This window comes from Saccharopolyspora sp. NPDC047091 (assembly GCF_040643635.1).
In the GTDB taxonomy this organism is placed as follows: Bacteria; Actinomycetota; Actinomycetes; order Mycobacteriales; family Pseudonocardiaceae; genus Saccharopolyspora_C.
In genome coordinates, this window is sequence record NZ_JBEYUS010000029.1 from 1 (window position 1) to 57,209 (window position 57,209).

Sequence of the window (57,209 nt, forward strand, 5' to 3'; positions counted from 1 at the left end):
ACAGGAGAAAACGCTGTCCTCGCGAGGAAAGCGCTGAGAACCCGCGGCGGTGCCGGTGTCTTTGGTGGTTTCTGGTCAGCGGCTTCGCCGCTGAGGGGATCAACTGATCAACTGATCAACTGGTCTGCTGGTCTGCTGGTCTGCTGGTCAGGTGGTTCGGGGTTGTTCGTTGTGGTCTGCGGGGGTGTGCGGGGCCAGGTGGGCTATCGGGCTTGCGGTGGTGCCTCGGGGGTGGGCGCGGAGGGCGGTGCGGGCGGTCGTCGCGTGGGCGTGGTCCACGACGGCGAGGAGGCAGCCCGCGCAGGCCGCGTGCAGCGGGTCGATGCCGAAGTGGTCGGCAGCCCGGCGCACCTCCGGGGTCACCGGCACCGCCGAGTGGTCCAGCAGCACCCGCACCGAGGCGGCCCGGGCGATCTCGTCCAGCGCCGCGGCCACCCCGCCGCCGGTCACCTCGCGCAGCGCCCGGACTCCGGGCACCGCCAGCACGGCCGAGGCCAGCCCGGTCAGCGGCGCGACGTCCGAGACGACGTCCGCGCCGAGCGCGACCGCGAGGCCGTGCTCCCCGACCGGCCCGCTCACCAGCACCGCATCTCCCGGCCGGGCGCGGCCGGCACCCAGCCGGTGCGCTCCGCCGCCCGCGCCCACCCCGGTCGTGTCGATCGCGCAGCCGCGCACCCGGCCGCGCCGGACGACCGACACCCCGTCGACCGCCACCGGCACGCCCGCCGCCTCGGCCGCCGTCACCATCGACCGCGCCACCCGCCGCAGGTCACCGGCCGGGAAACCGGCTTCGACGGTGAACCGCACCGACAGGTGGTGCGGCACCGCGCCGGAGACCGCGAGCGCGTTCACCGTGCCGGAGACCGCGAGATCACCGATCGTCCCGCCGGGGAAGAACAGCGGCGAGCAGGCGAACGAATCGGTCACCAGCACCAGGCCGCCGGGCGGCTGGGTGGGCGGCGCACCGCGGAACTCCGCCCGCAACACCGCTCCGGCGGTCGCGACCGACCGCACCGGTCCGCCTCGGACCAGGACGCGTTCGCCGCCGCCCGTCACCGCGGCGGCTCCGGCCGCCCGAGCAGCTCGTCCAGCGTCGCCGCCCGCTGCGGCCGCGCCCGGTGCTCGTGGAGGCGGGGCCGGGGGAGCCTGCGCCGCGGCGGCCCGGCGACCGCGGCGTGCCACAGCGCGGCGGGCAGCGCGAACCCGGCCACCCCGGCCCGGGACAGCCGCGCCGCGTGCAGCGCCCCGCCCGCGCCGAGGTAGAACAGCGTGCCGCCGAACCGGAATTCCAGCGGCACCTCCCCGTCCCGCACCGCGTGGAAGTACTGGGCGGCCACCGCGTCCGCGTCGCACGCCACCGGCAGCGCGGCACCGGTGTTCCCGCGGAACGGGCCGACGACGGTGCTCGTCCGACTCCACGGCAACGCGCGCATCGTCGTCGACCACCGCTCGGGTGCGCCGAAGACCTCGGTCAGCCGGATCGCCTCCGCGGTGTCGTAGCGGCGCCGGGCCGGGACGATCCGCAGCGCCGCGACCAGGCTGATCGAGCGGACCCGGACCTCCGGCGGTGCCTCCACGCCCAGCAGGAACCGCAGCGCGGGCCCCGCGCCGGAGCGGATCGGTTCGGCGCCGAGCACGGTGAACACCGGTTCCGGTGCGGGCCCGGTGGCGGCCTCGGGCAGGTCTTCGGGGGCCGCGGTCATGCCGCGCCCGCTTCGGTGAGCGTCATCCCGGAAACCTCCCAGCGCCTCGGCCACGCCGCAGTGTCGACCGCCGGACGCACCCCTGCAACGCAGGCCCCGCCACCGGGCGAACCCGGACGAGGACGACCGCGCCGCGGGTTCGCCGGGCCGCCCGGTCTGATCACCGCCAGCGGTAGCGGCGTTCCGGGCGGCCGGTGCCGCCGTAGCGCAGCCGCACCTCGGCGCGGCCGGTGTCCACGAAGTGCTCCAGGTACTTGCGCGCCGACACCCGGGACAGCTCGGCCAGCGCGGCGCACTCGGTCGCCGACAGGTCGTCCGCCGCTTCGCGCAGCACCCGTTCCACGACGCCCGCCGTCTCGCTCGCCAGCCCCTTCGGCGTCGTCGCGGGCCGCGGCGGGACGCCGAAGAGCCGGTCCACGTCCTGCTGCGCCGCCGGGGCGTCCCCTGGCAGTTCGCTGATCCGATCGTGCAGCGCCCGGAAGTGCTCCAGCTGCTCGCGCAGCGCATCGGAGCTGAACGGTTTGATCAGGTAGTGCAGCGCTCCGCCGCGCACCGCCCCGCGGACGGTGTCCAGGTCGTGCGCGGCGCTGATCACCAGCACGTCCGGTTCGGTGGACGGCCGCGCCCCGGTGCGCATCGAGCGCAGCACGCTCAGCCCGTCCACGTCGGGCAGGTAGATGTCGAGCAGCACCAGGTCGGGCCGCAGCCGCTCCACTTCGCGCAGCGCCTCCGCGCCGGAGTGCGCGACGCCGACCACGCCGAAGCCGGGCACCCGCTCCACGTAGCCGCTGTGGATCTTCGCGACCATGAAGTCGTCGTCGACGACCAGCACCGTGATCACCCGGTCACCTCCGCGTCCAGCGGCAGCCGCGCGGTGAACACGGCGCCGTGCTCGTTGCGGACCTGCACCGAGCCGCCGCGGCGGCGGCAGATCCGCCGGGTCAGCGCCAGGCCGAGCCCGCGGTCGCCGTCCCGGGCGGCCTTCGTGCTGAAGCCGTGCCGGAAGACCTCCTCGACGATCTCCGGCGCCACGCCGGGCCCGGAATCCCGCACCACCAGCGTCACCACGTCGCCCGCGTGCCGCAGGTCCACCTCGATCCGGTCGTCGCCGGAGGCGCCGTCGACGGCGTCCAGCGCGTTGTCCACCAGGTTCCCCAGCACCGTGGTCACGTCCGCGGACAGCTGTTCGTCGAGCTCGCCGAGCGCGCTGCCCTCGCTCAGCCGCAGCCCCACCCCGCGTTCGGCGGCGAGGCTGGCCTTCGCGATCAGCAGCGCCGCGGTCGCCGGGTCGGCGATGCGGGAGGACACCTCCGCCTGCCACTGGCCGCGGCGGTGGCTGATCCGGTCCACGAACCGCGCGAGCTCGTCGTGCTCGCCGAGTTCGAGCAGTCCGGAGATGGTGTGCAGCCGGTTGCTGAACTCGTGGGCCTGCGCGCGCAGCGTGTCGGTGGTGGTGCGGTGCGCGGCCAGTTCTTCCCGCAGGTCCACCAGTTCCGTCCGATCCCGCATGGTGATCACCGCGCCGACGGTGGAGATCGGCATCCGGTTCAGCACCACCACGCGTCCGCGGCGCAGCACGATCTGGTCGACGCCGGAGGTGCGGCCGGTGAGCACGTCCCGCGCCCGGTCGTTGAGGTCCAGCGCGTCGATGCGGCTGCCGACGCAGTCCGCGGGCAGCGACAGCAGTTCCCGGGCCTGGTCGTTCACCAGCGTGATCCGGTCCTGCTGGTCCACGCCGAGCACGCCTTCGCGGATGCCGTGCAGCATCGCCTCCCGGTGCTCCACCAGCCGCGTGATCTCCTGCGGTTCCAGGCCGAGCGTCTGGTGCTTCACCCGTCGCGCCAGCAGGATCGACCCGGCCACGGCCAGGAACGTCGCGAACGCCAGCAGCACCAGCGGATCACCGGGCGCGCGGCGGATGCCCGCGAAGAGATCGGGGGTTTCGCGCCCGGCCGCGACGACGCCGATGATCCGGGCGTCGTCGCCGATCACCGGCACGTGCGCCACCAGCGATTCGACGCCGTCGGCGCCGCGCACGTCCCCGACCCAGGCCCGGCCGCGCAGCGCGGTGCTCTCGCCCATCGGCAGCGGCTGCCCGCGCTGACCGGGATCGGGCGAGGTCAGCACCACGCCCCGGCCATCGGCGATGATCACCTGGTCGGCACCGGAGAGGCTGCGGGCGCTCTCCGCGAAGATCGGCAGCGCGTCCCGGTTCACCGGGTCCTGGAGGCTCAGCCGCACCCCGCCGGTCGCGGCGAGGTCTTCGGCGACCGACAGCATCCGCCTGCCCTCGGTGGTGCGGAACGCGGCGTTGGACTGCGACACCGAGAACACCGCGACCGAGGCCAGCAGCACCAGGATGATCGCCAGCTGCCAGCCGAGCAGCTGGCGCGAAAGCGGCCCGCGCATGCCCCACCTCCCTCGCCGCGTCGCGTGGTCCGACCGACGCTAACCCGCTGACCTGCGCGGGCGGGTGGAAGGGTGGCTTCGAATCGGTGACACAACGAACACAACCACCGTTAGGTTCGCAAGGACGACAGCGCGCACCCCGCAGTGCAGCATGATCCGGGTCACTTCCCACCACAACGGAGAGGCGGGATCGCCGTGCGCCTGCGCAGCGCGCTGTCCGTGGTCGCTTCCCTGCTGCTCGTGCTGCTGGTGCCACCGCTGGTGAGCACCGGCTCCGGCGACGAGACCGAGCAGCAGATCCGCGGCCTGCGAATGCTGGTGCCGAACTCGCCGGGCGGCGGCTACGACATCACCGCCCGCACCGCCGTGAAGGCGATGGAGGACGCGAAGCTCAACGGCAACGTCGAGGTGTTCAACCTGCCCGGCGCGGGTGGCACCGTCGGCCTCGGCCGCGTCGTCGGCGAGCGGGGCAACGGCAAGCTCGCCATGTCCATGGGCCTCGGCGTCGTCGGCAGCGTCTACACCAACCACTCGCCGGTGTCCCTGCAGGACACCACGCCGGTCGCGAAGCTCGTCGAAGAACCCGAAGTGGTCGTCGTCGCGAAGGATTCGCCGTACCGCACGTTCGACCAGCTCGTCTCGGACTGGAAGCGCGATCCCGGGCAGACGCCCGTCGGCGGCGGTTCCTCGCCCGGCGGACCCGACCACCTGGCGCCGATGCTCATCGCCAAGGCCATCGGGCTCAGCCCGAAGCAGGTCAACTACGTGCCGTTCGACGGTGGCGGTGAGCTGCTGGCCTCGGTGCTCGGCGGCAAGGTCGACTTCGGCGTCTCCGGCATCGGCGAGTACCGGGACCAGATCGAGGCCGGGGAGCTGCGGGTGCTCGCGGTGACCGGCCCGGACCGGCTGCCCGGGGTGGACGCGCCGACGCTGCGCGAAGCCGGGCTGGACGTGCTGTTCACCAACTGGCGCGGCATCGTCGCGCCGCCCGATCTGTCCGAAGTGGACCGTGCGAAGCTCGTCGGCCTGTTCACCCGGCTCAACGACTCCCCGGAGTGGCAGGAGGCGATGCGCCGCAACGGGTGGACGCCCGCGTTCCAGCCGGGCCCGGAGTTCGGCGGGTTCCTGGAGCAGGAGAACGACCGCGTCGTCTCGGTGCTGGAGGAGTTGGGGCTGGCATGAACACCACCGGAACCTCCCGCAGGCAGTGGCTCAAGGACCACTCCGAACTCGGCATCTGCGTGCTGCTGGCCGCGCTCGGCGTCGTCGTGCTCGTCGACGCCGCCACCATCGCCACCGACTTCACCCAGCGCGGCCCGATCGGCCCGAAGACGGTGCCGTTCCTCGTCGGCGGGCTGCTGCTCGTCGTGGCCGCGCTGCTGGCCCGCGACGTGCTCCGCGGCGGGCGCGGCTCGGCGGAGACGGGCGAGGACGTCGACCTGGACGCGCCCAGCGACTGGCGGACCGTGCTGCTGCTGACCGCCGCGTTCCTCGCCAACGCCGTGCTGATCAACATCATCGGATTCCCGTTGTCCGGGATGATCCTGTTCTGGGGCTCGGCGTACGCGCTGGGCAGCCGGAACCCGGTGCGCGACCCGCTGATCTCCGCGGTGCTCTCCGTCGCCACCTACGTCGTGTTCGACCAGCTGCTCGGGGTGCCCCTGCCGGGCGGACCGCTGATGGGGGTGCTGTGAAGTGGAATCCTCGTTCGACCTGCTGATGCAGGGGTTCGCGACCGCGCTGACCCCGATGAACCTGGTGTGGGCCGCGCTCGGCGTGCTGCTGGGCACCGCGATCGGCGTGCTGCCCGGCATCGGGCCGGCGATGGCGGTGGCGCTGCTGCTGCCCGTCACCTACGCGCTGGAACCGACCGGAGCGTTCATCATGTTCGCCGGCATCTACTTCGGCGGCATGTTCGGTGGCTCCACCACCTCCATCCTGCTGAACACGCCGGGGGAGAGCGCCGCCGTCGTCGCCGCGATGGAAGGCAACCCGATGGCCCGCAAGGGCCGCGGATCGCAGGCGCTGGCCGCCGCCGCCATCGGGCACTTCATCGGCGCGCTCATCGGCATCACGCTGCTCACCCTGCTCGCGCCCACGGTCGCCTCGGCGGCGGTGAACATCGGGGCGCCGGACTACCTGGCGGTGATGGTGCTCGCGTTCATCGCGGTCACCTCGGTGCTCGGCAACTCCCGCATCCGCGGGTTCGCCTCGCTGCTGATCGGGCTCACCATCGGGCTGATCGGGCTGGACGAGATGACCGGGCAGCAGCGGCTCACCTTCGGGCTGCTGTCGCTGGCCGACGGCATCGACGTGGTCATCGTCGCCGTCGGGCTGTTCGCCATCGGCGAGTCGCTGTGGGTGGCCGCGCACCTGCGCCACACCTCCGGCAAACCGATCCCGGTGGGGCGGCCGTGGCTCGGCAAGGAGGACCTGCGGCGCTCCTGGAAGCCGTGGCTGCGCGGGCCGCTGATCGGCTTCCCGTTCGGCGCGATCCCCGCCGGCGGCGCCGAGATCCCCACCTTCCTGTCCTACGTCACCGAGAAGCGGTTGTCCCGCAACAGGCACGAGTTCGGCAAGGGCGCCATCGAGGGCGTCGCCGGTCCGGAGGCCACCGCCAGCGCCTCCGCCGCCGGGACCATGGTCTCGATGCTCACCCTCGGCCTGCCCACCACGGCCGTCGCCGCGGTCATGCTCGCCGCGTTCCAGCAGTACGGCATCCAGCCGGGTCCGCTGCTGTTCCAGCGCGAATCGGACCTGGTGTGGGCGCTGATCGCGAGCATGTTCATCGGCTCGGTGCTGCTGCTGGTGCTGAACCTGCCGCTGGCACCGGTGTGGGCGAAGCTGCTGCAGATCCCGCGGCCCTACCTGTACGCGGGCATCCTGTTCTTCGCCAGCATCGGCGCGTACGCCGTCGGCGGGTCCTCGCTGGACCTGCTGGTGCTGTTCATCATCGGGCTCATCGGGTTCGCGATGCGCCGCTACGGGTTGCCGGTGCTGCCCGCGATCATCGCGGTGATCCTGGGGCCGACGGCCGAGCAGCAGATGCGGCGCGCGTTGCAGATCAGTGACGGTCAGGTCACCGGTCTGATCAACACCCCGTTCTCCATCGCGGTCTACACCGTGGTCGTGCTGATCCTGGTGTGGCCGCTGCTCGCCCGCCTCCTGCCCCGCCGCCGAGCGGCTGAGCAGGACGGCGAGCGGGAGGAGGAGCGAGCGGAGGTCTGACGCCCCCCGAACGACCTCCGCTCCCGGACGGAGGTCCGCGCCGCACCCCCGGCCGCGCGGACCTCCGTCACCCGCCCCCGAATGATCACCGGACGAACTACACTCCGGCGGGTGGCCGAATACCGGATCGACGACCTGGCCCGCGCCGCGGGAACGACGGTGCGCAACGTGCGGGTCTACCAGGACCGGGAGCTGCTGCCCGCGCCGCGCCGCGAAGGGCGGCTGGCGATCTACTCCGACGCGCACCTGGTGCGCCTCCGGATGATCATCAACATGCTGGGGCGCGGCTACGCGTTCGCGCAGATCCGCGAAATGCTGTCGGCGTGGGAATCGGGACGCAGCCTCGCCGAGGTGCTCGGCCTCGAAGAGGTCATGGGGGAGTCCTGGGCGGAGCAGTCGCCGCGGGTCTACTCGCTGTCGCAGCTGCGCGAGATGTTCCGCGGCCAGCTCAACCAGCAGAACATCCGCCGCGCCATCGAGCTGAACCTGCTGGAGCGGTGGGGCGCCCGATTCGTCGCCCCCAGCCCGCAGCTGCTCGACGCGGGCAGCGAACTCGTGCGGCTCGGGGTGCCGCTCGCCGAGGTGCTCGAACTCGCCGAGCAGCTGCAGGCCGACGTGGACCACGTGTCCGAGTCGCTGGTGTCGCTGGTGCGCACGCACGTCCTCGAACCGGCCGACACGGCCTGGGACGACGCCGAGGTGGCGCGCTACACCGAGGTGGTGCGGCGGCTGCGGCCGCTGGCGATGTCCGCGCTGAACGCCGCCGCCGCGCGCTCCGCGGAACGCGTCATCCCCGACATCCTCGGCGACCGGCTGGTCGCCCTGCTCAGGGACCAGGAGAACCCCGGCGAAGCGGGGTGATCCCCGGGGCGTCGTGCGCTGCGGGGCAGCACGGCCTCGCGCACCGGTGCACCCGCGCGGCCGGCCGTGCCGTCGTCCTGCCGGTGGCGGAGCCGCCCGATCGACCGCGGCTGCTCAGCGGTTCCCCCGCGAGGCCGCCGTGCTCACCGGTGGCTCTCCGCCACCGATGAGGACGATCCCGCCGCGGGGGGACCCGCTGACTGCCTGTCTCGCTGTTGCTGCCGCGTAGTGCTCGGGTGGCGGAACCTCAGCGGCTTCCTCGCTGCGGGATCGATGTCCGCTGTGCGTCCGGCACACGGCGACATCGCCGTCCTCGCGAGGAAGCCGCTGAGAACCCGCGGCGGTGCGGGCCGGCGGCGTGGTCGTCGGCTCAGCGGCTTCGCCGCTGACGGGAAACCGACAAGACCCGTCGGGCCGGTTCAGCAGTGAAGTCCCGCCACCGGCTCCGACCCGCACCTGGCGCGGAGGGGCGGTCCGCTCAGCGGTTGTTGAAGCCTGCGCGGCGCAGCGCGTCCGCCATGGCGCCGCCGGCCGGGGCCGAGTCGCGCTTGCGCTGGCCGCCGCCCTTACCGCCACCGCCGCCGCGGCCGTTGCCGCCGTTCTTGCCGCCACCGCCACCGGGACGACCGCCGCGGCGCTCGCCGGAGCCCTGGCCGCCGGAGCCCTGGCCGCGCTCGGCGCCGACCTCGTCGTCCAGCCGCAGCGTCAGCGAGATCCGCTTCCGCGGGACGTCCACGTCGAGGACCTTCACCTTCACCACGTCGCCGGACTTCACCACGTCGTGCGGGTCGTTGACGAAGTTCTTCGACATCGCCGACACGTGCACCAGGCCGTCCTGGTGCACCCCGACGTCCACGAACGCGCCGAACGCGGCCACGTTCGTCACGACGCCCTCCAGCCGCATCCCCGGTTGCAGGTCGCCGATCTTCTCCACGCCGTCGGCGAAGGTCGCCGTCTGGAACGTGGGACGCGGGTCGCGGCCCGGCTTCTCCAGCTCGGAGAGGATGTCGGTGACGGTCGGCAGCCCCACCGAGTCGTCGACGAAGTCGGTGGGCTTGATGCCGCGCAGCACCCGCTCGTTGCCGATCACCGCGCCCAGCTCCGCCCCGGTCGCCTCCAGGATGCGCCGCACCACCGGGTAGGACTCGGGGTGCACGCTGGAGGAGTCGAGCGGGTCGTCGCCGTCCGGGATGCGCAGGAAGCCCGCGCACTGCTCGAACGCCTTCGGCCCCAGCCGCGCCACGTCCTTGAGCCCCTTGCGGGAGCGGAACGGCCCGTTGCCGTCCCGGTGCGCCACGATGTTCTCGGCGAGGCCCTCACCGATGCCGGACACCCGGGTCAGCAGCGGCACCGAGGCGGTGTTGACGTCCACGCCCACCGCGTTCACGCAGTCCTCCACCACCGCGTCCAGCGAGCGGGACAGCTTCGTCTCGGTGATGTCGTGCTGGTACTGGCCGACGCCGATCGACTTCGGGTCGATCTTCACGAGCTCGGCCAGCGGGTCCTGCAACCGGCGCGCGATGGACACCGCGCCGCGCAGCGAGACGTCCAGCTCCGGCAGCTCCCGGGACGCGTAGGCGGAGGCCGAGTACACCGAGGCGCCCGCCTCAGACACCGAGATCTTCGTCAGGCCCAGGTCCGGCTGCCGCTTGATCAGGTCGGCGGCGAGCCGGTCCGTCTCGCGGGACGCGGTGCCGTTGCCGATGGCGATCAGGTCCACGCCGTGCGCGCGGGCCAGCTTCTCCAACGAGGCCAGCGCCTGGTCCCAGCGCTGCTGCGGCTGGTGCGGGTAGATGGTGTCGGTGGCCACCAGCTTGCCGGTGCCGTCGACCACGGCGACCTTCACCCCGGTGCGGAAGCCCGGGTCCAGGCCCATCGTGGCGCGGGTGCCCGCCGGGGCGGCCAGCAGCAGGTCCCGCAGGTTCGCCGCGAACACCCGCACCGCCTCGTCCTCGGCGGCCTGCCGCAGCCGCAGCCGCAGGTCGATGCCCAGGTGGGTGAGGATGCGGGTGCGCCACGCCCAGCGGACCACCTCGCCGAGCCAGCGGTCCGCGGGCCTGCCCCGGTCGGCGATCTCGAAGCGCCGCGCGATCTCCCGCTCGTACGGGGTCGGGCCCTCCTGCTCGCTGCCGTCGTCGGGTTCGAGGCCGAGGTCGAGGACCTCCTCCTTCTCCCCGCGGAACAGCGCCAGGATGCGGTGCGAGGGCAGCTGCTCGAACGGCTCGTCGAACTCGAAGTAGTCGGCGAACTTCGCGCCCTCGTCCGCCTTGCCCTCGCGGACCCGCGAGGTCACCCGGCCGCGGGACCACATGCGCTCGCGCAGCTCGCCCACCAGGTCGGCGTCCTCGGAGAAGCGCTCCACGAGGATCGCCCGGGCGCCCTCCAGCGCCGCGCCCGCGTCGGCCACGCCCTTGTCGGCGTCGACGTACTCGGCGGCGCGTTCCCGCGGGTCCTGCCCGGGGTCCGACAGCAGCAGGTCGGCGAGCGGTTCGAGCCCGGCCTCCCGCGCGATCTGGCCCTTGGTGCGCCGCTTCGGCTTGTACGGCAGGTAGATGTCCTCCAAGCGGGCCTTGGAGTCGGCCGCGTTGATGCGGGCCTCCAGCTCGGCGCCGAGCTTGCCCTGCGAGCGGATCGACTCCAGCACCGTGCTGCGCCGCTCCTCCAGCTCGCGCAGGTAGCGCAGCCGTTCTTCCAGGGTGCGCAGCTGCGCGTCGTCGAGCCCGTCGGTGGCCTCCTTGCGGTACCGCGCGACGAACGGCACCGTGGCGCCGCCGTCGAGCAGGCTGACGGCGGCCTCGACCTGCCGCTCCCGCACGCCGATCTCCTCGGCGATCCTCTGATGCACAGCCGTCGTCACGATGTCCCGACACCTCTCCTGATCTCCGCCCAGAACCGTCCGTGCATTCTGCCCGACGTCCCGATCAAGCTCGCCCGGTGCGCGCTTCGGCGTGTCGGCACGGCCCGTGGCCTGCGGTTCCGCACCCGGTGCGGTGGCCCGCGGGGGCCTACGCTCGGTTGCGGGAGGTGGGCACGTGGACGCTGCGGACGTCACGCGCGGCTCGCGGGGACGGCTGCCTCCCGAGACGACGAGCTTCATCGGCAGGCGCCGGGAACTCGCCGAAGCTCGCAGGCAGATGTACTCGGGGCGGCTGCTCACGCTCACCGGCCCGGCCGGGGTCGGCAAGAGCAGGCTGGCGCTGCGCCTCGCGCGCAAGCTGCGCCGCGCCTACCCGGACGGGGTGGTGCTGGTCGCGCTCTCCGACGTGCAGGACCCGGCGCTGCTGCCGCAGACCGTCGCCGCCGCGCTCGGCGGCAGGCCCGGCCCGGGCAACCCCGCCGAGGACCTGGTGTCCCGGCTCCGCGGCGAGCGGGTGCTGATCATCCTCGACGACTGCGACCACGTGCTCGGCGCGGCGGCCCGGCTGGCGCGCAGGCTGCTCACCGAGCACGAGGACGTGCACGTGCTGGCCACCAGCAGGCAGGCGCTGGGCGTGGCGGGGGAGCTGGTGCTGCCGGTGGCGCCGCTGTCGCTGCCCGCCGAGGACGATGCGCCCGACCGCGCCTACGGCGACGTGTTCGCCGACGCCGTCAGCCTGTTCACCGACCGGGCCGCCGCCGTCGTGCCCGGGTTCGGCCTCGACGAGGGCAACCGGGACGCGGTGGTGCGGATCTGCCGCAGGCTGGACGGGATGCCGCTGGCCATCGAGCTCGCCGCCGCCCAGCTCGGCGACTCCACGCCCGCGGAGGTGCTGGACCGCCTCGACGACCGGTTCGCGCTGCTCACCAGCGGGGACCAGCCGTCCAGGGACGAGGCGCTGGAGGAGTCCATCGGCTGGAGCTTCGGGCTGTGCACTCCGCGCGAGCAGCTGCTGTGGGCGCGGCTGTCCTGCTTCGTCGGCGAGTGGGACGCGGCCGCCGTCCGCGAGGTGTGCGGCGACGAGCGGCTCACCGCCGCGGACGTCGACGAGTCGCTGGACGTGCTGGTGTCGAAATCGGTGGTGGTGCGCGAGCACGACGAGATGGCGCGCACCGACTACTACCGCATGTTCGACAGCATCCGGGAGTTCGGCCTGGCCCGGCTGCACGCCGACGGGGAGGAGGCCGTCGTCCGCGCCCGGCACGCCGCCTACCTGCACGACCTCGCCGACCGCTACAGCAACGAGGTGTTCGGGCCGCGGCAGCTGGAGTGGATCCACCACATGATCCACCTGCACCCGAACCTGCGGCTGGTCCTGGAGCACGACCTCGCCGACCCGGACCGGGCGCGAGTGGCGGCGGCGACCGCGGCGAAGCTGTGGTCGTTCTGGTTCTCCGGCAACGCGTTGCGGGAGGGCTACGAGTGGCTGTGGAGCTCGGTGGCGGCGGTGCCGGAGCCGGTGGCCGAACGCGCCGACTGCCTGTCCACGGCGGCGTTCCTGGCGTTGAACCTGACCGACCTCGACGCGGCGGAGGCGGCGCTGACCGAGGCGGTCCGGCTCGCCGAGCGGATCGGGGACCGCGGGCTGCAGGCCAGGGTGGACGGGACCCGCGGCATGGCGGTGATGCTCCGCGGGCGGCTGGACGAGGCGGCCTGGTACCTGGAGCGCTCCGCGATCGGCCACACCGCCACCGGGAACCTGTTCGGTTACACCAACGCGATGATCCTGCTGGCCTGCCTCGGGTTCTACCGGCACGACCCGCGCGGGGCCGAGTCGGCGGCCGAGTGCCTGCGGCTGTGCGAGACGTTCGGGGCGCCGTGGACGAAGAGCTACGTGCTGTGGGTGGTGTCCCTGCACCGGTGGCGCGGCGGCGACCCGCGGGAGGCGTCGCTGCTGATCCAGCAGGCGATCCGGTTGCAGCAGCTGGCCCACGACCTGGCCGGGCTCGGCGTCTACCTGGAGGTGCTGTCCTGGTGCGCCGCCGCCGCGGGCCAGCCGCGGCGGGCGGCGCGGCTGATGGGCGCCTCGAAGGCGCTGCGCAAGGCCAACGGCGGCGAGATGGGCGACTCGGTGTACTTCGACGACTACGACGCGGTGGCGATGGCCTGGTCCTGGCAGGTCCTCGGCGAGGAGGAGTTCCGGGCCGCCAGCCGCGAGGGTGCGGAGTGGGAGCTGTCGGAGATGGTCGCCTACGCGCTCGGCGAGAGCGGGTCCCGGCCGGAGTCGGTGCCGTCCGGGGCGAACGCGGGCGCGCTGTCCCCGCGGGAGGTGGAGACGGCGGTGCTGCTCGCGGCCGGGACGCCCGCGGCGGAGATCGCCGAGCGGCTCGGCGTGGAACCCCTCGCCGGGGAGGTGGAGGCCGAGCAGGTGCTGGAGCGGCTCGGCTTCGCCGACCGGGACGAGCTCGCGGCCTGGGTCCGGCGCCGTTCGTCCTAGCCGTCGTCCGTTAGGGTGACGGCGCCCCGCGCGAACCCGCGGCCCCGGACGGCATCGCGCCCCCGGCCCGCCGGTTCCCCCGGAAGTGAGCCACCTCTCCGGCTACCCCGGGAATGTGCACCGCGGGTGACGGATCGGAGGGGTCGCGGTGGCCTGGAGAACCGGAACCAGGTACCTCCCTACGTAGAAACCGCGATGCACGTACACGCTCCGTTCCGGAGTGTGGGTCCACGTGACACCCCCCGATCGACACGAGAACCCCGAGACCCCGACCCCCGAGAACCAGACCCCCGAGACGACGCAGCCCGCTTCGGCGAACAGCAACGCATGGCGGGACACGGCATTGGGCGCCGACCGCGCGGTGCGTTCCGGTGTGGACCGGGTGCGGCCCTACGCCCACCAGGTCTGGCAGAAGATCCTGCCGCTGCTGCGCCGGCTGTGGCTGGCGGTGCTGCCGCTGCTGAGCAAGGCGCGGAACTCCACCGCCGGTCGCCGCGTCGAGGAGACCGTCGGCCCGTGGGCCGACCGCGCCGCCGCCAAGTTCCGCGAGCAGGACCACGGCGGGCAGCACCGCACCTCGCAGCCGCGGCTGCGGGCCATGAAGGCCGGTGCCGGACTGGCCGCGCTGGGCGTGGTGGGCGTCGCGGTGCTCAGCGTGAGCACCGGTTCGCACGACGACGTCCGCACCGCCGCGCACGTGGACGACATCCCCGCGGCGTCCCAGCAGGGCGGGCAGAACTCCGCCGGCCTGTTCGACGAGACCCCCGACGACGACTCCGACTCCGAGGACTCGGGCCCGGTGCCCGGTCCGCCCGCCAAGGGCATCGACGTCTCGAACCACAACGGTTCGGTGGACTGGAAGAAGGTCGCCGCGTCCGGGCAGAACTTCACGTTCGTGCTCGCCACCGACGGCACCGACTTCACCAGCCCGAAGTACGCCGAGCAGTACCACGGTGCGAAGGACGCCGGCCTGCTGGCCGCGCCGTACCACTTCGCCCGCCCCGACGAGTCCGCCGAGGCGCAGGCCGACAAGCTGCTGCAGGTCGCCGACTACCAGAAGGACGGCAAGAGCCTGCCTCCGGTGCTGGACCTGGAGGTCGACCCGTCCGGTGGTGGCTGCTACGGCCTGTCCGTCCCCGAGATGCACAAGTGGACCGACACCTTCACGGACAAGGTGAAGTCCGCGACCGGCAGTGACCCGATCATCTACGCCAACCCGTCGTTCTGGAACGAGTGCATGGGCGGCACCGACAGCTACTCGGACCACCCGCTGTGGCTGGCCTCCTACGGCGTCGACGAGCCGACCGTGCCCCAGGGCTTCAAGGACTGGAACTTCTGGCAGTACACCGAGGACGGCAGCGTCTCCGGCGTGAACGGTTCGGTCGACCAGAACCACTTCCAGGGCAGCGTCGGCGACCTGAAGAAGCTGGCGGGCTGATCCCACGGTGCGGGCCGCACTCCGAGCGGCCCGCACCGCAGTCCCCCACCTGAAGACCCCGGCCGCGCGGCCACCCCGAGAACTCCGCCGCACGGCCACCCGGGACCAGGCCACCTGGAGAGGGAACGGCCTTCCGAAGAACCCGGCGCCGCCCCGAGGCTCCGGACCCCGACCCGGCCCCCGCCCGCATCCCCCGCGGGCGGGGGCCGCCGCACGTCCGGACCGGGAAAACCCGCCGCACCCGCTCGAGGGCCCGGCCCCCGCACCTCGCGGGCGGCCGGGCCGTCGCAGGACGGGGCCGTGTCCTTCCGCGTCACCGCCGCCGACCACACCGGCATCACCGTCGCCGACCTGGACCGCTCGCTGGAGTTCCGATGCGGCCGGCTTCGAGCCGGCCCGCCGCGGGCGCCTCACCGGCGAGTTCGCCGCCCAGGTCACCGGCGTGCCGGGCGCGGACATCGACCTGGCGGTGGTCGTCGTCCCCGGCCACCGCATCGAGCTGCTGCAGTACAACGCCCCCGCGGACCGCGCCCGCGTGCGCTCGCGCCCGTGCGACGTGGGCGCGCAGCACCTCGCCTTGCGGGTGGACGACATCGACGCGCTGCTCGCGGCGGCGGCCGAGTCGGGCTGGGAGCCCGCGGGCTCGCCGCAGACGATGGCCGAGGGGCCGCGCGCCGGGACGCGCTTCGCGTACGTGCGGGACCAGGACGGGACCACCGTGGAGCTGATCCAACCGGCGTGAGCGTCCTCACCAGCGGCGACGACCGGGCGCGGGCACTCCGCCGGTAGCCTTCGGGTGACCGGAGGAGGAACCATCCGCTACGACGGCCACGTCACCAAGGCTGCCCTGATCGTCAACGCGCAATCGCGGTCCGGAGCACGCGCCTGCTCGCACGCCGAGGACCTGCTGCGCGCGCTGGACGTGCCGCTGCACGCGGTGCACCCCCTGCGGGACGCCTCCCGGTTGGTGGAGGTCGTGGAGGGCGCCGTCGAGGACGGGCACGACCTGATCGTGCTCGGTGGTGGTGACGGCACGGTCAGCTCGGTGGTGGACGTGCTGGCGCACCGCGAGGTGCCGATGGGCCTGCTGCCGCTGGGCACGGCCAACGACTTCGCCCGCACCATGCACATCCCGGCTGACCTGGACGGCGCCTGCCGCACCATCGCGCGCGGCCACGTGGTGGACGTGGACCTGGGGCGCTGCGGCGGGAACTTCTACGTCAACCGGGCCTCGGCGGGACTCGGCGCCGCGGTCGCCCAGCACATGTCGCCGCTGCTGAAGCGCAGGGTGGGTCCGCTGGCGTACCCGGTGGCGACGGCGCGGGCGCTGCGCAGGCACCGGCCGTTCGCGGCGACCCTGGAGTTCCCGGACGGCGACCACGAGACGATGCGGCTCGACGGCCTGCTGCAGATCTCGGTGGCCAACGGCCGCTACTTCGGCGGCGGCCAGCTGGCGGCGGCGGACGCGGGCATCGACGACGCGATGCTGGACGTGTCGGTGCTGCGCAACGGCAGTCCGCTGCGGCTGCTGTCGATGGCCCGCGAGCTGCGCACCGGCAGCACGACGGACAGCTCGCTGGTGACGCACGTGCGCACCGGCTCGGTCGTGGTGAACACCGACGAGGAGCTGCCGATCAACGTGGACGGCGAGCTGGTGGCGAACACGCCGCAGCGGTTCTCGGTGGCCCGCAACGCGCTGCACGTGGTGGCTCCGCCGACGTGGACCGACGGCGGCTGAAACCGCGGTCCCGCATTTTCGAGCATCACCCGAACGCCGCTGTTTCCGTATTTCGCGGAATTCCGGCGCGAATGGTTCACGCGCCGGAAGACCGTTCCTGAATTCTGGTCGGCGAAATTCAACGGTTTTCCCGTTCCCGCTGGTCCGAGCCTGGTCTGAGCTGGCGTTCTCGGTGCGATTGGGTCATTCGGCGGACGTGTGATTGCGCCGAACGCCGCACCCGGCGGCGCTGATCCGCGTGCCAGAATTCGGCCTTGACCGTGTTCTGCGGCGCCCTCGTGAATTCATCAGTGCGCGGACGGCGCCGCTCTTTCCGGGAGAGGACCGCGCTCGTGCTGCAGACCCGTTGGAAACGCTTCGCGCTGGCAGGCGTGCTGCCGCTGGCCGTGGCGCTGCCGCTGCCCGCTTCCGCCGCGCCGATCGACCTGGGCGGCGCCGACCGCCCGGTGGCCGCGGACGACTCCTACTACGAACCGGCGCTGGGCAAGACCGGCCCGGAGCTGAAGGCCGCGCTCAACGACATCATCAGCACCAACGACCAGCTCACCTACGACGAGGTGTGGGACGCGCTGAAGGTCACCGACCAGGACCCGGCGAACCCGGACAACGTGATCCTGCTGTACTCCGGCCGCTCGCAGGGCAAGGACACCAACGGCGGCGGCGCCGACCAGTGGAACCGGGAGCACACCTGGGCGAAGTCGCACGGCGACTTCGGCACGTCCCCCGGCCCGGGGACCGACGTGCACCACCTGCGCCCCACCGACGTGTCGGTCAACTCGGCGCGCGGCAACAAGGACTTCGACATGGGCGGCAGCCCGGTCGACGAGGCCGAGGGGAACTTCACCGACGACGACTCCTTCGAGCCCCGCGACGAGGTCAAGGGCGACGTCGCCCGCATGATCATGTACATGGCGGTGCGCTACGAAGGCGAGGACGGCGCCCCCGACCTGGAGCTCAACGACCAGGTGGACAACGGCAGCGCGCCCGCGATGGGCCGCCAGTCGGTGCTGCTGGAGTGGAACGCCCAGGACCCGCCGGACGACTTCGAGAAGAACCGCAACGAGGTCATCTTCGACCAGTTCCAGCACAACCGGAACCCGTTCGTCGACCACCCGGAGTGGGCGGCCGACATCTGGGGCTGATCCCGCGCGGCCGGAGGCGGTGAGCTCCGCCTCCGGCCGACCGGATCGGCGGGAACGGACCAGGGCTCGAGATCGTCGCAGTAGTATCGCCACCACTGATCGGTGGTGGGCGCACCGCTTCGAGTCCTGGGGGGACGACCGTGACCTTGAACGTCGCACCGGAGGCGCTGTCGGCGCACAGCCAAGGCTCCCAGGGCGTGTCGGAGCACTTGGACCAGCTGTCCGCGGTGCTGGAGCAGGCGCGGGTCAGCGACGACTGCTTCGGCCCGATCGGCGAGCTGCTGGCGTTCCACTACTTCGACTCCCTGGAGGAGTGCCGCGACCTGGCCGCGCAGGCCGGCGGGTTCATGAGCCACATCTCGCAGGCCGTGCAGGACTGCGCCCAGGACTACCAGGACATGGACCAGACCCAGGCCGACGACCTGGGCAAGATCGACCTCAGCGGGATGCGGGTCTCCGGCGGCGGCCCAGCCTCGCTCGGCGAGGTCAACGGCGCGGGCGGGCCCGGCCGCAGCTACATGGGGCGGACCGCCGAGTACGGCTCGTCCGCGGTGTCCACCAGCAACGACCTGGCCCGCGCCGACAACCCGCCGGACGTCGCCATCGCCACCGTCAACGCCCGCATGGAACAGCTGGACATGGCGCTCAGCCCCGGCCAGGCGTTCGTGGACAACGGACTCGGCTTCCTCATCTCCCTGGTGATCAGCCCGCTGGTCGAGTGGGGCATCGAACCGCTGGTCGGCGACCCGGACCAGATGCGCAGCACCGGCAAGGGCTGGGAGCAGGTCGCCGACTGGGTCGACGGCCTCGGTGAGCAGGAGCAGCAGCGCGCCGCCGCCACCCGACCCGTGTGGGAAGGCCAGGCCGGGGACGCGTTCCGCAAGCAGATGGAGGAGTTCTCCGGCGGCGCCGCCGCGTTCGCCGAAGAGGTCCGCGGCCTCGCCCAGGTCCTGAACTTCGCCGCCGACATCTTCGACATGTGCGTCGAGATGATCGTGGACATCCTCCAGGAACTCGTGATGGGCCTCATCATCGAGTGGATCGCGGCGCTGGCCGCGTCCTGGATCACCGCGGGCGCCTCCGTCGCCGCCGCCTCCGGGCTCACCGCCTCCCAGGTCGCCATCACCGGCACCCGCCTCGGCACCAAGGCCGCCGAACTCCTCCACAAGCTGAAGCCCCTGATCACGAAGCTGGAGGAGTTCCTCCAAAAGCTCCGCAGCGGCCCCCTCCGCAAGGTGGTGGAGAAGATGAACGGGCTCCGGGACGGGAACACGGCCCAGCGGTGGGTGGCCCGTCAGATCGACGGAAACCCGGTCGCCAAGATCGTCACCCGGGGGGACACGAGCACAGCGAAGGAGATGGATGCCGTCCGGCGTCTGCAACGAGATGTGGACAAAGGGGTCGAGGGTGCTCAAGATCGTCTTGACAGTGCGAAAGATGCGCTGGCGGAAGCGCGAGCAAATCCCTCCATGGCGTCGACTACCGGAAACAGGTTCATGCGAGAGGACCGCAGGGACTCGGAAGGCACAGTGGTCGCGGACATCAACCGCCGGGGAGATGTACGCACCACGTGGGGCGGGGATCTGCGTCCGGCGCGGGATTCGATCACGGGTGAGCAGGCGTTGGCTGCGAACGTGACTCAGGCGGGATTGGGAGCGGTCGGTATCAGCGGCGAGCACAGCCTCGGCGTCGCCGCCACGCACGTGGGCACCGACGCGGTCGTCCACGAGGGAATCGAGCAGGGCGTGAAGTACGGCTACGACCAATCGCGGGATTCGTCGAGTTCGGAGGACCGGCAGGCGGCGACCGATCGCGGTTTCAGCATGTGAGTGAGGGGTTTGGATGTCGGTGGTGGAGCGGTTGGGCGCGTCGCTTGCGGCGCGTGCCGGTTGGTGCGCTCCGGATGAGCCGGTGTGGTGGGCGACTCGGGTCACCAGCACTGAGTTCGAGGTCGGTGGGCTGGATGCGTCGGGTGCGCCGAAGTCGGGCGTGGGCAAGCGATTGGCCGGTGCGGCGGGCAAGGTCGGGATCGGTGTCCTGGGTTTTGCGCTGACGGCGATGACCGAGGGGAACGAGCGGTACGAGAAGAACCGCAGCGGTCCGCCCGAAAAGGATTTGCGGGTGTTCGGTTCGTCGCCGCAGTGCGATGCGGTGCGGTCGTTGCAGTCGCCGCCTCCGGCACCACCGACGGAGAGCCTGTGGGTGTTGACCTCGCGCCGTCTCGGAGTCCTGGTTCCGCTGCCGGAGGAGACGGCTGCGGATGATCCGGCTCCCACCGGTTGGCGAGGTGTGGCACGGGGTTTGGGAGAAGTGGGGCGCTCGGTGCTCGCTTCGAGCGGATTCGGCGCGAATGAAGCCGGTGCCCCGATGAATGCGGACACGCTGGGTTCCTGGTTCGAGCTGGGCCCCGGTGATATCGCCGAGTGCCGCTCGGCGGGGGTGAAGAATCGCCCCACTCACTGCGAGATCGTCCTGCGAGACGGGTCGGGTTTCGCCGTGCGTGGCATGTATTCCCGGGATGTGGACGCGATGACGGACGCCGTGCAGGCGTTCGCCCGAGGACGACAGTGGAGTGGACGTGCGTGACCTGTCCTCTGCGGAGAAGAATCGGTTCATCGCCGAGTGGAAGACGCGGCTCGCCGACAACTGGACGGAGTCCGGTGAGTCCGTGGCATGGCTGATGCTCCCCATGCGCGGCTACACCGGATCGATCGTGGCCGGCGGGATGACCGCGCCGCACATCCCGGCTCCAGGTACGCGGCAGTGGGTGGAGTGTCAGCCGAACTGGCCGCTGCCGAGCGATCCGGTCACGTCCGGAACCTGCATGAACGATGAGTGGGCGGATGACCCGTCGGTCGTGTGGTGGGCACTGGCGGATGTGGCCGATCGCGTCGCGGTCCGCTTCGCCGATCATGTCGCGACTGCGCACGGCAACGTCGTGCTCGTGCTGACCAGCGCGCGGCTGGCGCTGGTCGCGGAGCAGGGCAAGATCGACGACGATTCGCAGCCGGATGAAGAGGCCACGGGGTGGCTCGGCCGTGCCCGGGCGGCCGCCGCGCAGGTGCAGAAGACCGCGGAAGGCTTGGGATCGCGCAAGGACGCGAAGCTGCCGGTCTCCTACTTCGAGGTGCCGATCGAGAACATCGCGGCGGTGGCCTCCCGTCGAACGGGACGGTCGATTCCTCCCGCGCACTTCCTGGAAGTGAGCTTCACCGACCGGTCCACGCTGTTGATCCGCAAGAGGACCGCAGGGGACTACGTGGACAAGTCCGGTTCCCTCCGCCATTCCTGAGCACTTCCGGAACACGAGCACGGTATGGAGCGACCGAGAACTCCTGCATCGGCGAATGGATGAGCATGTCCGTCTCAGGTGAGGCCGGGGCTGCGCTGGTGGCTCGGCGTTGGTGGTGTGGGCCGGATGAGCCGATCGTGTGGGCGTTCCAGGTGGCGAGTCGGACGTTCCGGGTGGAGGGCTGCAACGAGTACGGCCGTCCGCTGCCTCCCGAGGAACGGAAGCGGCGGTCGTCCGCGTCGTCGGTGGGCCGCGCCGTCGGTAGGGCGGGGTTGTCGGCGGCAACGGTGTTGGGCACGGCGGTGTTCGGCGGCGGAGATGACGCGGGAGTGCGCCCGAACGAGACGAAGAGGGTCTACGACCTGACCGTTCTCGGCGGATCTCCGGAGTGCGGTGCCGTGCAGTTGCACAACTCGGAGCGTCCTGCGGACGCTTCGGCGATCGAGCAGGTGTGGGTGTTGACGCCGCGTCGGTTCGGGGTGCTGATTCCGGTGGGGCGTCCTGCTCCGGTGGAACGGGAGGAGCCCAGTGCGTTGCGGGAATGGGGTGAGACGTTGAGCGGGATGGGTCGGATCCTGGTGGGTACCGAGCCGGAGAAGTTCGGCCGGAACGCGCCGGGGGAGCGGATCGATCCGGAGCGGATGGTGGAGTGGTTGAGCTTCACCGGTGCGGAGTTCGCCGAGTGCCAGCCGGTGGTGCAGGGGAATGCCGCGCATTGCGTGTTGACGTTGCAGGATGGTTCGGGCTTCGCGTTGAACGCGCGTTCGCCGGAGGGTGCGCGGTTGATGGCTGAAGGCGTGCAGGGATTCATGCGGGGTGCTCGTGGCTGACTTGTCGCCGTTGGACCAGCAGCTGTTGCGGGAGAAGTGGCAGGCGAAGCTGGCGGAGGAATGGCTCGGTGAGGGCGAGTCGCTGATCTGGGTGTTGTTGCCGGAGCAGGGCTATGCGGGTTCGGTGGTGTCCGGGCGGACCCGGTTGCCGCACGAGCCGTTGTCCGATGTAGACCCGTCTACTGTGGATTCCCCGTCGTGGCCGCTGCCGAGCGAGTTGGTGTCGTCGGGCGGATATCGCGACGACGAGTGGGCCGACGACCCGTCGGTGGTGTGGTGGGCGTTCGGTGCGGAGCCGGGGCTGGACGCGGTGCGGTTCGCCGATCATCTCGCGGTGATGCCGGGGGTTGCGTTCGTGGCGCTGAGCTCGGCGCGGCTCGCGGTGGTGGTGGAGCAGGGCAAGATCGCCGAGCGCCCGGCGGAGCCGGAGGGCAAGGGCTGGCTGGGCCGGGCCCGGTCGGCGGCGGCGCAGGTGCAGAAGGCCGCGGAGGGTCTCGCTTCCCGCAAGGACGCGAAGGCTGCGGTGTCGCACTTCGAGGTGCCGCTGGCTCGGATCGGGTCGATGAGCTGGGCCCCGTTGGGCCGCAGCATCCCGCGGGCCCCGTTCTTGCGCGTCGACTTCACCGACGGCTCCTGCTTGTTCATCCGCAACGGCGGAGCCGAGGGCTACTCCGCCGAGTTCCCCACCGCCCGCTGAGAGACCGGTCGAGCACAACTCAGCAGGAGGGGTCGGATGTCGGTGGTGGAGCGGCGGGGCGCGTCGCTGGCGCGCGTACCGACTGCCACGTCCGACGAGACGGCGGTGCTCTGAGGGAGGAATTCGATGTCGGTGTCCGAGGCGCTCGGCGCGTCGTTGGTGGCTCGCCGGTGGTGGTGCGAGCCGGGTGAGCCGGTCGTGTGGGCGTTGTGGACGCGTGGCACGGCTTTCCGGGTCGATGGCTGCGATGAGTACGGCCTGCCGAAGCCCGGGTTGGGCAGGAGGTTCGGGAGCGCGGTCGGCAAGGTCGGGGACACCGTGGCCGCGGGCGTGCTGACCGGGATCTTCGGCGGCGGCGACGATGGCGGCAGCGGTACCCGGAAACCGTTGCAGGGGTTGACGGTGTTCGGGCCCGGGCGGGAGTGCCGAGCAGTCGCGCTGGTGCGGACGGATCCGCCGGAGGGCCATTCGGTGGGGGATGTGCTGTGGGTGTTGACACCTGATCGGTTCGGGATCTTGGTGGGTCCCCGGCGTGCAGCAGTGGATACCGGTCCTGGTGGGTGGCGTCAGCTCGGGCACGGGTGGGGTGATGTCGGCCGGGCGCTGGTCGGAACGTTGCCGGAGGAGTTCGGTGCCAACGCGCCGGGTGAGCGGTTGCAGTGCGATCCGGTGACGCCCTGGTTCACGTTGGAGCGCGCGGAGATCGCGGACTGCCGGGTCGTCGGACCGGAGCACCGGCCGACGCAGTGCGCGCTGGTGTTGCAGGACGGTTCCGGATTCGCGCTGGAAGGTCACCTGCCGTCCGGCGCCGCCCTGATGGCCGAGTCTATGCGGGCGTACTTGCGGGGCGCTCGGGGATGAGATGAAACCCGGCTGCCCGCGCGGGGCGGGTCCGCGCTCCTGCGCTGGTGTCGAACGACGTGGGCCGGCACGGGAAATTCCTGATCTCGACGTCGACGACGTTGTCCCACGTCGTTGGTGGGGTGCTCCGCACGAGCGGGTGGCCGCACGTGACGAAGTCCTATGTGGATGGTCGCGGATGATCGCTGATCACCTCTGGCCCTCGGCGGGGTGACGAGCGGGCGATGCCCCGTCTCACGTGGGCCTTCGTCGAAGCCCCGGCCGGGCGACCGATGCGCTGCCGGACACCCGGAACTACGTCGCGGAGGTCGACGCCGGGAAGTCCGCCGGTCGTTGAGGTCAGGCGTCCGCCAGCGGGAACGTCGCCGTGAAGCGGGCTCCGCGGTCGGAGTCGGTGATGGCGAGGGTGCCGTGGTGCAGCTGGGCGATCTCGCGGGCGAGGGCCAGGCCGAGTCCCGCGCCGCCGCGTTCGCGGGCGCGGGCGGTGTCGAGGCGGGCGAAGCGTTCGAAGACGTGCTCGCGGGATTCGGCGGGCACGCCCGGTCCGTCGTCGAGGACGTCGAGCCGCGCCCGTCCGTCCTCGACGCGCAGGCTCAGCGACACCCGGTGCTCGGCGTGGGCTTCGGCGTTGTCGAGCAGGTTGGTGATCAGCCGCGACAGGTGGGTGCGGTGCCCGTCGACGAGCACGTCCGGTTCGATCTCGGCGTGCCGGGCCAGGTGGGTCGGCGGCCTGCGTTCGAGGGTGTCGGCGGCGAGCGAGCCGAGGTCCAGCGCCTCACCGGGGGTGTGCGGCATGCCGTCGATGCGGGCCAGCGCCAGCAGGTCCGAGGTGAGCCGCTCCAGCCGGTCCAGGTCGTCGAGGGTGCCGTCGGTGATGCCGCGCCAGTCCGCCCGCTCCGGGTGCGCCTGCGCCACCTCCAGCGGGGTGCGCAGCGCGGCCAGCGGGCTGCGCAGCTCGTGCGAGGCGTCCGCGACGAACTGGCGCTGCCTGCGCACCGAATCGTCCAGCCGGTCCAGGGTGTCGTTGAGGGTCAGCGCGAGGCGCGCGATCTCGTCGCCGCTCCCCGGGACGGGCATCCGGCCGCGCAGGTCGTGCGCGGACAGCCGGGTGAACTCGTGCCGGATCGCCTCCACGGGGCGCAGTGCGCGGCGGGTGCTGAACCAGGTGAGCGCGGCGACGACGGCCAGCAGCACCGGCATCCCGACCAGCAGCCCTGTGGTGGCCGCCTCGGTGGCGCGCTGCACGGAACGGGTGGAGGCGGTGGCGACGAGCGTCTGCGTCCCGCCGGGAGTGTCGACAGTGGCCTGAGCGGTGCGCAGCGGTGCGACCGGTTCCTCGCCGGAGTGCTCCACACCGCTGCCGCGCTCGTCGGCCCGGACTCCCGTGTCCGGGGTGCTCAGCGGTTCCGCGGGCTGGGGGAGCAGGTCGTCCAGCGGGCTCATCGGTTCGGCGGCGTCCGGGCCCACCGGCACCCCGGAGTCCGGGACGGACAGCACCCCGGTGTCCGGGGCGGACGGCACGCCGGAGCCTGGGGCGGACAGCACCCCAGAGCCTGGGGCGGACGGCACCCCGGAGTCCGGAGCAGGCTCTCCACCGGTGTCCGGGGCCGGCTGCTCCCCGGGTTCCGGGACGGGGCGGGCCGAGTCGGCGCCCGCGGGGATCGCCCGCACGGTGACGTCGTCGGTGCGCACCGGGAGTTCCACCCCGGCCAGCACCGCCGTCCGCGCGTGGCTGAGCTGCTCGTTCAACGCCGCGTCCAACTCCTCGGTGAGCCTGCCGTGCAGGTAGCCGATGAGCGACAGGCCGATCGCGACGGTGGCCAGCGCGACGATGCCGGTGGCGGTGAGGGTGGTGCGGGCGCGGATCGACAGGCGCCGCAGCCGCAGCGGGTCACGCACCGGTGCCCCCGGCCCGGGTGCGCGACCCGTTCGCGGCGGGCCGCTGCCGCGGTCCGCGTCCGGTGCGCGGCGTGCGCGCGCCGCGGTGGTCCTGGTCGACGAGCACCCGCATGCGGATCAGCATGCCACCCGCACCTGAAGCGATCTTCAGGTTGCTACAGCTCCGCTTCAGCTCGGCCCGCCATCGTGGTCCTCGTCGCGGAAACACCCCGTGGCGAACCGGACCAGAGGAGTTCTCAGCAGATGCGACAGACGCGAATCGTTCGGGCCGCCGCCCTCGCGGCCGGCGCCGTGGTGCTCGGCCTCGGCGGCGCGGGCACGGCCTTCGCGGCCACCCCGGCGCCGGTTCCCGCCCCGGTGCAGGGCGAGCCCATCGAATGCATCCCCTCCGGTGAGCCGGGCGTCCCCCCGATCGAGGGCGTCCCGGCCGGTGCGCCGGGCGTGGCACCGATCGAGGACCGCGCGGCGGAGGACACCGTGCCGTGCATCCCGGATGGCCCGCCCGCGCCCATCGAGTGCATCCCGTCCGGTGAGCCGGGTGTGCCGCCGGTCGAGGGCGTTCCGTCGGGTGAGCCGGGTGTGCCGCCGGTGGAGGGGATCGCGGCCGCGGAGGCCGACGACACCGTGCCGTGCATCCCGGACGGCCCGCCCTCCGAGGGCGTGCCCGCACCCGCGCCGGGCGACACCATCCCGCCGCTGCCGACCGAGCCGGGCCGTCCCGGCGTCCCCTCGGACGCGCCGGGCGTCCCGGCGGGTGAGGCGGGCGTCGCGCCGATCGGCTGATCGGGGTCGGCCGTCCTGGCCGGGAGGGGGTGCCGGGACGACGTCCCGGGTCGAGCGCGCCGGGTGGCGGACGTGGGGGTCCGCGCCCGGCGCGCCGCCGTGCGCCCGAGGTGCCCGGTCAGCTCTCGGTGCCGCCGTCCGGCACGAGCCGGTAGCCGTGGCCGCGGACGGTGCGGATGCTGCGCCGCCCGAACGGGTTGTCGATCTTGCGGCGCAGCGCGCTGATGTGCACCTCGACCAGGTTCACGTCCGGATCGGCGGCGAAGTCCCAGCCGCTCTCCAGCAGCCGCCGCTTGGACACCACCTGGCCGCCGCCGCGCGCCAGCAGTTCCAGCACCGCGAACTCCTTGCTGGTCAACGAGATGTCCTGGTCACCGCGCGCGCAGCTGCGCCGCGCCGGGTCCAGCACCAGGTCACCGACGCGCAGCAGCGGCGGCCGGGCGGTGGCGCGGCGCCGGATCGCGTTGCGCAACCTGGCCAGCAGCACCACGTACGAGAAGGGTTTCGTCACGTAGTCGTCGGCGCCCGAATCCAGCGCGTCCGCCTCGTCGTACTCGCCGTCCTTCGCGGTGAGCATGATGATCGGCGTCCAGTCCTCCGCCGCGCGCAGCCGCTCGCACACCCGGTACCCGTTGAGGCCGGGCAGCATGATGTCCAGCAGGATCGCCGCGTACTCGGTGTCGGCGGCGAGGCGGAGCGCGTCGAGGCCGTCCCCGGTGACGTCCACCGCCCAGCCCTCGGCTTCCAGCCCCGTGCGCAGCGCCTCCGCCACGCGACGTTCATCTTCGACGACGAGCACCCGCATGCCGATCAGCATGCCAGCACCCGCGGCGGGTCACTCGAACCGCTCGGGATCTCCCGCGCCGTACCGCACGACCTCCGCCTCGCCGCTGGAGAAGTCGACGACCGTCGTCGGCTCGGTGCCGCAGTCACCCGAGTCCAGCACCGCGTCCACCTCGTGGTCCAGGCGCTCCTTGATGTCCCAGCCCTGGGTGAGCGGTTCCTCCTCGTCGGGCAGCAGCAGCGTGCTCGACAGCAGCGGTTCGCCGAGCTGCGCCAGCAGCGCCTGCGCGGTGACGTGCTGCGGGATGCGGATGCCGACGGTCTTCTTCTTCGGGTGCATCAGCCGCCGCGGCACCTCCTTGGTGGCCGGGAGGATGAAGGTGTAGCTGCCCGGGGTGCTGGCCTTGATCGCCCGGAACACCGAGTTGTCGATGTGCACGAACTGGCCCAGCTGCGCGAAGTTCTCGCACACCAGCGTGAAGTGGTGCCGGTCGTCGAGCTTGCGGATGGTCTTGATCCGCTCCACGCCGTCCTTGTTGTCCAGCCCGGTTCCGAGCGCGAAGCAGGAGTCGGTGGGATACGCGATCACCCCGCCGGACCGGATGAGGTCGACCGCCTGGCCGAGCGTGCGGCGCTGCGGGTTGTCCGGGTGCACGTCGTAGTACCTCGCCATCCACCGAGCCTAGGATCACCGGCCCCGCTCCGACAGACCACCCCGCGATGACACCCGGATCGGCGGGCCGGCGGACTGCTCTGATCGAGCGGCCGCCAGATCGGTGGTCGCCGGGGACGGATCTTGTTGGTGTCGCGCGAGTAGCCGTAGCGTCCCTTCCGACCGGGGAGGGCGGGGATCATGGACTTCGGTGAAGTGATGCGTGCTCTGAGCATCTCGGGGAATCTGAATCTGGTCTCATCCCGAGAACTGGTCGACAAGGTGAATCGAGCGGCGCTTCGCTTCGAGCGGACAGAGCGGAAGAAGATCTTTAGGCTCCGCAAGTGGCCCGTTCCGGTGGAGGTCCCGGACACGCTGCCTACCGCCCCGGTTCACGTTCTGCGGGAGGTGGGGGTCGCGACCACCTTCTTCGACGATCCGGTCTTCGCTGACGCGGCGAGGCTGTGGGCGCAGTTGCGCTACTGCGCGACCCTCGCCCCGCGCCGCGGGCGCATGACGTTGTCGGCTGCGGCGGCCGGTTCCGTCGTACACCACCACAAGGTCGCCCAATCCGAATACCTGGGCATCGGACTGGCGTTGTTCGTTGCGCGGCACGTGCTGGGCGAGCAGTATCCCGGCCTGGCCTTCCAGGCAGTGGATGCCGACGTCGCGCTCCGCTCGGGGATTCCCGGTGTGGGGGCGGTGCACCAAGCGAGCGGTGTCCGAGTTCGCCCGGACTACTTCTTGATCGGCCACCCGCGCAACGGTGGCGCGGTCAAGATCGTAGTCCTCGAGTGCAAGGGCAATCACGGCAGCGAGTCGCTCGCGGTCGATCAGCTGGCGAAGGCGTGCGTCCAGGTCCGGTCGGTGGAGATCGCCGGTCGCGGCTGCCTGCCGTCGCTCATGGTCGCGTCCTGCCTGCAGCAGTCCGGCATCACCGTGCACGTGCTCGATCCTCCGGGAGAGGACGAGCTGTGGTCGGGCAGTGCCGACGAGCTGGAACGCGAGTTGAACGAGGAACTCGGCGAGGTTCCGGAACCGTTCACGTCCGAACGGCCGTAACCCGAACAGCAGGACGATGCCGACGAGGTGCAGGACGACGCCGTCGACGAGCCGGCCCTGTTCGACTGGACAGCTCCCGGCGACGCAGCGGAGCCCGACCCGTCCGAACCGTCCTTTCCTGCAGAGGCGAGGGTCCTCAAGATCCCGCAGGCGAGCCGGAAGTGGTTCTCCCACGCCCTCGCGCGTTTCGGCGCGGCCTCGGCATTGCTGTTCGCGGGTGCGGGCCGGACCGCGGCCACTTACCGGCCGCCTCGCCCACGTGGGGGGTTCATCGGCCTCGGAGAGCAGACCTCGATCTCGGGTGACGACGCGGCCACTGGGTTCGATCTCGGCGGTGGCCTGCGCGTGATGGGTACCCGCTCGGTGCTTCCGCTGCCGGACGGCAGGCGGTTCGTGGTGCACCGCGGCCTCGAATCCGGGTTGTACGAGCAGCTCGCGGGTCAGCGGCTCGGTTCGTACCTGCGTTCGGCGCCAGGAGTCGGGGAGCGTTGGCGGAACGACATCCTCGATGAGGAGTTCGCTCGCGACGCCATCTCCGTCGGATCTGACGGCACCGTTCTGGCGGTGTCTCTGGACTGCGGCCGGTGAGGGGCGCATCGGTCGTTCGAGCCTGGGCGGAGCGGGCCGTCCGGGGTTCGGACTGCCCGCTCCGCGCCGTGCTTCACCAGCCTCGTTCGCGCCATTCCGCGAGGTGGGGGCGCTGCTCGCCGAGGGTCGAGTCGTCGCCGTGGCCCGGGTAGAACCAGGTGTCGTCCGGGAGCTCGGCGAAGATCCGGTTCTCCACGTCGTCGAGCAGCGAGGCGAAGTCCTCCGGCGAGCCCGTCTTGCCGATCCCGCCGGGGAACAGCGAATCCCCGGTGAACAGGTGCGGGTGCCCGGCCGGGTCCCGGTAGAGCAGCGCGATCGAGCCGGGCGTGTGCCCGCGCAGGTGGATGACCTGCAGCTCGGCGTCCCCGACGGGCACCACGTCGCCGTGGTCCACCAGGCGGTCCGGCGGCACCGGCAGTTCCCGGGCGTCCGCGGGGTGCGCCAGCGTGTAGCAGCCGGTCTGGCCCGCGACCGCGCCCAGCGCCTGCCAGTGGTCGCCGTGCTGGTGGGTGGTGACGATGGTGCGCAGCCGCGGCCGGTCGTCGTCGTGGCCCAGCAGGTCGGCGAGCCGTTCCGAGTCGTTCGCCGCGTCGATCAGCAGCGCGTCCCCGGTGCTGCGGCAGGTCAGCAGGTACGCGTTGTTGTCCATCGGGCCGACCGACACCTTGGTGATGGTCAGCGCGTCCAGGACCCGCTTGGCGGGGGCGCCGTCGGGTTCGACATGGCCGGTGTACTGCTCGTATGCCTCCACGCGCGCAGCGTATCGCTCCGCGGCGAGGTCCCTCACAGCCACACCGGCAGCGCCGGGGCGTCCCCTTCCAGCCGTTCGGATCCGGTGCGGCCCAGCAGCCAGCCGAGCATCGGGCCGGGCCGTCCGCGCACCTGGGCGGGCGGGGCGGTGGTGCCGCGCAGCTCCCAGGTCCGGGTGCGGCCGTCGGCGAAGTCGACCACCACCGTCACCGCGGGCACGTCGGGCCTGCCGCCGAACTGCTGCACCACGTCCTCCAGCAGCTGCTCGGCATCCGGTTCGGGGACGTCGTCGAAGCCGATGCCGCCGTCCAGGTCCACCAGGTGCACCCACAGCTCCAGCAGCCGCTTGCGCAGCACGTGGTGGGCGGGCATCGGTTCCCGGCCCACGACCTCCGCACCCCAGGACGAGGCGGGCAGGGTGCGGACGGCGTGCGCGAAGCGGCCGTGCGAGGCGACCACGTCCTCCACCAGCAGCCGGTGTCCGCGCACCGCGCCCTCTTGGATGTCGGCGTCGCGGTCGGCGGGGCTGGCGTACATCGGGTGTTCGGCGCCGGTCCGCGCCCAGATCAGCAGGTTCAGCAGCCCGTCGGCGTTGCGGGCCAGGTGGGTGAGCACGTGCGCGCGCGTCCAGCCCGGGAGCAGGCTGGGCCGTCGCACGCTCGCGTCGTCCAGCTCCTCGCTCACCTCGAGCAGGCGCTGGGTGCTGCGTTCGATCGCGGACAGGGCGGCGGTGACCTGTTCGGTCGAGTGCGCGGCTCCGGTGGGCACGTGCGTGCCGCCGGCGCCGAGAACGGTGTCAGCCATCGGATTCCTTGAAGTGTGCAGGAAATGCTTCCGGACACGGCAGGGGAGTACCCGAGAGTAGGGCCAGAGGTGTGTCCCCCGACAGTGCCCAATCCGGGGGAATTTGCGTATCGTCGCGGACGGACGTGCTAATGAGCGGCCCGGAAACGCCGGTCGCCGCCGCGCGTCGCACCCCGGAGCAGCACGTGACCAGGGGCGACGCGGCACTGTCGGGGGTGCGGCTTAGCATGGCCGCGCGACGTCCGAACACCGCTGAGCGCGGCCGCGCCGATACCCTCGGTGCTGCGCCCGTGCCCGATCGAACCGGGCCGACCAGGGGCACCACGACCTCGCGAGGCGGTGGGGAACCCCGCCCGAGTCGCCCGCGGTGACCGATGCCGTGGCCCGGTGCCGGCGGGCGCGTCCAGCGAACCGGCGAGAACTTCCGAAAGGATCACAGTGGCCGACCGCCTCGTCGTCCGCGGCGCCCGCGAGCACAACCTGCGCGGGATCGACATCGACCTGCCGCGCGACAGCCTGATCGTGTTCACCGGTCTGTCCGGCTCCGGAAAGTCCAGCCTGGCCTTCGACACCATCTTCGCCGAGGGCCAGCGCCGCTACGTGGAGTCGCTGTCGGCGTACGCGCGGCAGTTCCTGGGGCAGATGGACAAGCCCGACGTGGACTTCATCGAAGGCCTGTCCCCGGCGGTGTCCATCGACCAGAAGTCGACCAGCCGCAACCCGCGGTCCACGGTGGGCACCATCACCGAGGTCTACGACTACCTGCGGCTGCTCTACGCCCGCGCCGGCAAGCCGCACTGCCCGACCTGCGGCGAACCGATCAGCAAGCAGACGCCGCAGCAGATCGTCGACCAGGTGCTGGCGATGCCGGAGCGCACCAAGTTCCAGGTGCTGGCGCCGATCATCCGCGGCCGCAAGGGCGAGTACGTCGACCTGTTCGAGCAGCTCCAGTCGCAGGGCTACGCCCGCGCCCGGGTGGACGGCGAGGTCCACCAGCTGGAATCGCCGCCGAAGCTGAAGAAGCAGGAGAAGCACGACATCGCCGTCGTGGTGGACCGGCTCACCGTCAAGGCGAACGCGAAGCAGCGGCTCACCGACTCGGTGGAGACCGCGCTGCGGCTCGCCGACGGCCTGGTGCTGCTGGAGTTCGTCGACGTCGACGAGGGCTCCCCGGAGCGGGAGCGGAAGTTCTCCGAGAACCTGGCCTGCCCGAACGGCCACCCGCTGGGCGTGGACGAGCTGGAGCCGCGGTCGTTCTCGTTCAACTCCCCGTACGGCGCCTGCACCGAGTGCGCCGGGCTCGGCATCCGCAAGGAGGTCGACCCGGAGCTCGTGGTGCCCGACGAGGAGCTGTCCCTCGGCGAGGGCGCCATCGCGCCGTGGGCGGGCGGGCACACCGCGGAGTACTTCACCCGGCTGCTCACCTCGCTGTCCGAATCGGTCGGGTTCCGGATGGACACCCCGTGGAGCCGGCTGCCCACCAAGGTGAAGAAGGCGGTGCTGCACGGCACCGACGACCAGGTGCACGTGCGCTACAAGAACCGCTACGGGCGGCAGCGCTCCTACTACGCCTCCTACGAGGGCGTCATCCCGTTCCTGGAGCGGCGCCTGGAGCAGACCGAATCGGACTACGCCCGCGAGAAGTACGAGGGCTACATGCGGGACGTGCCGTGCCCCGCGTGCGACGGGACCCGGCTCAAGCCGGAGATCCTCGCGGTCACCATGGAGAACGCGGAGCACGGCGAGCTGTCCATCGCCGAGGTCAGCGCGCTGAGCGTGCGCGAGTGCGCGTCGTTCTTGAACTCGCTGGTGCTGGGCCACCGCGAGGAGATGATCGCGGGCCGGGTGCTCAAGGAGGTGCAGGCCCGGCTCGGGTTCCTGCTCGACGTGGGCCTCGACTACCTGTCGCTGTCCCGCGCCGCGGGCACCCTCTCCGGCGGTGAGGCGCAGCGCATCCGGCTGGCCACCCAGATCGGCTCCGGCCTGGTCGGCGTGCTGTACGTGCTGGACGAGCCGTCGATCGGCCTGCACCAGCGGGACAACCACCGGCTGCTGGAGACGCTGAGCAGGCTGCGGGACCTGGGCAACACGCTCATCGTCGTCGAGCACGACGAGGACACCGTGCGCAGCGCCGACTGGGTGGTGGACATCGGCCCGGGCGCGGGCGAGCACGGCGGGAAGGTCGTGCACAGCGGCCCGTACAAGGAGCTGCTGGACAACGAGTCCTCGCTGACCGGCGACTACCTGGCCCGGCGCAAGTCCATCCCGATGCCGGCGGCCCGGCGCAAGCGGGACCCGAAGCGGCAGCTGACCGTGGTGGGCGCGCGCGAGCACAACCTCCACAAGATCGACGTGTCGTTCCCGCTGGGCTGCCTGGTGTCGGTCACCGGCGTGTCCGGTTCCGGCAAGTCCACGCTGGTCAACGACATCCTCGCCTCGGTGCTGGCGAACAAGCTCAACGGCGCGCGGCAGGTGCCGGGCAGGCACACCCGGATCAAGGGCGTGGACCTGGTGGACAAGCTGGTGCAGGTCGACCAGTCCGCGATCGGCCGCACCCCGCGGTCCAACCCGGCCACCTACACCGGCGTGTTCGACCGCATCCGCAAGCTGTTCGCCGAGACCACCGAGGCGAAGGTCCGCGGCTACCAGCCCGGCCGGTTCTCGTTCAACGTCAAGGGCGGGCGCTGCGAGGCGTGCGCGGGCGACGGCACGCTGAAGATCGAGATGAACTTCCTGCCGGACGTGTACGTGCCGTGCGAGGTGTGCAAGGGCGCCCGCTACAACCGCGAGACGCTGGAAGTGCACTACAAGGGCAAGTCGATCGCCGAGGTGCTGGACCTGCCGATCGAGCAGGCCGCCGAGTTCTTCGAGCCGATCAAGTCGATCCACCGCTACCTGAGCACCCTGGTGGACGTCGGCCTCGGCTACGTGCGGCTCGGCCAGCCCGCGCCGACCCTGTCCGGCGGCGAGGCGCAGCGGGTGAAGCTGGCCAGCGAGCTGCAGAAGCGCTCCACCGGCCAGACCGTCTACATCCTCGACGAGCCGACGACGGGCCTGCACTTCGAGGACATCCGCAAGCTGCTCGGCGTGGTCAACGGCCTGGTCGACAAGGGCAACACGGTGATCGTCATCGAGCACAACCTGGACGTCATCAAGGCGTCCGACTGGCTGCTCGACCTCGGTCCCGAGGGCGGCTCCGGCGGCGGCACCCTCGTCGCCCAGGGCACTCCGGAGCAGGTCGCCGAGGTCGAGGAGAGCTACACGGGCCGCTTCCTGGCCCCGATCCTCGCGGAGGGGTGAGCGCGGCGCGGCCGCCCGGGGAGTCCGGGCGGCCGCATCACCGGTTCTCGACGAAGTCCCGGCAGCCGCGGCCTGCCGTGTTTCCTCGCGTGCGCGCGGCGTCGCTCGTTCGGCGGCGTCGAGGGCCGATGGGGCGTCCGCCGACCGGTCAGGGAGCGAACGCGAGCACCACCGCGGAGGCGAAGCTCCCGGACTCCTCGGCGGGGGCGAGCAGCCCGGTTCCCGGGTCGCGGGCCAGCCGGGTGATGGTGCCGGAGTTCTGGTTCACCACGTGCAGCGCCGCACCGTCGGGGGCGAACGCGAAGTGCCGCGGCCACTGCCCGCCGGTGGGGGTGCTGCCGAGGCGCTCCAGCCCGTCCGCGCGCACCGCGAACACGGCGATCGAGTCGTCGCCCCGGTTGGAGGCGTACACGTGCGCGCCGTCCCCGGTCACCGCGATCTCGGCGGGGAAGTTCTCGCCGGACGCGCCGTCGTCGCGGGTGCCGACGACCTGCCCGGCGGTGAAGGCGGCGCCGTCCCAGTCCAGCACGGTGATCGTCGAGGCGAGTTCGGCGAGCAGGTAGGCGCGGTCGCCGTCCGGGTGCCAGGCGAGGTGCCGCGGCCCGGTCCCGGCGGGCAGGTCGAGCCGCTGCCGCTGCGCGAGCTTCCCGCCGTCGAGGGCGTACACGAACACCGCGTCGGCGCCGAGGTCGACGGCCACCACCAGTTCGCCGTCGGGGGCGACGAGGACCTGGTGGGCGTGCGGTTCGGCGGCGTCGTGGCGCACCAGGTCGGTGGCCGCGCCGATCCGCCCGTCCGCGTCCAGGGGGTGCACCGAGACGGTGCCGTCGGTGTAGTTCGCCGCGAGCAGGTGCCCGGCGGGGTGCACTGCGAGGTGCGTCGGCCCGGCGCCGCCGGTGGGGGTGCTGCCGAGCACGGCGGGCGCGGCCGGGTCGGTGATGTCGAGCGCGGTGACCGAGCCCTGTTCGAGCTCGTTGGTGGTGTAGAGGACGCGGCCGTCGGCGGACGTGGCGAAGAACGACGCGTCCGGCACGCCCTCGACCGCGGCGGTGGCGGTGAGCTTCCCGGTGGCGGCGTCGAAGGCGGCGACCTCGAAGCCGCGGCCGCCGGTCGAACTCATGCTGCCGACGTAGGCGGTGGTGGCGGCCGGTCCGGACGTCGCGCGGGCACCGGCGGAGGCGGCGGCGGGCAGCAGCGGCAGCGCGCTCGCCCCGGCGAGCAGGCCCAGGAAGCCGCGGCGGCGCAGGCCGTTCGAAAGCCGGGAGGTCGCGGGCTGGCCGTTCGAGCACTGGGCGTTCGGGGACTGGTCGGGTCCGGGCACGAGGCTCTCCTTGATCGGGTGCATCGGCGCCCATCTCACCGCACGGATCGACAATGGACTAGACCACAATGGTCCAATTTCGAGGTGAATGGCCCATCCGCCCCGCCACAATGGGCGAATGGGCCATTCACCTGTGGTGATCAGGGTTCGACGCGCAGCACCTGCTTGCCGTGCACGTGCCCCTGCTCGCCGCGGCGGTGCGCCTCGGCGGCCTGCGCCAGCGGCAGCACCTCGTCGATCCGGGTGCGCACCGAGCCGTCGTCGATGAGCCCGGCGATGGTGCTCAGCGCGGGCCCGTCCGGTTCCACCAGGTAGCCGGTGGCGCGCACCCCGCGCTCCCGGGCGAGGTCGAGCAGCTCGGGCGCGACCCCGGACGGCACCGCGATCAGCAGGCCGCCCGGCTTGAGCACGTCCAGCGAGCGGGTGCTGGTCCGGTCGATCCCGTCGCCGACGAGGTCGAGCACCACGTCGATCTCCCCGGTCTCCGCCTCGAACCGCGAGTTCCGGTAGTCGATCACCTCGTCGGCGCCGAGCTCCCGCACCCAGTCCTGCTTGGCGGCGCTCGCCGTGCCGATCACGTGCGCGCCCGCGTGCTTGGCGAACTGCACCGCGAAGTGCCCGACGCCGCCGGACGCGGCGTGCACCAGCACCCGCTGCCCGCGGGTGATCCCGGCCAGGTCGACGAGGCTCTGCCAGGCGGTGAGCGCGGCCAGCGGCACCCCGGCCGAGTGGTCGTGGTCCAGGCTCACCGGCTTGCGGGTGAACTGCCGCGCGGGCGCGGTCACGTACTCGGCGTAGGCCCCGGCCTGGCGCGGGAACCACGGCATGCCGTAGACCTCGTCGCCGACCTCCAGGGTGTGCACGCCGAAGCCGATCTCCTCGACGACGCCGGATACGTCCCAGCCGAGCACGAACGGCGGTTCGCCGAGCACCCCGGCCATCCCGCCGCCTTCGCGGGTCTTCCAGTCCACCGGGTTGACCCCGGCGGACACGACGCGCACCAGCACCTCGGTGGGCAGCGGCGCGGGGCGGGGCGCGGTGGTCTCGTGCAGCACCTCCGGTCCGCCGAACCGGTCCTGGCCGATGGTGCGCATGGTCTTGTCGGTCATGGTCCCTTTCCCGTCGTGTCGCTTGCGGCCGAAGCTATCCGCCGGGGGGTACGCACCCGCAAGGTCTGCTGCTACCCGGCGGGAAGCATCGAGGTGGCGGCCCTGGACTACCCGGGCCGCCACCGATCGACACCGGCTACACGACCAGGCTCAGCAGCACGGCCATCGCGAACCCGGTGACGGACAGGATCGTCTCCAGCACCGTCCAGGTCTTGAGCGTGTCCTTCGTCGAGATCCCGAAGTAGCGGGAGATGATCCAGAACCCGGCGTCGTTGACGTGCGAGGCGATGATCGACCCGGCGGCGATGGCCACCGCGATCAGCGCCAGTTCCGGCTGGGAGTACCCGATCCCGGCCACCAGCGGCGCCACGATCCCGCCGGTGGTCACGATCGCCACGGTCGCCGAGCCCTGCGCGATCCGCAGCCCGGAGCTGATCACGTACGCGGAGGCGATCAGCGGCAGCCCGGACGCCTCCAGGGTGCCGGCGAGCGCCTCGCCGACCCCGGTCTCGGAGAGCACCTTGCCGAAGAACCCGCCGGCGCCGACGACGAGCAGGATCATGCCGAGCGGCCGCAGCGCGGTCGCGGTCAGCGTCGCCAGATCCGGCCCGGTCAGCCCGCGCTTGGTGCCCAGCAGCCGGAACGCGACCAGCACCGCGATGGTCAGCGCCACCACCGGGTTCCCGAGGAACGTCAGCACGTCCAGCACCGCCCCGGGCGGCAGCGTGATGCTGGCGAACGTCCCGCCGAGGATCAGCAGCATCGGCAGCCCGATGACGAGCGCGACCACCCCGAGCTTCGGCTCGTCCTCGGGCGCGGAGCCGAGTTCCGCGGGCGGCGCGGTGTCCGGCACGTCCACGTGCAGGCGCTTGCCGATCCAGGCGGGGAACAGCACGCCGGAGACGACGAACGCCGGGATCCCGCAGGCCAGCCCCATCAGGATGACCCAGCCGAGGTCGACGCCGAGCAGCCCGGCGGCGACCACCGGCCCGGGGTGCGGCGGCAGGAACGCGTGCGTCATGGACAGGCCCGCGACCAGCGGCAGGCAGTACAGCAGGATGGATCGCCCGCCTTGGCGCGCGGCGCTGTAGACCAGCGGTGCGAGCACGAAGATGCCGATGTCGAAGAACACCGGGATGCCGAACAGCAGCCCGGACAACCCCATCGCCAGCGGCGCCCGGTTCTCCCCGAACGCGGCCAGCAGCCTGCGGGTGAGCAGCTGCGCGCCACCGGAGGCCTCCAGCACGGCGCCGAGCACCGCGCCGAGCCCGACGATGGCGGTGATGTGCCCGAGGATGCTGCCGAAACCGCTCTCCAGCAGGGATTCGCTGCTCTTCTGCGCCGAGCCGACGAGGTCGGTGACGGGCACTCCGGCGACGAGCGCCAGCAGCAGCCCGGTGATGATCAGGGCGATGAACGGTTCCACCCGGAACCGGATGATCATCAGCAGCAGAGCGGCGATCCCCGCCGCGCACAACGTGAGCAGACCCGCGGTGTCGTGCTGCAACCAGTGCACTAAACCATCCACAGTGGACTCCCTTGTGGTGTCAAGGTGTGCGGCGCACCGCACGGCCGGGCAGCGCGCCGGTGCGCCCCCCGGAGTCGAGGACCGGCACCCCGTTGACCAGCACCCGGTGCACGCCCGTCGCGGTGCTGCGCGGCCGGTCGAAAGTGGCGGTGTCGGCGATGGTGTCCGGGTCGAACAGCACCAGGTCGGCGATCGCGCCTTCCCGGATGCGGCCGCGGTCCGGCAGCCGGAGCCGGTCGGCGGGCCGCGAGGTGAGGTGCCGGACGCACTCCTCCAGGCCCAGCACGCCCAGCTCCCGCACGTAGTGCCCCAGGTAGCGCGGGAACGTCCCCCACGCGCGCGGGTGCGGGCGGTCACCGACGAGCAGCCCGTCGCTGCCACCGGTGTGCGCGGGGTGGCGCATGATCGCGCGCACGTTCTCCTCGTGGCCGACGTGCATCAGGCAGGAGGTGCCGAGCCGCTCCGAGAGCAGCACCTCGAAGAACACCTCGGCGGCCGGTGTCCCGGTCCGCCGCGCCGATTCGGCGATGCTCAGCCCCACCAGGTGCCCGTTGCGCTCGGCGTCGCGCACCCCGTTGATCTCGATGGCGGACCAGTCGATCGGCACCCCGTGGCAGCCGTCGGAGCCGCTGACCTCCATGTCGTGCCGGATCCGCACCCGCAGCTCGGGGTCGCGCAGCCGCTCCAGCGTGGCCTCCACCCCGCCTTCCGCGGCCCAGCTCGGCAGCAGCGCGTGCAGCGAGGTCGCGCCCGGCAGGTACGGGTAGCTGTCCAGCGTGATGTCCGCGCCCGCGTGCAGCGCCGAATCCACCAGCTCCAGCAGGTCCCCGGCCCGGCCGCGGTTGACCTCGAAGTTCATCGTCGCGTGCGCCAGGTGCAGCGGGCAGCCGGACTCCCGGCTCACCTCGATCATCTCGGCGTAGGCGGTGAGCGCGCCCGCCCCGTAGCTGCGGTGGTGCGGGCTGTGGAACCCGCCGTGCGCGGCCACCACCCGGCACAGCTCGGTGAGCTCGGCCTCCGAGGCGTACATCCCCGGCGTGTAGGTCAGCCCGGAGGACATCCCGACCGCGCCGTCGCGCAGCGACTCCGCCAGCACCCGGCGCATCCGGTCCAGCTCGTCCTCGGTGGCGGGCCGGTCGTCGTGGCCGACGCACAGCATCCGCAGCGTCCCGTGCGGCACCAGGTAGGCGGCGTTGACGGCGATCCCGGCGTCCAGCCGGGCCAGGTACTCGGCGACGCTGCGCCAGTTCCAGTCGAACCCGGGCGGATCGTCGTTCCACCCCGCGATCTGGGCGCGCACCGCGGCCAGCGTCGCGTCGTCGACCGGCGCGTAGGACAGCCCGTCCTGGCCGAGCACCTCCAGCGTGACTCCTTGCGAGACCTTCGCCAGGTGGTCCGGTTCGGCGAGGACCTGCAGGTCCGAGTGCGAGTGCATGTCGATGAAGCCCGGTGCGAGCACCAGCCCGTCCGCGTCGACGACCTCCCGCCCGCCGAGCGTGCCGGGCTCGCCGATCCCGGTGATCCGCTCGCCCGCCACCGCCACGTCCGCGCGGTAGCGGGGTTCGCCGCTGCCGTCGACGACCGTCGCGCCGTGGAAGACCCCGTCCATCCCGACCTCCGCAGGCTCAGAAGAAGGTGTGCACCAGGTCGATCACGGTGTCCCCGTCGACGACCGGGATCAACCGCCACTTGTCGAAGACCGTGCACGGGTGCGACAACCCGAAACCGACCCAGTCGCCGATCCGCGGCCCGTCCTCGGGGACGCGGAGGAACGCGTGCTGGTCGGCGAGCTTGGTGACGGCGCACCCGGGCAGCTCGTGCACGACGCCGTCCGCGCCGCGCACGAGCTGCGGTTCCGGCAGGTCCTGGTCGAACGACACGTCCCGCCGGCCCACCGTGGCCAGCGCCAGCCCGGGCTCGGGCCGGGAGGTGATCTGCGCCCAGACCCGCATCGCGGGCCGGAACGGCGACTCGTCCCCGGCGAGCCGGTGCGGGCGGCCGAAGGGGGAGTTGCGGCGGTACAGCCCGTCGTCGTGCGTCACGTAGGCGCCGCTGCGCAGCACCGGCAGCACCCGGGCGCGGGTGGGCCACGGCGCGGCGAGGGATTCGGCGACCTGGTCGAAGTAGGCGCTGCCGCCGCCGGAGACGATGATCTCCTCGGTCTCGAACAGGCCCGCGCGCTCGACCTCGCCGACGAGCTCCCGCAACCGGGTCAGGTATTCGTCCACCGTGGACAGCGCATCGTCCGCGGTGCCGTGTGCGGCGGCGCCCTCGTACCCGGCCACGCCGGCCAGCCGCAGCCGCGGGCTCGCCGCCACCGCCCGCGCCACCTCGACGCCCTGCTGGACCGACCGCACCCCGGTCCGGGCGCCCGTCCAGCCGAGCTCCACCAGCACGTCCAGCGGCCGCGCACCGGTCCAGGACGCGGCCATCAGCTCCACCCCGGCCACCGAATCGGCCCAGCAGCTGAACTCGAACTCCGGATCCCGGTCCAGCTCACCGCTCAGCCGGCGCAGGCCGTCCGGGTCCAGCAGCTGGTTCGCCAGCAGCACCCGCCGCACCCCGAACGCCCGGTACACCCGCAGCTGCGCCACGTTCGCCGCGGTGATGCCCCAGGCGCCGTGCTCCAGCTGGCGCTGGAACAACCGCGGCGCCATCGTCGTCTTCCCGTGCGGGGCGAGCAGCACCCCGTGCCGCTCGCACCACCGCGCCATCGTCGACAGGTTGTGCTCCAGCGCCTGCTCGTCCAGCACCAGCACCGGGCCGGTGAACCCGGCCCCGGACAACGTCGGCCGAGTCGCCAGGAACTCCTCCGCGGTGCGGCCGGACGCGCCGCTCGGCAAGCCCTTGTACCGCCAGTCGAGGACGTCGCGCCGCAGCGCGGACACGGCCTGGTCGTCGATGCCGGGAACGGTCGGGGACAAGACGCCTCCAGTGCGACGAGCGCGAAGTGATCGGGAGATGATAAGCCCACCGGAGGCGCGGTGGTCCAGACGAATCCCGCGCCGCCCACGTGACCGCCCGAGCGCAGGAGGCACCATGCCCAGGCAGATCATCACCAGCGACGCCGCACCCACCCCGCCGCCGCACATCCCGCTGTCGCCGGGCGTGCGCAAGGGCAACGTCGTGCAGGTCTCCGGGCAGACCCCGGTCGACCCGGCCACCGGGGAGCTCGTCGCCGGTGGCGTGCCGGAGCAGACCGAGCGCGCGCTGCGCAACGTCATCGCCGTGCTGGAGGCCGCGGGCGCCGGGCTCGACGACGTGATCATGCTGCGCGTCTACCTCACCGACGTCTCCCAGTTCGCCGAGATGAACGAGACCTACGCCCGCGTCGTCGGCGAGCCCTACCCGGCCCGCACCACCGTCTACGTCGGCCTGCCGCCGGGGCTGCTCGTCGAGATCGACGCGCTCGCCGTGCTCGGGGACTGACCGGGCGGTTGCTCCGTTCCGGGGAGCAGCCGGGCTGAAGGCCGCGACCGGTTCCCGGAAGCCGGTCGCGGCCGGTCGACCGCTCACCGCACCCGGCCTTGACAACCGGGTGCGGTGCTCGGAGGGTGTCGATCAGTCACCCGGTCCGTCCGGCCCTGGCCGGCGCGGTTGGTCGAGGAGGGCGTGCATGACCACGTTCGGAGACCTGGACGGCCGGCTCGCGCAGGGCTGGGGCGGACGGAAACCCAACGGATGCCGGGTGATCGTGGTGCTGGCGCGCCGCGGCGGCACCACCGCCGCCGGGCTGCTCACCACGCTCACGGTGCCCACCGAGCGGCTCGCGCCGATCCTGGTGTCGGTCGGCGAGACCCCGGACACCTGCACGGCGGTGCAGCCGCCGACCCTGCTGGTGGGCCACGAGGTGGCCGCCTCCGGCCGGACCGCGGCGCTGATCGTCGGCGCCTGTCAGGTCGGCACCGCGCAGGGCGTGCTGGACTCGGTGGCCGAAGGGCTGCTCGAACCCGACCAGGAGACGATGGTGTTCGTCTCGCTGTGGCTGGACCACGACGCCGACGACGAGACCTCGGTCCGCTACTCCGTGCGGGAAGCCGTCGGTGACGCCGTCCGGGACGCCGTCACCGGGCACACCAAGGAGCAGGTGCGCGGCCTGGTCGAGGACCGGGACCGGCTCACCCACCCGTACTACGGGGGAGACTGACCGCGATCAGCGCACCGGGCCGGTGTACTTCTCGCCGGGGCCCTGACCGGGCGCGTCGGGCACGGCGCTGGCCTCGCGGAACGCGCGCTGCAGGCTCTGCAGCCCGTCCCGGATCGGCGCGGCGTGCAGCCCCAGGTACTCGACCGAGGCGGTGACCAGGCCGGCCAGCGCGGTGATCAGCCGCCGCGCCTCGTCCAGGTCGCGGCTCGGCGCGGTGTCCGGGTCCTCGTCGCCCAGGCCGAGCTTCTCGGCGGCGGAGGACATCAGCATCACCGCGGCGCGGCTGATCACCTCGACGCTGGGAACATCCACGAGCTCGCGGACGTTGGTGCCGAAGTCCGCCTCGGCGGGCGAGCTCGATCCCGAGCCCTGCTCCGGAGTGCTTTCGGGGGGCGGGGTCGGCTGCGCGTCGTTCACGACTGGTACCCTGACATGAGCGACCAGCCCCCGCGCAGTCGGGGGCGGCAAAGTGGAGCCCCGCTCCCACCCGTGCAGCCGACTCTCAGGCCGCCGGGTCCCGGTCCCACCGGCGTCGCGCCGGTGGTGCGAGCGGTATTGCGGTACCGGTTCGATCGGTAGGAGTAGGGTCTCGCGGTTCCGGGCATTCCGGAATTCCGCGGGACTACTGCACGTCCAGGGGCGAGCTTCACGCGCCGAGGCTGCAGCAAGACCGAAGCATCGAACCGAGGAGGCCCCATCAGCACGGAGACGCGCATCAACGACCGCATCCGCGTGCCCGAAGTCCGCTTGGTCGGACCGAACGGCGAACAGGTCGGCATCGTCCGCATCGAGGACGCGCTCCGCCTGGCGCAGGAAGCGGATCTGGACCTTGTCGAGGTCGCCCCGCAGGCGCGCCCGCCGGTCTGCAAGCTCATGGACTACGGCAAGTTCAAGTACGAGAGTGCGCAGAAGGCTCGCGAATCGCGCCGCAACCAGCAGCAGACCGTCATCAAGGAGCAGAAGCTCCGGCCGAAGATCGACCCGCACGACTACGAGACGAAGAAGGGTCACGTCACCCGCTTCCTCGGCCAGGGTCACAAGGTCAAGGTGACGATCATGTTCCGCGGTCGTGAGCAGTCGCGTCCCGAGCTGGGCTTTCGTCTGTTGCAGCGGCTGGCCGACGACGTCGCCGAACTGGGGTTCATCGAGGCCAACCCGAAGCAGGACGGCCGGAACATGATCATGGTCCTGGCGCCGCACAAGACGAACAAGACCAAGCCGAAGGCGACCGCGTAAGGCCACCGGACGCATCGGGTGCCGCCCCGGCCGATCGAGCCGGGGCCCCGCCGATGCCTGGTCGGTTGCCGGCGCCGGTCGGGTGCAAGGGCCGATCAGGTCCGCCGTGGAGCCCCGCTCTGCGGCGGACCCCGTATGAGAAGGATTGAGAGATGCCGAAGAACAAGACCCACAGCGGGACCGCGAAGCGCTTCCGGGTCACCGGCAGTGGCAAGCTGCGTCGCGAGCAGGCGGGCCGTCGCCACATCCTGGAGAAGAAGTCCAGCCGGGTGACCCGCCGCCTGGAGGGCACCGAAGCCGTCGCCAAGAACGACGTCAAGCGCATCAACAAGCTCCTGGGCCGCTGAGCCCCGCGCCGCACCGCGGCGAAGGCTCTCCAGCGCTCCAGCCCCCCAGGGCGGTCCGCCGCCCCCGATGAGATCGACAGGACGGACCCGTGGCACGCGTCAAGCGGGCAGTGAACGCCCAGAAGAAGCGCCGCAGCATTCTCGAGCAGGCCAGCGGTTACCGCGGCCAGCGCTCCCGGCTGTACCGCAAGGCCAAGGAGCAGACGCTCCACTCGAACGTCTACGCCTACCGCGACCGGCGCGCCCGCAAGGGTGAGTTCCGCAAGCTGTGGATCACCCGCATCAACGCGGCGACCCGGCAGAACGGCCTCTCCTACAACCGCTTCGTGCAGGGCCTGAAGGCCGCCGAGGTCGAGGTGGACCGGAAGATCCTGGCGGACCTCGCGGTGCGCGACCCGCAGGCCTTCACCGCGCTGGTGGACGTCGCCAAGAAGCACCTGCCGGAAGGTGCGGCCTGATCACCGAGGGCACGCACGAGCAGCAACGGCCCGGGACACCTCCGCTGACGGAGCGATCGTCCCGGGTCGTTGTCGCGCGCAAGCTCACCCGCCGCGCCGGCCGGGACCGCGCGGGCGCCTTCCTCGCGGAGGGCGCGCAGGCGGTCGGTGAGGCGCTCGCCGCGCACGCCGCGGGCCGGGCCGAGGTGCGCGCGCTGTTCGCCACCGAAGAGCAGGCGGCGAAGCTGCCCGAGGTCGACGTCCCGCTGCACGTGGTGACCGACCGGGCTGCGGCCTCGCTGTCGGAGACCGTCACCCCGCAGGGGCTGGTGGCGCTGTGCGCGCTGCCCACCACCACGCCCGCCGAAGCACTGGCCGAACGGCCGCCGCTGGTGGCGGTGCTGCTGGGCGTCTCCGACCCGGGCAACGCCGGGACCGTGGTGCGCGTCGCCGACGCCGCGGGCGCCGGGTCCGTGCTGTTCGCGGGCGACGCCGTGGACCCGTACAACGGCAAGGCGGTGCGCGCGTCCACGGGCAGCGTGTTCCACCTGCCGGTGGCGCGGGACCGGGACGCCTCCGCGGTGCTCGCTGCCTGCCGCGCGGCCGGTCTGCGACTGGTCGGCGCCGACGGGTACGCGGAGGGCGACCTGGATTCGGCCGCCGCCGCCGGGGAGCTGGCCGTGCCGACCGCGTGGGTGTTCGGCAGCGAGGCCCACGGCCTGCCGCCGGAGGTCCTCGCCGAGCTGGACGCGACGCTGCGGGTGCCGATCTACGGCGGCGCGGAGAGCCTGAACCTGGCCACCGCCGCCGCGGTCTGCCTGTACGCCTCCGCGCGGGCCCAGCGGCACCGCGGATAGCCGTCGGCAGCGCCCCGCCCGGGTGAACACGCCCAGGAACGCGGCTGCGCGAAAACCGCTCGACCGGGTCGCTTAGACTCGGGTTGCTGCGGCACGCATCCGCAGGTCACCCAGCAGGTGCAGGCCCATCGGGAGCCCGGCGGGGCGGCCGGGCGAAAAGGGTCGTGCCGGGCGGGTCACGCCGTGCTTGTCCCGCTTGACGAGTGTCGCCTGACGAATGACGGGAGTCATGCAGTAACGATGTCTGGAGCCAACGACTCGTACGACCCCAAAGAGGTCGCCGCGCTCGCGCCGGAGACGCTCGACCGCGCCGCCGTCGAAGCCCGCAAGGGGTTCGAGGAGGCCGCGGACCTCGACGAGCTGGCCGCAGCGAAGCCCGCGCACCTGGGGGAGCGCTCGCCGCTGCTGACGGCCCGCCGGGAGATCGGCGCGCTGCCGCCGAAGGCCCGGTCCGAGGCGGGCAAGCGCGTCAACGAGGCCCGGCAGGCGATTCAGGGTGCGTTCGACGAGCGCCGCGCCGTGCTGCAGGCCGAGCGCGACGAGAAGGTGCTGCGCGAGGAATCCGTGGACGTCACCCTGCCCTCGGGCCGGGTCCCCGCGGGTGCCCGGCACCCCATCACCCAGCTCATCGAGCACGTCGCCGACGTGTTCGTCGCGATGGGCTGGGAGGTCGCCGACGGTCCCGAGCTGGAAGCCGAGTGGTTCAACTTCGACGCGTTGAACTTCGGCAAGGACCACCCGGCGCGCACCATGCAGGACACGTTCCACGTGGGCCCGGAGGACTCGGGGCTGGTGCTGCGCACGCACACCTCGCCGGTGCAGGTCCGGTCGATGCTGAGCCGCGAGCTGCCGGTGTACCTGGTGTGCCCGGGCCGCACGTTCCGCACCGACGAGCTCGACGCCACCCACACCCCGGTGTTCCACCAGGTCGAAGGCCTGGCGGTGGACGAGGGCCTGACGATGGCGCACCTGAAGGGCACGCTGGACGCGTTCGCCCGCGCCATGTTCGGCCCGGAGTCGGTGACGCGGCTGCGCCCGAGCTTCTTCCCGTTCACCGAGCCCTCCGCGGAACTGGACGTGTGGTTCCCGCAGAAGAAGGGCGGCGCGGGCTGGGTCGAGTGGGGCGGCTGCGGCATGGTCGACCCGAACGTGCTGCGCGCCTGCGGCATCGACCCGACCAAGCACACCGGGTTCGCGTTCGGCATGGGCCTGGACCGCACCCTGCAGTTCCGCAACGGCATTCCCGACATGCGCGACATGATCGAGGGCGATGTGCGGTTCACCGAACCGTTCGGCATCGACTCCTGAGCATCGTCCCGCTGCGAGAGAGAAGGACCTGAGCAAGTGCGGATTCCGGTTTCCTGGCTGGCCGAGCACCTCGAGCTGCCCGCGGACACCACCGCCGACACGCTGGCGGAGGCCTTCGTCCGGATCGGGCTGGAGGTCGAGGAGGTCGCCCACCTGTCGCAGGTGAGCGGCCCGTTGGTGGTCGGCCGCGTGGCCGAGATCGAGGAGCTGACCGGCTTCAAGAAGCCCATCCGGTTCTGCCGGGTGGAGGTCGGTGACGACGAGGACGGCGAGCGGCGCACCCAGGGCATCGTGTGCGGCGCGACGAACTTCACCGAGGGCAACCTCGTGGTCGTCGCCATGCCCGGCACGGTGCTGCCCGGCGGGTTCGAGATCGCGTCCCGCAAGACCTACGGGCGCGTCAGCGACGGCATGATCTGCTCGGCCAAGGAGCTGGGCATCGGCGAGGACCACGACGGCATCCTGGTGCTGCCCGCGGGCGTCGCCGACCCGGGAGCGGACGCGACCGAGCTGGTGGGCCTGGACGACGCGGTGATCGAGCTGTCGATCACGCCGGACCGCGGCTACTGCTTCTCGGTGCGCGGCCTGGCCCGCGAGCTGTCCAACGCGCTGGAGGTCCCGTTCGGCGACCCGGCCGCGATGCCGGTGCCGGAGGACGAGCGGGAATCCCGCGCGGTGCGCGTCGAGGACGAGCAGGCGTGCTCCCGGTTCGTGTTCCGCCGGGTGACCGGCGTGGACCCGACGGCGCCGACACCGTGGTGGATGCGGCGCAGGCTGGCGCTGGCGGGCATCCGCTCGATCTCGCTGTCGGTGGACGTCACGAACTACGTGATGCTGGAGCTGGGCCAGCCGCTGCACGCGTGGGACGCCTCGAAGCTCACCGGTGACGTGGTGGTCCGCCGCGCCGCCGAGGGCGAGGAGCTGACCACGCTCGACGACGTGCGGCGCGAGCTGGACCCGGACGACATCGTGATCTGCGACGAGACCGGCCCGGTGAGCCTCGCAGGCGTGATGGGCGGGGCCAGCACCGAGATCGGCCCGGAGACCCACGACGTGCTGCTGGAAGCGGCGAACTGGGACCCGGCGAGCATCGCCCGCAGCATCCGCAGGCACAAGCTGCCCAGCGAGGCGGGCAAGCGCTTCGAGCGCACCGTCGACCCGGCGGTCGCCCCGGTGGCCGCCGAGCTCGCCGCGCAGCTGCTGGTGCGCTACGGCGAGGGCCGCATCGCGCAGGGCCGCACCGACGTGGGAACGCCGCTGGCGCCGCCCGCGGTGACGATGCCGCTGGCGCTGCCGGACAAGATCGCGGGCGTGCTCTACGCGCGCGGCATCACCGCGCACCGGTTGTCGCAGATCGGCTGCCGCATCGAGGTCGGCACCTCCGACGAGGGCGTCGGCCTGGTCACCGCGCACCCGCCGACGTGGCGCCCGGACCTGAAGCAGCCCGCCGACCTGGTGGAGGAGGTGCTGCGGCTGGAGGGCTACCACACGATCCCGTCGCTGCTGCCCGCCGCGCCTCCCGGCCGGGGGCTCACGCCCGAGCAGCGCCGCCGCCGCGCGGTGTCCCGGGCGCTGGCCGCGGACGGCAACGTCGAGGTGCTGCCGTTCCCGTTCACCAGCGACGAAGAGCTCGGCAAGCTCGGCATCGCCGAGGACGACCCGCGCCGCCGCACCCTGTCGCTGCTGAACGCGCTGGAGTCCGACCGCTCCGAACTGGCCACGACGCTGCTGCCGGGACTGCTGGATTCGTTGCAGCGCAACGTGTCCCGCGGTCGCCGCGACCTGGCGCTGTTCCACATCGGACAGGTCGTGCTGCCCGCCGAGCAGGCCTCGGCGCCGCCGGAGGTCGGGGTGGACCAGCGCCCGGCGGACGAGCAGGTCGCCGCGCTGAACGCCGCGCTGCCCGCGCAGCCGGTGCACGCCGCCGTCGTGCTCGCCGGCAAGCGGGAGCGCCAGGGCTGGTGGGGCCCGGGTCGCGAGGCGAACTGGGCCGACGCCGTGGAGGCCGCGCGCACGGTGGCGCGGGCCGCCGGGGTGGAGCTGACGGTGACCGCGGGCGACCTCGCACCGTGGCACCCGGGCCGCTGCGCCGAGCTCAAGGTCGGCGACACCGTGGTGGGTCACGCGGGCGAACTGCACCCGAAGGTCGTCGAGGCGCTCGGCCTGCCGAAGCGGGCCTGCGCGATGGAGATCGACCTGGACGCGCTGCCGCTGCCGGATTCGCGTCCGGCGCCGTCGATCTCGGCCTACCCGCCGGTGCTGCTGGACGTGGCGCTGGTCGTGGACCGGGCGGTGCCCGCGGCGGAACTCGTCGAGGTGGTGCGCTCCGGCGGTGGTGAGCTGCTGGAGGACGTGCGGCTGTTCGACGTGTACTCCGGTGAGCAGCTGGCCGAGGGCAAGAAGTCCCTCGCGCTGGCGCTGCGGTTCCGCGCGGCGGACCGCACGCTCAAGCAGGAGGAGGCCACCGAGGCCCGCGACGCGGCGCTGCAGGCCGCCGAATCCCGCTTCGGAGCGGCGCTGCGCGCCTGATCCGAGAGCAACGCGACGAGGGCGCCCCTTCCAGCCGGGAGGGGCGCCCTTTTCCGTCTCCGGACCGCTGCGGGACGAGCTTCTTCCGCGCGTCCGATTCCGCTGAAAGCACGCCCGTTCCGGAGCGTGCGGAGTAACGCTTCCGGCGGATTCCGCTTGTCCACCCCTGTGCTCGCGAACGTTTTCGGACCTGGCAGAGTCGATCGTGGCAGTGATCGTTGCGAGGGGTGGAGGAGTCGTGTCATGAGCGCTCAGGATCGACTGGTCGCCGGGCGGTACCGGGTGGAGTCGAGGCTGGGCAGTGGCGCGATGGGCGTGGTGTGGAAGGCCTCCGACGAGCGCCTCAACCGCATGGTCGCGGTCAAGGAACTCCACCTGCGCCAATCGTCGAACGACCAGGACGTGCAGACCGCGAAGCGCCGCGCGATCCGCGAAGGCCGGATCACCGCGCGGCTGATGCACCGGCACGCGATCGCGGTCTACGACGTGGTGGAAGAGGACGGGCGACCGTGCCTCATCATGGAATACCTGGATTCGCGGAGCCTCGAAGCGGTGCTCGCGGAACGCGGCACGCTGCCCGTCCTGGAGGTCGCGCAGCTCGGGTCCGACGTGGCCGCCGCGCTGGTCGCCGCGCACGACGCGAAGATCGTGCACCGGGACGTGAAGCCGGGCAACATCCTCGTCGCCGACGAGATCACCAAGATCACCGACTTCGGCATCTCCCGCGCGCTGGGCGACGCGAGCACCACCGGCGTGCTGGCGGGCACCCCCGCCTACCTGGCGCCGGAAGTGGCGCAGGGCGGCAAGGCCGACTTCCACACCGACGTCTACTCGCTGGGTTCCACGCTGTACGCGGCGCTGGAAGGCCGGCCACCGTTCGGCCTCGGCGACAACTCGATCGTGCTGCTGCACCGGGTCGCCTCCGGCGAGTTCGACCCGCCGCAGAACGCGGGCGAACTGGGCCCGGTGCTGCTGCGGATGCTGGCCGCCGAGCCGGCGCAGCGCCCCACCATGCAGCAGGCCCAGCGCGCGCTCGCCGCGGTCGCCGCCGGTGAAGAGCTCCCCGCCGAGTTCACCGCGGTCCCGATCCCCGCCCCGACCCGCCCGTTGCGCGAGGAGAAGCCCGCGCCCGCGCCGGCCCCGGTCGCGGAACCGGCACAGGAGCCCCGGAACCGCGGGCGCTACGGGCTGATCCTGGTGGGCGCGCTGCTCGTCGTCGGCGCCGGCGTGGCGGCCGCGCTGCTGACCGGGAACCTCAGCGGCGACCGCACCGCGGCGCCGCCCTCCACCTCCGAAGAGGTGCAGCCGCGCCCCGAGCCCTCGCCGACGCAGGAACCGGAACCGGCGCCGTCGAGCACCGCGGACGAGCAGACCTCCGCCGAACAGCCCGCGCCGCCGGAGCCACCGCAGCAGCCGGAGACCCCCGACCAGGTCGTCTCCGAGTACTACGCGGCGATGCCCGGGAACCTCGACGCGGCCTGGCAGCAGCTCACCCCCGACTACCAGACCAACCACGCGGGCGGCTACGACGCGTTCCGCGAGTTCTGGGAGCCCATCACCAGCGTGCAGGCCTCCGGGGTGACCACCGAAGGGGCGAACACGGCGCAGGCCACCATCACCTACCGGTTCGACGACGGTCGCACCGTCGAGGAGCGCACCCGCTACACCCTGGTGCAGGACGGCGCCTCCTGGAAGATCGCCGCAACGACGGTCCTGAGCAGCCGGACTCGCTGACCCGCTCCAGGCGAATGGCCCATCCGCCCGTTCTCGTTGGGCGGGTGGGCCATTCACCTGGGTGGTCCGGGGTGCCGGTGGTCAGCGGGGGAGGCGGGGTTCTACCTGGCGGGCGAGCTTCTCGGCTTCGCCGCAGGGGTCGGGAATACCACCGGGGAAGATCTCGTTCACGGTGACGATCGCGACTCCGCCGCCCGCGTCGACGAGGATGTTGCAGATCCCGCGGTCCGTGGCGCCTGCGCTGATACCGGTGGCGGCGGCCCTGCCGTTGATGTCGAACTTCTGGTAGCTGTCCCAGTTCCCGTGGGTCTCGTAGCTGTCGATCGTCTCGTCCTGGTTCTTGTACAAGGTCAGCATGGCGTTCTCGCCCTCGAACGAGCAGCCCGGTTCGAAGGAGACGTCTTCGACGCGTTCAGGCGCACCGCCAACCCCCGCAGCGGCCAAGTCGTCCGGTGTGAAGAACGCGCACGGATCCAGGTCTTTGAGCCCGGAGGCCTTGGGCTGCGGCTCGGGGGAGTTCTGCTCCGACCCCGGGGCCGTGCCCCCCAACGCGCAGCCGGACAGTCCGAGCAGTCCGGCGCAAACAACGGTGGCGAGCAACCGGCGGGAACGTCGGGTCACTGGATACCTCTCTGCATGTCTTCAGCGATCTGATCCTCCGTGGCAGCCGGTCTTTGCCAAGGACTTCAGCCACCTACCACTTCGGCTTCTCCTGGAAGATCGCCGCGACGACGGTCCTGAGCAGCCGGACCCGCTAGTTCACCGCAGGTGAATGGCCCACTCGCCCAATCTGGTCGGGCGAGTGGGCCATTCACTTCGAGGGATCAGCGGGGGAGGCGGGGTTCGACCTGACGGGCGATCTTCTCGGCTTCGCCGCAGGGGTCGGGGACGTCGTCTCGCAGGATGCCGCTGACAGAGACGATCACGACGCCGCCGCCTGCGTTGACGAGCACGTTGCAGATCCCCTGATCGGTTGATCCGGAGGAAACGGCGCGTGCGGCGTCTCGCCCGTTGATGTCGATCTGGTCGTAGCTGTCCCAGCTTCCGCCGGTGGCGTAGCTGGTGACGGTTTGATCTTGGTTCTTGTACAGCGCCAGCAGTCGCACGTCGCCTTCGAAGCTGCAACCGGGCTCGAATGAGAGGTGTTCCACTCGTTCACCTGGGCCTCCTACACCTGCTGCGGCGAGCTCTTCTTGGCTGAGGACGGTGCAGGTGTCGAAGTCTTTGAGTCCCGTCGCTTTCGGTTGTGGTGCGGGTGATTCTTGGCCTTCCCGAGTTCCTCCGAGCGCGCATCCGGACAGGCTCAGCAGCCCGGCGCAGGCGGCGATGGCGATCGACCGGCGGGTACGTCGGTTCACTGGAGCCCTCTCTGCATGTCTTCGGCGATCTGATCTTCGGTGGCACGGTAGTCCTTGGCTGCGGCCCGGAAGGCCTTCGCCTGTTCGTCCAGGTCCTGCTGAAGCTGCTTGATGAGCGCTACCGCCCCGGATTCCGGATTGTTGGCCTTGTCCGCGAACCGCTTGGCGAGCTGCTGCCCGTCCGGGTAGTCGCCGAGCCCCACCACGTGGGTGATCTGGTCGAGTTTGTGCGCCAGCTTCGCCAACTCCCGCACCTCCTCCTCAACCCTCTTCGCCGCCCGTTCCGCCACCTCCGGGTCGAGCGCGAGCTTCCCCGCCCCCACCTGCTGGTTGATCCATTGGGTCTGCGATCGGACCTGGTGCAGTCCTTCCGCCGCCCCGGCGAATCCCCCGTCTCCGCCCGCCATGCGCCCCTCCGCCGGTTGATCACGTGCTTACGGATCGTAGCGAGGTGGTGGCGGTGCGGGTGGTGGTTTCCGCTGCGCCGACCGGGTAGCGCTACACGGCGGCTTCGGCGGGGGCGCGGCGGAGGATGTCGTCGACGGTCTCCTCCGGGGTCTGCTCGGAGGTGTCGAGCCACAGGCCGAGGCGGGGCGTCTCGTCGCGCAGCACGGCGTCGAGCGCCCGGACGGACCACTCGTCGTAGGCGACCTTCCCGCGCGCCGCCTCCCGTGCCCCGATCTCCTCCGGTGTCGGTGCGAGCACCACCAGGTACAGCGGGCGGGTGCGGATGGTGTCCGCGAGTTCGGTGAGGTGTTCGCCGAGCACCACGTCCTGGGTGATGGCGGTGAATCCGGCTGCCGTGTACTGGTCGCAGGACTGGGCGGTGAGCCGGTGGCGCAGCCGCAGTTGCCGCTGCGCTTCGCCGGTCGCTTCGGGCGTCATGTCCGCCCGCCCGTTGATGATCATTCGGCGGAACAGGTCGCCGCGCAGGTGCACCGAGTTCGGCAGTCGTTCGGCGAGCAGCTGCGCCACGGTGGACTTGCCCGCGGCCTGGATTCCGGTGATCACGACGGCGGCGTGCGCGAACTGCTCGGCGGCCATGTGCTGTTCTCCTCGGCGACGCGGATGTCGGGCGGTCCTCGACGGGGCGTCGCGGGTCGGTGGTTCGGCGCGGTTCGGTCGCGATGCGCCTCCGAGGAGATCGACTCCCACCCTAACGCCGACCGGGAGTCCGTTTCGCCGGTTTCGACGGATCGCGTCGTCCGCACCGGATCGTGAGAACCTGCGGGCATGCGGATGCGTCCGGAGCGGAGTGCGGTGCTGTTCGACATCGACGGCACACTGATCGACTCGACGGCGGTCGTCGAGCACGTGTGGTCGCGGGTAGCGGCCGCGTTCGGCGTGCCGCGGGATCCGGTGCTGGCGGTGTGCCACGGGAAGCGCGACGTGGACGTGGCCGCCGAGTTCTTCCCGGAAGCGGTGCGGGCCGAGGTGCTGGCGGAGGTGGCACGGCTGGAACTGGCGGCCGCGGACGCGGTGGTGGCGGTGCCGGGTGCGGCGAACGTGCTGGGGCAGCTCGATCCGCGGCGGTGGGCGGCGGTGACCTCCGGCGGACGCGAGCTGATGATGAGCAGGCTGCGGGCGGCGGGGCTGCCGCTGCCGTGCACGCTGCTCTGCGCGGAGGACGTGTCGCACGGCAAACCGGACCCGGAGGGCTACCTGGCGGCGGCCCGGGAACTGGTGGTGGAGCCGGCGGACTGCGTGGTGGTGGAGGATTCGCCGCCCGGGATCGCGGCCGGGGTCGCCGCGGGCGCCTTGGTCGCGGCCGTGACCACCACGCATCCGCGGGAGGCGCTGGGCGAGGCGCACGTGGTGCTGCCGGAGCTGTCGGCCGTGCTGGGATTGCTCTGATGGTGAAGCTGGACCGGTTGATCAACGTGCTCGGCGGCTACGGGGCGCGGCTGGCGTGCGCGCCGCGCGGGCGGGACGTGGAGCTGCGCGGGGTGGCGCTGCACGATTCCGCGGGCACCGACGAAGTGCTGCTCGCGGTGGGCGTCGAACCCGAGGCGGTCGGCGAGCTGCTGCGGACCACGCAGGCAGCGGTGGTGCTGCTGCGCGAGGTCGACGGCCCGGACCTGGCGCTGGCCCGCGAGCGGGCGGTCGCGGTGGTGCTCGTCGACGGGGACGTGCTGTGGGGGCAGCTGGCGGCCGTCGTCTACGGCCTGGTGCTGGAGGGCCGCGAAACGGAGGCGGGCCGCGGGCCGACCGACCTGTTCGCGCTGGCTGACGCCCTGGCGGCATCGGTGGGCGGCCCGGTGACCATCGAGGACCGGCATTCCGGGGTGCTGGCGTATTCGAGCAGGCAGGAGGCGGCGGACCGGGCGCGGCTGGCGACGATCCTGGGCAGGCGGGTTCCCGCGGAGATCCGCGCCGAGCTGGCCGCGCGCGGCGTGTACGCGCACCTGGCCTCGTCGGACGAGCCGTTCTTCGCCGAGCCGATGCCCGAGTTCCACGGCCGCGCCCTGGTGGCGGTGCGCGCGGGCCGCGAGCTGCTCGGGTCGATCTGGGTGGAGGTGCCGGAGCCGCTGAGCGCGGAGCGGGCCGCGGCGCTGCGCGAAGGTGCCCGCACCGCCTCGCTGCACCTGCTGCGGGCGCGCGCCAGCGCCGACCTGGAGCGGCAGGTCGAATCGGACCTGGTGATCGGCCTGCTGGAGGGTCAGGCGGACGCGACGGCGGTGCTGAGCAGGCTCGGGTTGCGCGGCACCGGTTTCCGGGTGGTGGCGGTCCAGGCCGAGGACGCGCAGGACGCGGCGGTGCTCATCGCGTTCGAGCGCGCCACGTCCGGGTTCGGCTGGGCGCGGCCGGGCCGCAGCGCGCTGTTCGCGAACACCGTCTACACGGTGCTGCCCGAGTCGGAGCCGGGGGAGCGGTGGTTCCGCCGGCTGCTGCGGGAGATGCCCGCGGAGGTGCGGCTGCACGCCGGGATCGGTGGCGTCGCCGACTCCCTGGAGCTGCCGTTGAGCAGGAGGGAAGCGGACGAGAGCCTCGCCGTCGTCGGGTCCCGCGAGGTCGTCGGCTACGACGACGCCTGGCACGAGATCCTGCTGCGCAGGCTCCGCAACGCGGCCGCCGGCGGCCGGGCGCCTGCGCGCGGGCCGGTGCGGCAGCTGCACCGCCACGACGCCGAGCACGGCACCCGCTACGCGGCGACGCTGCGGGAATGGCTGCGCTGCCAGGGAGATCCGGGTGCGGCGGCGCGACGGCTCGGCGTGCACGCGAACACGGTGCGGTACCGGATGCGGAAGATGACCGAGGTGGCGCAGATCGACGTGGCCGACCCGGACCAGCGCATCGCGCTGATCGTCGCCCTGCTCGTCGAATAGTTCCGGATCACCAAACGCGGTCGCCCAGGTTGTGCGGATCGGACAACCGGACGGGCGTCGTGGCCCCGCACACTCGGATGCAGCCGAGTCGAGGAGGGCGAACATGGCTGGCAACGACCAGACGCCGCGGCACGTGGTGGTCGCGGGTGCCGGTGCCGTCGGGTTGTCGACGGCGTGGTTCTTGCAGGAGCACGGCGTGCAGGTCACGGTCGTGGACCGGGACGGCGTGGCCGCCGGTTCGTCCTGGGGCAACGCGGGCTACCTGGCCCCGGCGTTCTCCATCCCGCTGCCGGAGCCGAGCGTGCTGCGCTACGGGCTGCGGTCGCTGCTGGACCGCAACGCCCCGCTGTACGTGCCCGCGAAGGTCGACCCGGGCCTGTGGGCGTTCCTGGCGCGGTTCGCCGCGCACTGCAACATGCGCTCGTGGCGGCGATCGATGCAGCCGTTCGTGCCGATGAACAACGAGTGCCTGGACGCGTTCGACGCGCTCACCGCCGGTGGGGTGGAGGCCCCGACGCGGTCCGCGCCGATCACCGCCGGGTTCGAGAAGGCCGAGCAGGTCGCCGACCTGCGCCGCGAGTTCGACCTGATCCGCGAGTCCGGGCAGGACGTGCGGGTCGTGGAGTCCTCGGTCACCGAAGCGCGGGTGCCGCAGCTGTCCTCGCACATCGAGGCGGTGCTGCGCATCGAGGGCCAGCGCTACGTGGATCCCGGCGAGTTCGTGCGCTCCCTCGCCCGCTCGGTGGAGCAGCGCGGCGGCACGATCCGCACCGGTTTCGCCGTGCAGGACGTGCGGCGCGAGCGGGACGGTGTGGTGCTGCGCTCCGCCGACGACGCGATCACCGCCGACTCGGTGGTGCTCGCGACCGGTGCCTGGCTGAGCTCGCTGGCGAAGCCGCTGGGCGTGCGGACCGCGGTGCGCGCCGGACGCGGCTACTCGTTCACCGTGCCCACCGAGGAACCGGTGCCCGGCCCGATCTACCTGCCCGCCGTGCGGGTGGCCTGCACGCCGTACCAGGGCGGGCTGCGGGTGGCCGGGACCATGGAGTTCCGCTCCCCGGATGCGAAGCTCTACCCGGAGCGCATCGCCGCCATCGAGCGCTCGGCGAAGCCGCTGCTGCGCGGCGTGTCCTGGGCGGATCGCAAGGACGACTGGGTCGGCGGGCGTCCCGTCACCCCCGACGGGCTGCCGTTGATCGGCGCGACCGCGATGCCCGACGTGTTCGTCGCCGGTGGGCACGGCATGTGGGGCCTCACCCTCGGTCCGCTGACCGGGCGGCTGCTGTCCGAGCAGATCGTCACCGGCAAGCAGCCCGACCAGTTGCGCCCGTTCAACCCGCTGCGCTGACGCGCCACGAAGACCACTTCCTGGAGAGCAGGGGTCGCCGCTCACGAAGCGGCGGCCCCTGCCCGCGTTTCCACCCCCTCACCGTGCGGCTGCGGGAGCTTCGCGCGGGTTCGTCATCGCAGGTGAGTGGCCCATTCGCCCAGTGTGGTCGGGCAGGTGGGCCATTCACCTGGAGTCAGTTGGGGTTCTGGAACTTGTCCTTCTCGGTTTGGGGGAGGTGGCAGCCGGTGCTGCCGGAGAGGACGGTGCGTTTGGCGGTGCCGAAGCGGTAGCCGGCGCCGTAGTTGTCGCTGCCGACGATCTGGTGGTCGGAGGGTCGGTTGACGACGGTTTCGGGTGGGGTGAAGCCGTATTCGGCGCTGATGCGGGCGACGATCTGTTCGGCGCGGGGCCATTCGGGGTCGGGGAGGTTGCCTTCGGCTGACCAGACTCCGAGGGTTTGGCTTTCGG

The 57,209-nt window shown here is 72.2% G+C and carries 53 protein-coding genes (1 of these 53 running past the window's edge); 31 read left to right on the forward strand and 22 right to left on the reverse strand.

From position 1 onward, the window contains the following. Positions 1-147: 147 nt before the first annotated feature. The 4 genes from ABZ805_RS14885 to ABZ805_RS14900 all read right to left on the reverse strand — a co-directional run bounded on the left by ABZ805_RS14885 (position 148) and on the right by ABZ805_RS14900 (position 4,112). Positions 148-1,014 (reverse strand): AIR synthase-related protein, encoded by an 867-nt coding sequence (locus tag ABZ805_RS14885; RefSeq protein ID WP_358439681.1) that lies wholly within the window; start codon positions 1,012-1,014, stop codon positions 148-150. Between the two features lie 38 nt (positions 1,015-1,052). After that, positions 1,053-1,703 (reverse strand): DUF6084 family protein, encoded by a 651-nt coding sequence (locus ABZ805_RS14890; protein ID WP_358439684.1) that lies wholly within the window; start codon positions 1,701-1,703, stop codon positions 1,053-1,055. A 160-nt stretch (positions 1,704-1,863) separates the two neighbouring features. Next, entirely contained in the window at positions 1,864-2,544 is a 681-nt protein-coding gene (locus ABZ805_RS14895; protein WP_358439686.1) for a response regulator, read from the reverse strand. Beyond that, positions 2,541-4,112: a sensor histidine kinase gene (locus tag ABZ805_RS14900; RefSeq protein ID WP_358439688.1), complete on the reverse strand. Its 1,572-nt coding sequence runs from the start codon at positions 4,110-4,112 to the stop codon at positions 2,541-2,543. The genes ABZ805_RS14895 and ABZ805_RS14900 overlap by 4 nt, the downstream gene beginning before the upstream one ends. A 195-nt stretch (positions 4,113-4,307) precedes the next feature. On the opposite strand from ABZ805_RS14900, the gene ABZ805_RS14905 reads away from it, so the two are divergent. The 4 genes from ABZ805_RS14905 (at position 4,308) to ABZ805_RS14920 (ending at position 8,201) form a co-directional block, all read left to right on the forward strand. Then, positions 4,308-5,294: a tripartite tricarboxylate transporter substrate-binding protein gene (locus ABZ805_RS14905; protein ID WP_358439690.1), complete on the forward strand. Its 987-nt coding sequence runs from the start codon at positions 4,308-4,310 to the stop codon at positions 5,292-5,294. Beyond that, complete coding sequence (locus tag ABZ805_RS14910; protein ID WP_358439693.1) at positions 5,291-5,806, forward strand: tripartite tricarboxylate transporter TctB family protein; 516 nt, start codon at positions 5,291-5,293, stop codon at positions 5,804-5,806. The genes ABZ805_RS14905 and ABZ805_RS14910 overlap by 4 nt, the downstream gene beginning before the upstream one ends. 25 nt (positions 5,807-5,831) lie before the next feature. Further along, positions 5,832-7,340, forward strand: coding sequence for a tripartite tricarboxylate transporter permease (locus ABZ805_RS14915; RefSeq protein ID WP_358439840.1), 1,509 nt, complete (start codon positions 5,832-5,834; stop codon positions 7,338-7,340). Between the two features lie 111 nt (positions 7,341-7,451). After that, positions 7,452-8,201, forward strand: a complete 750-nt coding sequence (locus ABZ805_RS14920) for a MerR family transcriptional regulator (RefSeq protein WP_358439696.1) — start codon at positions 7,452-7,454, stop codon at positions 8,199-8,201. Between the two features lie 478 nt (positions 8,202-8,679). Here ABZ805_RS14920 and ABZ805_RS14925 read toward each other — a convergent pair whose 3' ends face one another. After that, positions 8,680-11,058, reverse strand: a complete 2,379-nt coding sequence (locus tag ABZ805_RS14925; RefSeq protein ID WP_358439699.1) for a Tex family protein — start codon at positions 11,056-11,058, stop codon at positions 8,680-8,682. A 175-nt stretch (positions 11,059-11,233) separates the two neighbouring features. Here ABZ805_RS14925 and ABZ805_RS14930 point away from each other — a divergent pair, with 175 nt between their 5' ends. From ABZ805_RS14930 to ABZ805_RS14980, 11 genes are all read left to right on the forward strand, one after another. Further along, positions 11,234-13,555 carry an AAA family ATPase gene (locus ABZ805_RS14930; protein ID WP_358439701.1) on the forward strand — a complete coding sequence of 774 codons (2,322 nt, stop codon included), beginning with the start codon at positions 11,234-11,236 and terminating at the stop codon, positions 13,553-13,555. Between the two features lie 232 nt (positions 13,556-13,787). After that, positions 13,788-14,993, forward strand: coding sequence for a GH25 family lysozyme (locus ABZ805_RS14935; RefSeq protein ID WP_358439704.1), 1,206 nt, complete (start codon positions 13,788-13,790; stop codon positions 14,991-14,993). A gap of 7 nt (positions 14,994-15,000) precedes the next feature. After that, positions 15,001-15,735 (forward strand): VOC family protein, encoded by a 735-nt coding sequence (locus ABZ805_RS14940; RefSeq protein ID WP_358439706.1) that lies wholly within the window; start codon positions 15,001-15,003, stop codon positions 15,733-15,735. Between the two features lie 54 nt (positions 15,736-15,789). Beyond that, on the forward strand, positions 15,790-16,731 hold the full coding sequence (locus tag ABZ805_RS14945; protein ID WP_358439709.1) for a lipid kinase: 942 nt from the start codon (positions 15,790-15,792) through the stop codon (positions 16,729-16,731). 425 nt (positions 16,732-17,156) lie between these two features. Further along, the gene (locus ABZ805_RS14950; protein ID WP_358439842.1) at positions 17,157-17,873 is read left to right on the forward strand and encodes an endonuclease; all 717 of its coding nucleotides are present in this window, start codon (positions 17,157-17,159) and stop codon (positions 17,871-17,873) included. A 140-nt stretch (positions 17,874-18,013) separates the two neighbouring features. Further along, entirely contained in the window at positions 18,014-19,702 is a 1,689-nt protein-coding gene (locus ABZ805_RS14955) for a WXG100 family type VII secretion target (protein ID WP_358439711.1), read from the forward strand. Between the two features lie 13 nt (positions 19,703-19,715). Next, a complete protein-coding gene (locus ABZ805_RS14960) occupies positions 19,716-20,459 on the forward strand; it encodes a hypothetical protein (RefSeq protein ID WP_358439714.1) in 744 nt (247 codons plus the stop codon). Then, positions 20,452-21,165, forward strand: coding sequence for a hypothetical protein (locus ABZ805_RS14965; protein ID WP_358439717.1), 714 nt, complete (start codon positions 20,452-20,454; stop codon positions 21,163-21,165). The genes ABZ805_RS14960 and ABZ805_RS14965 overlap by 8 nt, the downstream gene beginning before the upstream one ends. Before the next feature lie 245 nt (positions 21,166-21,410). Beyond that, entirely contained in the window at positions 21,411-21,995 is a 585-nt protein-coding gene (locus ABZ805_RS14970) for a hypothetical protein (RefSeq protein ID WP_358439719.1), read from the forward strand. Beyond that, positions 21,988-22,692, forward strand: coding sequence for a hypothetical protein (locus ABZ805_RS14975; RefSeq protein WP_358439721.1), 705 nt, complete (start codon positions 21,988-21,990; stop codon positions 22,690-22,692). Before ABZ805_RS14970 ends, ABZ805_RS14975 begins: the two co-directional genes overlap by 8 nt. Before the next feature lie 126 nt (positions 22,693-22,818). Continuing rightward, positions 22,819-23,553: a hypothetical protein gene (locus ABZ805_RS14980; RefSeq protein ID WP_358439724.1), complete on the forward strand. Its 735-nt coding sequence runs from the start codon at positions 22,819-22,821 to the stop codon at positions 23,551-23,553. Positions 23,554-23,892: 339 nt separating this feature from the next. On the opposite strand, the gene ABZ805_RS14985 is transcribed toward ABZ805_RS14980, so the two are convergent. Beyond that, complete coding sequence (locus tag ABZ805_RS14985) at positions 23,893-25,452, reverse strand: ATP-binding protein (protein WP_358439727.1); 1,560 nt, start codon at positions 25,450-25,452, stop codon at positions 23,893-23,895. Beyond that, positions 25,445-25,576, reverse strand: coding sequence for a hypothetical protein (locus ABZ805_RS14990; RefSeq protein WP_358439730.1), 132 nt, complete (start codon positions 25,574-25,576; stop codon positions 25,445-25,447). Before ABZ805_RS14990 ends, ABZ805_RS14985 begins: the two co-directional genes overlap by 8 nt. 119 nt (positions 25,577-25,695) lie before the next feature. Here ABZ805_RS14990 and ABZ805_RS14995 point away from each other — a divergent pair, with 119 nt between their 5' ends. Continuing rightward, positions 25,696-26,235, forward strand: coding sequence for a hypothetical protein (locus ABZ805_RS14995; protein WP_358439732.1), 540 nt, complete (start codon positions 25,696-25,698; stop codon positions 26,233-26,235). A gap of 118 nt (positions 26,236-26,353) precedes the next feature. Here the strand turns inward: ABZ805_RS14995 and ABZ805_RS15000 are convergent, their stop codons facing one another. Both ABZ805_RS15000 and ABZ805_RS15005 read right to left on the reverse strand, forming a co-directional pair. Continuing rightward, the gene (locus ABZ805_RS15000) at positions 26,354-27,040 is read right to left on the reverse strand and encodes a response regulator transcription factor (protein WP_358439845.1); all 687 of its coding nucleotides are present in this window, start codon (positions 27,038-27,040) and stop codon (positions 26,354-26,356) included. A gap of 30 nt (positions 27,041-27,070) precedes the next feature. Continuing rightward, positions 27,071-27,691: an L-threonylcarbamoyladenylate synthase gene (locus ABZ805_RS15005; protein WP_224960126.1), complete on the reverse strand. Its 621-nt coding sequence runs from the start codon at positions 27,689-27,691 to the stop codon at positions 27,071-27,073. Positions 27,692-27,871: 180 nt separating this feature from the next. Here ABZ805_RS15005 and ABZ805_RS15010 point away from each other — a divergent pair, with 180 nt between their 5' ends. After that, positions 27,872-28,732 carry a hypothetical protein gene (locus ABZ805_RS15010; protein WP_358439735.1) on the forward strand — a complete coding sequence of 287 codons (861 nt, stop codon included), beginning with the start codon at positions 27,872-27,874 and terminating at the stop codon, positions 28,730-28,732. A gap of 27 nt (positions 28,733-28,759) precedes the next feature. Next, complete coding sequence (locus tag ABZ805_RS15015; RefSeq protein ID WP_358439737.1) at positions 28,760-29,320, forward strand: hypothetical protein; 561 nt, start codon at positions 28,760-28,762, stop codon at positions 29,318-29,320. 73 nt (positions 29,321-29,393) lie between these two features. Here the strand turns inward: ABZ805_RS15015 and ABZ805_RS15020 are convergent, their stop codons facing one another. Together ABZ805_RS15020 and ABZ805_RS15025 are read right to left on the reverse strand one after the other, a co-directional pair. Beyond that, complete coding sequence (locus ABZ805_RS15020; protein ID WP_358439740.1) at positions 29,394-30,071, reverse strand: MBL fold metallo-hydrolase; 678 nt, start codon at positions 30,069-30,071, stop codon at positions 29,394-29,396. A 32-nt stretch (positions 30,072-30,103) separates the two neighbouring features. Further along, positions 30,104-30,874: a maleylpyruvate isomerase family mycothiol-dependent enzyme gene (locus ABZ805_RS15025; protein ID WP_358439743.1), complete on the reverse strand. Its 771-nt coding sequence runs from the start codon at positions 30,872-30,874 to the stop codon at positions 30,104-30,106. A gap of 438 nt (positions 30,875-31,312) precedes the next feature. Between ABZ805_RS15025 and uvrA the strand changes: the two genes are divergently transcribed. Then, positions 31,313-34,174, forward strand: coding sequence for an excinuclease ABC subunit UvrA (uvrA, locus tag ABZ805_RS15030; protein ID WP_358439745.1), 2,862 nt, complete (start codon positions 31,313-31,315; stop codon positions 34,172-34,174). A 148-nt stretch (positions 34,175-34,322) separates the two neighbouring features. On the opposite strand, the gene ABZ805_RS15035 is transcribed toward uvrA, so the two are convergent. From ABZ805_RS15035 to ABZ805_RS15055, 5 genes are all read right to left on the reverse strand, one after another. Continuing rightward, positions 34,323-35,495 (reverse strand): lactonase family protein, encoded by a 1,173-nt coding sequence (locus ABZ805_RS15035; protein WP_358439748.1) that lies wholly within the window; start codon positions 35,493-35,495, stop codon positions 34,323-34,325. 140 nt (positions 35,496-35,635) lie between these two features. Then, positions 35,636-36,589: an NADP-dependent oxidoreductase gene (locus ABZ805_RS15040; RefSeq protein ID WP_358439848.1), complete on the reverse strand. Its 954-nt coding sequence runs from the start codon at positions 36,587-36,589 to the stop codon at positions 35,636-35,638. Between the two features lie 151 nt (positions 36,590-36,740). After that, entirely contained in the window at positions 36,741-38,132 is a 1,392-nt protein-coding gene (locus tag ABZ805_RS15045; protein ID WP_358439751.1) for a gluconate:H+ symporter, read from the reverse strand. 19 nt (positions 38,133-38,151) lie between these two features. After that, a complete protein-coding gene (locus ABZ805_RS15050; protein WP_358439753.1) occupies positions 38,152-39,741 on the reverse strand; it encodes a D-aminoacylase in 1,590 nt (529 codons plus the stop codon). A gap of 16 nt (positions 39,742-39,757) precedes the next feature. After that, a complete protein-coding gene (locus tag ABZ805_RS15055) occupies positions 39,758-41,056 on the reverse strand; it encodes an amino acid deaminase (RefSeq protein WP_358439756.1) in 1,299 nt (432 codons plus the stop codon). Positions 41,057-41,171: 115 nt separating this feature from the next. Here ABZ805_RS15055 and ABZ805_RS15060 point away from each other — a divergent pair, with 115 nt between their 5' ends. Both ABZ805_RS15060 and ABZ805_RS15065 read left to right on the forward strand, forming a co-directional pair. Beyond that, positions 41,172-41,561, forward strand: coding sequence for a Rid family hydrolase (locus tag ABZ805_RS15060; protein ID WP_358439758.1), 390 nt, complete (start codon positions 41,172-41,174; stop codon positions 41,559-41,561). A gap of 187 nt (positions 41,562-41,748) precedes the next feature. Then, on the forward strand, positions 41,749-42,279 hold the full coding sequence (locus ABZ805_RS15065) for a formaldehyde-activating enzyme (protein WP_358439761.1): 531 nt from the start codon (positions 41,749-41,751) through the stop codon (positions 42,277-42,279). Between the two features lie 6 nt (positions 42,280-42,285). On the opposite strand, the gene ABZ805_RS15070 is transcribed toward ABZ805_RS15065, so the two are convergent. Further along, positions 42,286-42,591: a DUF1844 domain-containing protein gene (locus ABZ805_RS15070; RefSeq protein ID WP_344931391.1), complete on the reverse strand. Its 306-nt coding sequence runs from the start codon at positions 42,589-42,591 to the stop codon at positions 42,286-42,288. Between the two features lie 384 nt (positions 42,592-42,975). On the opposite strand from ABZ805_RS15070, the gene infC reads away from it, so the two are divergent. From infC to ABZ805_RS15105, 7 genes are all read left to right on the forward strand, one after another. Next, entirely contained in the window at positions 42,976-43,515 is a 540-nt protein-coding gene (infC, locus tag ABZ805_RS15075; protein WP_184485502.1) for a translation initiation factor IF-3, read from the forward strand. 152 nt (positions 43,516-43,667) lie between these two features. Beyond that, positions 43,668-43,862, forward strand: a complete 195-nt coding sequence (gene rpmI, locus ABZ805_RS15080) for a 50S ribosomal protein L35 (protein ID WP_224960145.1) — start codon at positions 43,668-43,670, stop codon at positions 43,860-43,862. 89 nt (positions 43,863-43,951) lie between these two features. Then, positions 43,952-44,320, forward strand: a complete 369-nt coding sequence (rplT, locus tag ABZ805_RS15085; RefSeq protein ID WP_358439764.1) for a 50S ribosomal protein L20 — start codon at positions 43,952-43,954, stop codon at positions 44,318-44,320. Then, a complete protein-coding gene (locus ABZ805_RS15090) occupies positions 44,320-45,156 on the forward strand; it encodes an RNA methyltransferase (protein ID WP_358439851.1) in 837 nt (278 codons plus the stop codon). The genes rplT and ABZ805_RS15090 overlap by 1 nt, the downstream gene beginning before the upstream one ends. Positions 45,157-45,396: 240 nt before the next feature. Beyond that, on the forward strand, positions 45,397-46,464 hold the full coding sequence (gene pheS, locus ABZ805_RS15095) for a phenylalanine--tRNA ligase subunit alpha (protein ID WP_358439766.1): 1,068 nt from the start codon (positions 45,397-45,399) through the stop codon (positions 46,462-46,464). Between the two features lie 36 nt (positions 46,465-46,500). Beyond that, a complete protein-coding gene (gene pheT / locus ABZ805_RS15100) occupies positions 46,501-48,993 on the forward strand; it encodes a phenylalanine--tRNA ligase subunit beta (RefSeq protein ID WP_358439769.1) in 2,493 nt (830 codons plus the stop codon). A gap of 243 nt (positions 48,994-49,236) precedes the next feature. Beyond that, on the forward strand, positions 49,237-50,727 hold the full coding sequence (locus ABZ805_RS15105; RefSeq protein ID WP_358439772.1) for a protein kinase: 1,491 nt from the start codon (positions 49,237-49,239) through the stop codon (positions 50,725-50,727). Positions 50,728-50,808: 81 nt separating this feature from the next. Here ABZ805_RS15105 and ABZ805_RS15110 read toward each other — a convergent pair whose 3' ends face one another. The 4 genes from ABZ805_RS15110 to ABZ805_RS15125 all read right to left on the reverse strand — a co-directional run bounded on the left by ABZ805_RS15110 (position 50,809) and on the right by ABZ805_RS15125 (position 53,129). Continuing rightward, positions 50,809-51,348: a DUF3558 domain-containing protein gene (locus ABZ805_RS15110; RefSeq protein ID WP_358439775.1), complete on the reverse strand. Its 540-nt coding sequence runs from the start codon at positions 51,346-51,348 to the stop codon at positions 50,809-50,811. A 203-nt stretch (positions 51,349-51,551) separates the two neighbouring features. Further along, on the reverse strand, positions 51,552-52,085 hold the full coding sequence (locus ABZ805_RS15115; protein WP_358439778.1) for a DUF3558 domain-containing protein: 534 nt from the start codon (positions 52,083-52,085) through the stop codon (positions 51,552-51,554). Beyond that, on the reverse strand, positions 52,082-52,492 hold the full coding sequence (locus ABZ805_RS15120; protein WP_358439781.1) for a hypothetical protein: 411 nt from the start codon (positions 52,490-52,492) through the stop codon (positions 52,082-52,084). The genes ABZ805_RS15115 and ABZ805_RS15120 overlap by 4 nt, the downstream gene beginning before the upstream one ends. A 91-nt stretch (positions 52,493-52,583) precedes the next feature. After that, a complete protein-coding gene (locus ABZ805_RS15125; protein WP_358439784.1) occupies positions 52,584-53,129 on the reverse strand; it encodes an AAA family ATPase in 546 nt (181 codons plus the stop codon). A gap of 189 nt (positions 53,130-53,318) precedes the next feature. Between ABZ805_RS15125 and ABZ805_RS15130 the strand changes: the two genes are divergently transcribed. The 3 genes from ABZ805_RS15130 to ABZ805_RS15140 all read left to right on the forward strand — a co-directional run bounded on the left by ABZ805_RS15130 (position 53,319) and on the right by ABZ805_RS15140 (position 56,759). Next, complete coding sequence (locus ABZ805_RS15130) at positions 53,319-53,939, forward strand: HAD-IA family hydrolase (RefSeq protein WP_358439786.1); 621 nt, start codon at positions 53,319-53,321, stop codon at positions 53,937-53,939. After that, complete coding sequence (locus ABZ805_RS15135) at positions 53,939-55,411, forward strand: helix-turn-helix domain-containing protein (protein ID WP_358439789.1); 1,473 nt, start codon at positions 53,939-53,941, stop codon at positions 55,409-55,411. Before ABZ805_RS15130 ends, ABZ805_RS15135 begins: the two co-directional genes overlap by 1 nt. 103 nt (positions 55,412-55,514) lie before the next feature. Further along, positions 55,515-56,759: an FAD-dependent oxidoreductase gene (locus ABZ805_RS15140; protein WP_358439792.1), complete on the forward strand. Its 1,245-nt coding sequence runs from the start codon at positions 55,515-55,517 to the stop codon at positions 56,757-56,759. Positions 56,760-56,934: 175 nt separating this feature from the next. Here the strand turns inward: ABZ805_RS15140 and ABZ805_RS15145 are convergent, their stop codons facing one another. After that, a protein-coding gene (locus ABZ805_RS15145; RefSeq protein ID WP_358439795.1) for an LppA family lipoprotein crosses the window boundary here: on the reverse strand, positions 56,935-57,209 show its 3' portion. 271 nt of this gene lie beyond the right edge of the window; 275 of the gene's 546 nt are visible here — the last part of the coding sequence; its start codon lies off the right edge, out of view — the gene reads right to left on this strand; the stop codon is at positions 56,935-56,937.

Coding starts and splice junctions, on each gene's coding strand:
- ABZ805_RS14890 (WP_358439684.1), bottom strand. CDS start 1,703: ATGACCGCGGCCCCCGAAGACCTGCCCGAGGCCGCCACCGGGCCCGCA.
- ABZ805_RS14900 (WP_358439688.1), bottom strand. CDS start 4,112: ATGCGCGGGCCGCTTTCGCGCCAGCTGCTCGGCTGGCAGCTGGCGATC.
- ABZ805_RS14910 (WP_358439693.1), top strand. CDS start 5,291: ATGAACACCACCGGAACCTCCCGCAGGCAGTGGCTCAAGGACCACTCC.
- ABZ805_RS14915 (WP_358439840.1), top strand. CDS start 5,832: ATGCAGGGGTTCGCGACCGCGCTGACCCCGATGAACCTGGTGTGGGCC.
- ABZ805_RS14960 (WP_358439714.1), top strand. CDS start 19,716: ATGTCGGTGGTGGAGCGGTTGGGCGCGTCGCTTGCGGCGCGTGCCGGT.
- ABZ805_RS14980 (WP_358439724.1), top strand. CDS start 22,819: ATGTCGGTGTCCGAGGCGCTCGGCGCGTCGTTGGTGGCTCGCCGGTGG.
- ABZ805_RS14990 (WP_358439730.1), bottom strand. CDS start 25,576: ATGCTGATCCGCATGCGGGTGCTCGTCGACCAGGACCACCGCGGCGCG.
- ABZ805_RS14995 (WP_358439732.1), top strand. CDS start 25,696: ATGCGACAGACGCGAATCGTTCGGGCCGCCGCCCTCGCGGCCGGCGCC.
- ABZ805_RS15000 (WP_358439845.1), bottom strand. CDS start 27,040: ATGCGGGTGCTCGTCGTCGAAGATGAACGTCGCGTGGCGGAGGCGCTG.
- ABZ805_RS15005 (WP_224960126.1), bottom strand. CDS start 27,691: ATGGCGAGGTACTACGACGTGCACCCGGACAACCCGCAGCGCCGCACG.
- ABZ805_RS15010 (WP_358439735.1), top strand. CDS start 27,872: ATGGACTTCGGTGAAGTGATGCGTGCTCTGAGCATCTCGGGGAATCTG.
- ABZ805_RS15025 (WP_358439743.1), bottom strand. CDS start 30,874: ATGGCTGACACCGTTCTCGGCGCCGGCGGCACGCACGTGCCCACCGGA.
- ABZ805_RS15040 (WP_358439848.1), bottom strand. CDS start 36,589: ATGCGCACCATCGGCCAGGACCGGTTCGGCGGACCGGAGGTGCTGCAC.
- ABZ805_RS15050 (WP_358439753.1), bottom strand. CDS start 39,741: ATGGACGGGGTCTTCCACGGCGCGACGGTCGTCGACGGCAGCGGCGAA.
- ABZ805_RS15060 (WP_358439758.1), top strand. CDS start 41,172: ATGCCCAGGCAGATCATCACCAGCGACGCCGCACCCACCCCGCCGCCG.
- ABZ805_RS15065 (WP_358439761.1), top strand. CDS start 41,749: ATGACCACGTTCGGAGACCTGGACGGCCGGCTCGCGCAGGGCTGGGGC.
- rpmI (WP_224960145.1), top strand. CDS start 43,668: ATGCCGAAGAACAAGACCCACAGCGGGACCGCGAAGCGCTTCCGGGTC.
- pheS (WP_358439766.1), top strand. CDS start 45,397: ATGTCTGGAGCCAACGACTCGTACGACCCCAAAGAGGTCGCCGCGCTC.
- ABZ805_RS15105 (WP_358439772.1), top strand. CDS start 49,237: ATGAGCGCTCAGGATCGACTGGTCGCCGGGCGGTACCGGGTGGAGTCG.
- ABZ805_RS15120 (WP_358439781.1), bottom strand. CDS start 52,492: ATGGCGGGCGGAGACGGGGGATTCGCCGGGGCGGCGGAAGGACTGCAC.
- ABZ805_RS15125 (WP_358439784.1), bottom strand. CDS start 53,129: ATGGCCGCCGAGCAGTTCGCGCACGCCGCCGTCGTGATCACCGGAATC.
- ABZ805_RS15130 (WP_358439786.1), top strand. CDS start 53,319: ATGCGGATGCGTCCGGAGCGGAGTGCGGTGCTGTTCGACATCGACGGC.
- ABZ805_RS15135 (WP_358439789.1), top strand. CDS start 53,939: ATGGTGAAGCTGGACCGGTTGATCAACGTGCTCGGCGGCTACGGGGCG.
- ABZ805_RS15140 (WP_358439792.1), top strand. CDS start 55,515: ATGGCTGGCAACGACCAGACGCCGCGGCACGTGGTGGTCGCGGGTGCC.